Origin of the sequence: Tenacibaculum sp. 190130A14a (assembly GCF_964048965.1) — a bacterium.
Taxonomy (GTDB): domain Bacteria; phylum Bacteroidota; class Bacteroidia; order Flavobacteriales; family Flavobacteriaceae; genus Polaribacter; species Polaribacter polynesiense.
Window position 1 is genome coordinate 2,249,186 of the sequence record NZ_OZ040189.1, and the last position, 57,671, is coordinate 2,306,856.

Here is a 57,671-nt window from a genome sequence, read left to right on the forward strand (position 1 = left end):
TCCGAATGCAAAAAAGAGATAACAACAACTTGATAAATACATCAAGATTAAAACATTAAAATATGGAATTTAGTAAGATTATTGCCGTTACAGGTAAACCAGGTTTATACGAGATTTTATCACAAACTAAAACAGGAGTAATTGTAAAGTCAATTGTTGACGGAAAACGTTTTCCTATTACAGCAACTCATAACGTTAGCTTATTAGACAACATTGCTATTTATACTTACGAAGAGGAAGTACCATTAGGTCAGGTATTTAAAAATATTGCTGCTAAAGAAGATGGTAAAGAAGCTATTTCTCATAAAGAAAGTGGTAATAAGTTACAGGCTTATTTTGGAGAAGTTTTACCTAACTACGATGACGAAAGAGTATATACTTCAAACATTAAAAAAGTAGTTCAGTGGTATAACATTTTAGTAAATGCTGGTTTCGACTTTTCTACAATTGAAATAGCTACTGAAGCTGAAACTGAAGAATAAATATGAATACTCGTAAGCAACAATTAGAAGCTTTCAATCGTTTATTGGATATCATGGATGAGCTTAGAGAAAAGTGTCCATGGGATAAAAAGCAAACTTTACAAAGCTTAAGACACTTAACAATTGAAGAAACTTACGAGTTAGCTGATGCCATCTTAGAAGATGACTTAAGTGAAATAAAAAAAGAACTAGGCGATGTGCTTTTGCACATCGTTTTTTATGCGAAAATTGGAAGCGAGAAAAAGGCTTTCGATATTGCAGATGTAGCCAATAGTATTTCTGATAAATTGGTAGATCGTCATCCTCATATTTATGGTGATGTTGAAGTTGCCAATGAAGAAGAAGTAAAACAAAATTGGGAAAAGCTAAAACTTAAGGAAGGAAAAAAATCAGTTTTAGAAGGAGTTCCAAAAAGTTTACCTGCTATGGTAAAAGCCAATAGAATTCAAGATAAAGTTGCTGGTGTTGGTTTTGATTGGGAAGAACCACACCAAGTATGGGAGAAAGTACAAGAAGAATTGGAAGAACTAAATTCTGAAATTAAAAATAACGATCAAGAAAAGATTGAAAAAGAGTTTGGAGACGTTCTTTTCTCAATGATTAACTACGCTCGATTTATAGGAGTAAATCCAGAAAATGCATTAGAAAAAACGAACAAAAAATTCATCAATCGTTTCCAATATTTAGAAGACGCGGCCAAAAAAGAAGGCAAAGAGCTCTCTGAAATGACCTTAGCTGAAATGGATGTTCATTGGGAAAACTCAAAGAAGTTTTTCAAATAATTCCATATTGGGAAAACTCAAAGAAGTTTTTCAAATAATGTCTAATTCCCAATTTAAAGAGTTTAATAGATATATCATTGTGTACAACCTGATGTAATATCTCTATTAAAAACCAACTTGCAAACTACATATTTCTTATTTTTACCTTTATGAATATAGCTATTATTACCGGAGGAAGTAAAGGGATTGGTTTAGGACTTGTAAAAAAATATATATCCGAAAATTATAAGGTTTACTCTTTATCTAGAAGTATTGTAGAAATTGAAGAAGCAACTCAAATTTCTATAGATTTATCAGATGTAAAAGCATCCCACCATGCTTTTAAAATGCTGTTTGACCAATTAAAAGACATTGACATTAATAGCATTACATTAATCAATAATGCAGGTAGATTAGGAACTATATCAAATTTGGAAAATATTGATACAATAGATATTGCAAAAACTATTCAGTTAAACACTACTACTCCACTAGTTTTAAACAGTTTATTTATTCAACTTACACAAGACTTAACTTGTAAAAAACAGATTATCAATATTTCATCTGGGGCTGCTACCAAACCTTATGAAGGTTGGAGTATCTATTGTACATCAAAAGCTGCTATTGATATGATGACTAGGGCTATTGCCACAGAACAAAGCGAATTAGAAAATGGTGTAAAATGTATTTCCTTATACCCTGGAGTAGTTGATACTAATATGCAAACACAAATTCGCAGTACAGATAAGGCAGACTTTAAAAACTTGCAACGTTTTATCGACTTAAAAGAAAACAATGAACTATATACTCCAGAATATGTTGCAAATACTATTTATACAATAGACACTACAAATTATTTAACCTCTGGAGCTATTTTTGATATTAGAAATTACCAAAATTAAATCTTATTCTACGTGTTTTGTTTTCTTTAAGGTACTTAAGATAATAAATGATGCTAAAAAGAATACTGCCAAACACAATACACTCCATTGCATTGAGTCTGTAATAGCATATAATAAACCGTATACTGCCGTTCCTAATACAATGGCTATTTTCTCAGTTACATCATAGAAACTAAAATAAGTTGCATGATCTTCTGTTTCTGGTAATAATTTAGAATATGTAGATCTTGATAAAGATTGAATAGCACCTTGTACAAGTCCTAGAAGTCCTCCTAAACCATAAAAATAAGTAGCTACATTTTCTTGATTTTTATCTAATAAAAATGCAGTAAAACATACCAACATCCATATAGCAATCGTAATTTTTAGAGCTGTGAAATTACCATATTTATCAGATAATCTTGAGAATATATAAGCTCCAGCAATGGCTACAATTTGAACTAGTAAAATGGTTACAATTAAACTAGTTGAAGACAACCCTAATTCTGATGAGCCAAATATTGCTGCCATTAAAATAATGGTCTGCACTCCAATACTCAATAAGAAAAAAGCTAGTAAATAACGTTTAAGTGTAGGATAATTCATCACTTCTTTAAATACTATTTGTAACTCTTTATACCCTTTCCAAATATAATCTGCTTCAGGTTTTTTGTTATAAATATTTCCTGGTAAACGTCTAAAAGTAATTTGTGCGAAACCAATCCACCAAACTCCTACCATTACAAACGAAATACGAGATGCCATACCTTTAGTTATTCCCAATGCTTCTGGAAACATTATCATTCCTAAATTAATTAGTAATAATATTACTGATCCAACATATCCATAAATAAACCCTTTAGCACTAGCTCTATCTTGTTGCTCTGGTAAAGCTATTTCAGGTAAATAGGCATTGTAAAATACCCAACTAGCCCAAAAACCAATACTGGCTAATATGGTAAACCATATTCCTATCCACACTGTATCAATACCATCAAAGAAATACAAACTCATAACGGAAAGTCCTCCTAACCAACAGAAAAACTTTAAAAACTTCTTTTTACTTCCGGTATAATCGGCAATACCTGATAAAATTGGTGATATAAACGCTACTACTAAAAATGAAAATGATAAAGCATAACTATATAAACTATCAGGATGCTCCCATTCCATTCCTAAAAAATGAACAGACTTTCCTTCAGTAACTGCACTATAATACAAAGGAAAAACCGCTGTACTAATTACTAATGAATATACTGAATTTGCCCAGTCGTAAAATGCCCAAGCATTGATTAACTTTTTATCTCCTATTTTATACATACTATTGGTTTCAAAAAAAACCGCTCGATGATTCGAACGGTTTGCAATATACTATATTTTAATTACTACTCTATTTTGAAAACTAATAAGTAGGTGAACAGATTTTATAAATCTCTTCATATACCGGTAAGATGTTTTCTAGCGTAAACAATTTTATATGTTCTTTTGCCCTTCTCTTAAAAGCTTCAAGAACTTCATCATTCTTTAATATTTTAATGGCATTTTGTGCCATTTCTTCTACGTTTCCAACAGCGCTCAAATATCCAGTTTTCCCTCCAACATTTACCTCTGATAAACCTCCAGCATTTGTAGATATAACAGGGGTACTAGCTGCCATTGCTTCTAAAGCTGCTAAACCAAAACTCTCCGTTTCAGATGGTAATAAGAAAACATCAGAATAACATAAGATTTTAGCTACTTCTGTACTATTTCCTAAAAACAACACTTTATCTTCAATACCTAACTCTTTTACTAAATTTTCTGTTTTTAAACGATCGGGTCCATCTCCTACCATTAAAAGTTTAGAAGGTATTTCCTTTTGAACCGTATTAAATATCCTTATAACATCTTCCGTTCTTTTAACTGGACGGAAGTTACTAATATGAGTTAAAATTCTTTCCTCAGGCTCTGCTAAACCAACTCTTTTACATTCTGCCTGATGCGCCTTCTCATATTTTTCGCCATCAATAAAGTTGTAAACTACTTTTATGTCTTTTTTAATATTAAAAAGGCGTAACGTATCTTCTTTTAAACTATTAGAGACTGTAGTTACTTCATCTGAATTATTAATGCTGAATTCTACCGCTGTTTTGTAGGTTGGATGACTTCCAACCAATGTAATATCGGTTCCGTGTAGTGTTGTAATCACCTTAATATTAATTCCTTTTTCTTTTAACATTTGCTTTGCCATGTATGCGGCATAGGCATGAGGAATTGCATAATGAACATGTAATATTTCTAGTCCATGCTTTTCAGCAACTTCAACCATTTTACTAGACAAAGCTAATTCATAAGGTTGGTACTGAAATAGTGGATACTCTTCCAAAACTACTTCATGAAAATGCAATCGGTGAGAAAAAAAATCTAATCTAACAGGTTGGTTATATGTTATAAAATGTACTTCATGCCCTTTATCCGCTAAGGCCATACCTAACTCGGTAGCTACTACTCCACTACCTCCAAAAGTAGGATAACATACAATACCTATTTTCATATTTCTTTCTAATTTTATTAAGGTTACTGACGTAAATTTACAGCATTACTTACGCATTAATGTGAATAAAATCATAAAAAAATCCCACTTTCGTGGGATTTATATTTATCTATTTGATTCTTAGTAATCTCCTAATGTTTCAGGATTTTGAGCTAAGGCATTTTCTAATTGCTCATCATTTGGTGCCTTACCATGCCAAGCATGTGTATGCATCATAAAATCAACTCCATTCCCCATTTCTGTATGTAACAGTACACACACAGGTTTTCCTTTACCTGTTTTAGCTTTAGCCTCTGCCATTCCCTTTAAAATAGCCTCAATATCATTTCCTTCTTTGATATCTAACACATCCCAACCAAAAGCTTCAAATTTAGCTCTTAAGCTTCCCATTGCTAATACTTCATCTGTAGTACCATCAATCTGCTTTTCGTTTAAATCTACTGTAGCTATTAAGTTATCTACTTTTTTTGCTGAAGCATACATTGCTGCTTCCCAAATTTGACCTTCTTGTAACTCTCCATCTCCATGTAAAGAATATACTATCTTGTCATCTCCATTTAACTTTTTAGCTTCGGCAGTTCCAATAGCTACACTCATTCCTTGACCTAAAGATCCTGAAGCAATTCTTACTCCTGGTAAGTCCTCATGTGTAGTTGGATGCCCTTGTAAACGAGAATCTAATTTTCTAAACGTAGCTAATTCTGCTACTGGAAAATATCCACTACGAGATAAAACACTGTAAAATACAGGTGAAATATGACCATTTGATAAGAAGAATACATCTTCATTGGTAGCGTCCATATCAAAATCAGTAGAATAACTCATGATATCCTGATATAAACATGTTAAAAATTCAGCACATCCTAAAGAACCTCCTGGATGCCCAGAACTAACGGCATGTACCATACGTACGATATCTCTACGAACCTGTTGTGTAAAATCTTGCAGTTGTTGTGTTGTTGGCATTTTTATTTCATTTTATACCGACAAAAGTAACAGTTTATAAAACAATTGCCAATTACTTTTTTAATAAAAAAGAAAAGGGTTCAAATATTAAAAATTTTCTTTTTCGTTCAAATTTTCCCTTCGTTTGTTTTCTTTACTCTAAGTTATATCGAACCCTCTTTTTCTCAGTGTTAAAAAGGTTTAACTTGTTACCCTTAAAAAACAAAAAATCACGTTTTCTGCTTTTTCTTTTTAGCAGCGGGGAATAATACATTGTTTAAAATTAAACGATAGCCTGGAGAAGTTGGATGTAAATCAAGTTCTGTCTTAGGATCTCCTACCCTGTGCTGATAATCTTCAGGATCATGCCCCCCATAAAAAGTAAACATACCTTTTCCTTTGGTTCCATGAATATAGCGTCCTTCTCCATTATTCTTATTTTCTCCTAAAACAATAATTGTAGATTTGATAGTATTTCGGTCGAATGAAGTTGTTTGCCCCATAAACCCTTTAACTAACAAAGTATGGTTTTGAGTTAACATCGTAGGTACTTGATCCCATTTTGCAGAAAACTCTTTCAAAGAAAAATAATCTGTTTCTTTTTTTATTCTACGTTTACGTGTCATATCTATTGATGAAAACTCATAAGTTGTAGGATTCCTTATCAATTCGAAATTTTTAAATGCAAGTGTCTTATTAAAATTTATTTTCGATTGGTAGTTGGGTTCTGAAGGATCTCCATCAAACATGGTTTCACAAATATCTACACCATCAGATGCCAATGCTATATCAAAACTATCGGTTGCAGAACACATAGCAAACATAAAACCTCCTCCTATTACATAATCTCTGATTTTTTTTGCTACATCTCCTTTTGCTTTAGAAACTTTACTATATCCTAATTTCTTGGCTAAAGCTTCTGCATCTTTCTTTTGTTGTATATACCAAGGTGCAGTTCTAAACGCTCCATAAAAACGCCCATATTGCCCTGTAAAATCTTCGTGATGCAAGTGTAACCATTCATACAACAATAACTTATCATTAAGTACCTCTTCATCGTAAACTACATCAAACGGGATTTCTGCATACGTTAATACCATAGTAACTGCATCATCCCAAGGCATTTTATCTTTAGGAGAATATACCGCTATTTTGGGTGCTTTTTCTAAGGTTACCGCTTCTTGATTTTTAGAAGGCGAAGAAATCTCCTCTAAAATCAATTTGGATTTTGTATCGGAGATAATTTGATATGAAACACCTCTAATTTTACACTCATTCTCAATAGCTTGATTATTCTCCATTAAAAATGCTCCTCCATCATAATTCAATAACCATTTTGCTTTTAACCCATTTTGTAAAGCATAATAAACAATACCATATGCCTTTAAATGATTTTTCTGATTATCATTACTCATAGGTATGTAAATAAATGACGCCCAAATAGTATTAGAGCACAGCAAAAATAATAGTGTATATAGTATTTTTCTCATATCTAAAAACTAAAATACACAATTACATTCAAGTAATTGTGTATTCTATTATATTTTAAGTTTTATTTAAAATTTAAAAAGGAACATCATCTCCACCCATAGGACCAAATGCGTCTTCTGGAGAGGTGAAGTTACTCGAAGAAACTTCGTCATTAAAACCTGTATTCATACTCGATTGGAATTCACTACTAAATCCTTCTTCTAGATCTGAGAATTTTGCCAAGTGTCCAGTAAACTTTAAACGAATATTATCTAAACCACCATTACGATGCTTTGCAACAATAAATTCCCCTTGTCCCTCACATGGTGAATGATCATCATCATCCCATTCGGTCATACCATAATATTCTGGACGGAAAATAAACGATACAATATCGGCATCCTGCTCAATCGCTCCAGATTCACGAAGGTCAGAAAGTAAAGGACGCTTACTTCCTCCACGAGTTTCTACCGAACGTGATAACTGTGATAAAGCAATTACTGGAATATTTAATTCTTTACCTAAGGCTTTTAAGTTTCGAGAAATCGTAGAAATTTCCTGTTCACGGTTACCTCCTGCTCCACCAGCTGTCATTAACTGTAAGTAATCAATAATTAATATTTTAACTCCATGCTGAGACACTAAACGACGTGCTTTTGCACGTAAGTCGAAAATTGAAAGTGCTGGTGTATCATCAATAAAAATAGGAGCATCTGAAAGTTTTTTAACCTTTACATTTAGTTGTTCCCATTCATGAGGTTCTAAATTTCCTTTTCTTAATTTTTCTGAAGTCAATCCTGTTTCAGAAGAAATCATACGGGTAATTAACTGTACTGATGACATCTCTAGAGAGAAAATAGCAACTGCATGGTTAAAATCAATAGCCATGTTTTTTGCCATGGAGATTACGAATGCAGTTTTACCCATACCAGGACGTGCTGCAATAATAATCAAATCGGAAGGCTGCCAACCAGAAGTAAGTGCATCTAATTTTGTAAAACCAGTAGCTAAACCACTCATTCCTTCCTTCGTAGAAATTTCTTGAATTTTATTTATCGATTGTTGAACTAACGAATCTGCTCTTTCAGCACCTTTCTTCAAGTTCCCTTGTGTTACTTCAAATAACTTCCCTTCTGCATCATCTAATAAATCAAATACATCTACTGTTTCATCATACGCATTTTCAATAATTTCTGATGAAATTGTAATTAACTTTCTTTGAATATATTTTTGAAGAATTACACGAGAATGAAACTCAATATGCGCAGACGATGCTACCTTTTGCGTTAATCCAATCAAATAAAAATCTCCACCAGCAATATCTAATTTACCATTCTTTTTTAACTGATTAGAAACTGATAATAAATCAATTGGTTCCGAATTCTGAAATAAGGCATATATAGCTTCATAAATCTCTTGGTGTCGCTTGTCATAAAAGGCGTCTGGATGTAAGATATCAATCACTTCATCAATCCCCTTCTTATCAATCATCATCGCTCCCAAAACCGCCTCTTCTAAATCTAATGCTTGTGGTGGTAGTTTTCCTTTTTCTAAGCTAATTATTCTTGATTTGTCAATTTTTGTTCCCCTAATAGATTGTGTTCTCTCCATAACAGCAAATGTAATTTTTTAAGATGATATTTATAGAAGCTCGCACTTATTTTATTTTGCACATTTTATGTAAATAAAAATGTTATTAACTTGTTGATAACGTTTATACTTTCTTATTTTTGGCTTTATGCGATACTCTAAAAAACATCTTTTTTTAAGTTTATTACTTCCTATTCAAGTGTTAATTGTGCAATTTTTAAGCCAACAACCTCACTTCATTGAAAAATATTATAGTAATGGGATGTATCCCTACATTTCTAGTTTTTTTCGTATTCTTTTAGGTTGGATTCCTTTTTCTTTTGGAGACGTATTGGGTCTCGTACTCCTCTTTCTTTTATTGAAGGCAATCTTTAAACTGATTACTACTAAAGGTAAGAATTTTATACCACAAATACTAAAATTTACAAGTATATTATCAATTGTTTATTTCTGTTTCTATACCTCTTGGGGCTTCAATTATTTTAGAGAACCTTTAGCTAAAAATTTAGGGTTAAAGCAAAGTGAATATACCAATGAACAATTAATTAAAACCACCCAAATCATAATTGATCAACTAAACAGAATTCAATTACAAATTACTAAGAATGATAGTTTAGAAGTCATAGTACCATACACCCAAAAAGAAATATACCAATTGGCTCCTCAAGGTTTTCAGCAATTATCAAAAAAACTACCACAATTAACCTATAAATTTTCTTCTGTTAAAAGCTCTTTAGTAAGTTTGTTTCAATCATATAATGGTACCTCAGGGTACATCAATCCAATTACTGGTGAAGCCCAGATTAATGATATGATTCCTAAAACAGGGTATCCTGCTACTACATGTCATGAAATGGGACATCAAATAGGATGGTCAGCAGAAAATGATGCGAATTTTGTTAGTTTTTTGGCCTGTATAAATAATGAGGATATTTATTTTCAATATTCGGGGTATCGAATGGCATACAGGTATTGTATCATAGAACTTTCTAAAAGAGATAAAACCCAAGCTGATACAATAAAAAAAATGGTTCATAAAGGAATTTACAAAGATTTTAAAAGTAGTTATATCCATTGGAAACAGTTTGAAAATCCTATAGAACCCTATTTGAAAAAAGGATACAATTCTTATTTAAAAGCTAACAACCAAGCACAAGGGATAAAATCGTATAGTTATGTGGTAGATTTGTTGATTGCTTATTTTGAAAAACAAGCACTTTAAATACATAAAATTAGCTATTTTTGAGCTTCAAAATTTATTATAAATGAATCAACAACATATTATTGATAGATTTATCAAGTACGTTACTATAGATACTGAGAGTGATCCAAACAACCCTGCTTTTCCAAGTACTGAAAAACAATGGGATTTAGCACGTGTTCTTGAACAAGAACTAAAAGAGATTGGAATGGAAGATGTGGAGCTCAATGAAAACTGCTATTTAATGGCTACTTTACCTAGTAATTTAGACTACGAAGTACCTACCATTGGTTTTGTTGCTCATATTGATACTAGTCCTGATTTTACGGGAGCTAATGTGAAACCACAAATCCACGAAAATTATGACGGTAAAGATATTTTGTTAAACAAAGAACAAAATATTGTTTTATCACCAGATTATTTTGAAGACTTACTACAATACAAAGGACAAACTATTATCACTACAGATGGTACTACGTTATTAGGTGCTGATGACAAGGCTGGAGTTACTGAGATTGTTTCAGCAATGGAGTATTTAATTCAAAATCCACAAATAAAACATGGTAAAATAAGAATTTGTTTTACTCCAGATGAAGAAGTTGGTAAAGGAGCACATTTGTTTGACGTAGAAAAATTTGGTGCAGAATGGGCCTATACAATGGACGGAAGTCAAATTGGTGAATTAGAATATGAAAACTTTAATGCAGCGGGTGCTACTGTTACCATTGAAGGAAAAATTGTTCATCCTGGGTATGCAAAAGGTAAAATGATTAACTCTATGTTAATTGCAAGTGAGTTTATCAATGCTCTACCAGAAGATGAAGTACCTGAAAGAACTTCTGGTTATGAAGGTTTCTTCCACTTACACCACATGGAAGGTGAAGTTGAACAAACAAAACTACATTATATCATCCGTGACCATGATATGGATCAGTTTAACAACCGTAAGAAAGCAATGTTAGACTTGGCGGAGGTATTGAATGCTAAACAAGGTAAAAAGTTGATTTCTGTAGAAATTAAAGATCAATACTTTAATATGAAGGAAAAAGTAACTCCTGTAATGCATATTGTAGATGTTGCTGAAGAAGTAATGAAAGATATGGGAATTACTCCATTAATTAAGCCAATTAGAGGAGGTACAGATGGTTCTCAACTATCTTACAAAGGTTTACCTTGTCCAAATATTTTTGCAGGTGGACATAATTTCCACGGACGTTATGAGTATGTGCCAGCAGAAAGTATTGTAAAAGCCAGTGAAGTAATTGTTGGAATTGCAGAAAAAGTGGCTATAAAGTTTAAGTAAACAATAATTATTCTGTTATAAATTAAAAGCACTGGTGTACACCCAGTGCTTTGTTTTTTTATGACATTTTCCACCCCTTAATGAAAATATCATAATACTTGAAATAAATCCCCTTATTTTTATTTCGTTACAAATATCTCTACTTTCCAAAACTATTCAATAGGTTATTTCCCCTTTATAAGGGGTATAAACATCTTTATTTCACAAAAAAAAACGATTTGTTTATTTCTTTAATTTAATTGGCTCGATGAAGCTCTCATTCTACTTTTACCTTCCAAATAGTAAAAAAATGGATAGAAACAAATTATTGAAATTGACAGAGACTTATGGAAGTCCGTTGTATGTGTATGATACCGATGTGATTAAAAATCAATATAAGAAAATCACTACTGCTTTTTCAAAGGTCAAACATGTTAAAATAAACTATGCGGTAAAAGCCTTATCCAATGTAAACATTCTTAAAGTATTTAATACTTTAAAAAGTGGTTTAGATACAGTTTCTATTCAAGAAGTAAAACTTGGTTTACTAGCTGGATTTGAGCCAAAGAATATTATATATACGCCAAACGGAGTTTCTCTGAAAGAAATTGAAGATGTTGCCAAATTAGGTGTTCAAATAAACATTGACAATCTTTCTATTTTGGAGTTATTTGGTCAAAAACATCCTAAAATACCTGTTTGTATTCGTATTAACCCACATATTATGGCTGGAGGAAATAGTAAGATTTCTGTAGGACATATAGATTCTAAATTTGGTATTTCAATTCATCAGGTACCACATATTAAAAGAGTTGTTGAAAACACGGGGATGCGTATAAACGGAATCCATATGCACACGGGGTCTGATATATTAGATATTGATACCTTTTTACGCGCAACTGAGATATTATTTGAAGTTGCTAAACAATTCGACAACATAGACTTTATTGACTTTGGTAGTGGATTTAAAGTTCCCTATAAAACTGGTGATATATCCACTAACATTGAAGAGCTTGGAACTAAATTATCAAAGCGATTTAATGAATTTTGTAAAGAGTATGGTAAAGAATTGACTTTAATGTTTGAACCAGGTAAATTTTTGGTAAGTCAATCTGGATATTTTCTTGCAAAAGTAAACGTCATAAAACAAACCACATCTACAGTTTTTGCTGGTATCGATTCTGGTTTAAATCATTTGATTAGACCTATGTTTTATAATTCTTATCATCAAATTGAAAACCTTTCTAACCCTAAAGGTCGTGAGCGTTACTATAGTATAGTTGGTTATATCTGTGAAACAGATACTTTTGGGTCTAATAGAAGAATAAATGAAATTGCTGAAGACGATATCCTATGTTTTCACAATGCAGGTGCTTATTGTTATTCAATGGCTTCAAACTATAACTCGAGATATAGACCTGCTGAAGTAATGTTATACAATGGAAAAGATTATCTAATAAGGAAAAGAGAGACTTTCGATGACATTATTAAAAATCAAATCGAAGTTTCTCTTTAAAACAACAAAAACTCTGACTTGGGTAAGTCAGAGTTTTTTTTAAAATATAACCAACCCCTCAAAGATTATATTTTAAACGTTCGTAATAAAGTCCCCTATCTTTATTTACCTAACAAATATCTCTATTATTTTTATGTTTTTATAAGGAAAATCCCCCTTATTTTCGTTTTAAAACTAAAAACTGCCCTAAAAAGGACAGTTTTTTATTAACAATTGTAAGTTATTTCTTAGAATATATAACGTAATCCTAACTGCATTTGCCAACGCGATTGTAAACTTGTATCTGGTACAAAAGTCGTTGTTAAATTTGGATCAAACGTATAGGTCGGTGTTAATGTATTTTGATCTACCGACACACCTAAAGGTTGTACATTTCCAACTTGTTGCACAACACCCCATTCTGAGTTTATTAAATTTCCAAAGTTTAATATGTCCAAACTAATTTGTATTGTATTTTGCTTTCCTTCGGCAACATTGATATTGAAATCTTGTAAAATTTTCACATCCCAACGACTTCTCCACGGTGCCAAAGCTCCATATCTTTCAACATATTGACCTCTTCTTCCACTTAAATATTCATCTTGAGCGATATATTGCTTCAATCCTTCACGTTGAACTGTTACCGGATTATTTGAAGTATCAAAATTCATTTGATCTATTTCCGCATCTGTTGGAACATATAAAAGATCGTTTAATACAGATCCATCATTATTTATATCTCCTCCATAAGTATAATTAAACCTTCCTCCTTTTGCATATTCAAAGAATGTAGATATTGTGGTAGCAAATTTATCTCCTCCGTATGTAAACTTCTTAGAAGCTACTCCAATAACTCTATGAGTGTCTCCATATTTAGAAAATGCTAAAACATCATTATTAGCATTCCCTACAACCGGGTTAAAAGCAAAAGCATCTCCTGTAATTTCCGCTTCAATAGAGTTCACATCTTTCGAATTTAAATAACTGTATGCAACATTAGCGTACAGTCCATTTTCAAATGACTTTTCTACCTTTATAGAGGCATTTATAACTCTTCCTTTATCTGAGTTGGTAAATACATACGCATTATTCCCTACATCTCCAGGTAAATAGACCGCTCTGTTATCTCCTCCTCCATTTAACATTCCTGATGGATTTCTTAGTCCCCAGTTTTGTACATGCGCTCCATTAATATCTTTAGTATACGCCACATCTCCAGTTACTACAAATCCATTGTCAAATTTGTAGTCTGCACCAATGTTGGTTCTCCACACCTGTGGAAATTGGAATTCAGGATCTACCATTTGGTAGAAAAATGCATTAGGATTTGCTATTTGATTTCCTAACCACACAAAAGGTAAACGTCCTGTAAATAATCCAGTACCTCCTCTAATTTGTAATTTCTTTTCTCCATTTACGTCCCAATTAAAACCAAATCTTGGTGAAATTAGCCATTCGTTCGTTGGCATATCTCTATTATCTAAAAATACAGTTTCGTTAGTATTTGGGTTTTGATATGGAATATTTGGAGCAAAACAACAGGCATTATCAATAACTTCCTGTGCTTTTTCAGCAGAATCAAAGAATAATGGTTTATCAAAACGAACTCCAAAAGTCAATTTTAAATTATCATTTACTTCCCATTCATCTTGTACATAAAATGCTAGTTGACCTACATTCGTTTCGGCCAATGCCCATCCTCCTGCATTTCCTATTCCATTACCCGATAATGAGTTATTCGCAGCTATAGCGGTGTCAAACTGCGCCTGATAGTTAGCTACTAAAGCTGCTTCCGCAACTGGATCGCCTATAGTAGCTCTAAAATCATTAATGGTACCTGATGGAAAGAACACTCCTTGTGCTCCATATACACCTAAATTAAATGAATTATCGAACATGAACTTTTCAAAAGAAAAACCTATAGTAATCGTATGATCTCCTTGAAAAAAGTTCATATTATTTGTTAATTGAAATACTTTCTGATCTAACCTATTATTAATTGAAAATGGTTCATGACCCGCTATAATATAGTTTGAACTAGCATTCTCATCTAAAATAGTAATAGTTGGTGCTGGTGATGATAAAGCGTTTCTAAAATCATCGAAATGTGTATATCCAACCTGTAATTTATTCGTTGTAGTTTCATTAAATGTAGAGTTCAATTCTACTAAGAAAGAATCTATATTATTGTTGATTTCGTATCCAGTATTTTCAAATTGTAACGTTGTAGCGCTTGGGCCTCTAAACCCTAATGCCGTTGGATGTGCAGGTTTTTCTTTAGAAGCACGTAAGAAATTATATATAAATGCTAAACGGTGCTTCTTATTAATATTCCAGTCTAATTTAAAAATTCCTTTGGTTGATTCTGAATCAAAGGTAAACCCTTGAAAAGCTCCAGGGTTATACTTTTGTCCATTCCCTATATCAACTTGTGACAAGATATTACTTACTAACTGTAGATCTGATGCTAAAACTCTCGATTCGTTGATAGCTCCTGAGCCAGTATTTGGTTGAAAAGCTGATCCTAAATCTTCTCGTAAGTCTTTTTCAAAGTTTGCAAAGAAAAATAATTTGTCTTTGATTATTGGTCCTCCTAAACTTGCCCCATACTGTGTTTGTAATAACTTTGGTTTGAAAACTTCAAAACCATCTATTTTCCCTCCTGTAAAATCTTCATTTCGGTAAAAGCCATATACGGTTCCTTTGTATTCATTTGTTCCACTCTTGGTAACAGCATCTACAGATGCTCCTGTAAAACCAGAAAGCGTAACATCATACGGAGCAGTAGATACAGATATTTGCTCAATCGCATCTAATGATACTGGTTGCGAATCTGTTTGCCCACCTGGTGTAGCTGCATCTAATCCAAACGGATTATTAAAAATAGACCCATCTAAAGAGAAGTTGTTAAACTGATCATTTCTACCTCCAAATGAACCATTACTAGCTGTTGGTTCTAAACGAGTAAAATCTGAAGCAGAACGCGAAATAGTAGGTAAAGTCTTTAATTGAACTGCACTTACACTTGTTTGTGCTCCTGTTCTATCATTATTAAAAACTTTACTTTTAGAAGCTGATATTACAACTTCTTCCAGTTGTTCACCATCTTCAGCAAGCTTACCATTAATATTGGTCGTCTTTCCTAAGGTTAAAAATACATTGTTAACTTCTTGAGGTTTAAAACCTACATAACTGAATGTTATTTTATAAGGTCCCCCTACTCTTAAGTTCGGAATTGTATACTTTCCGTTATCCTGAGCTACTGCTCCAGACACTGTTCCTGTTGGTACATGCAGTACCACGATGTTTGCTCCAAATAATGGCTCCCCAGCATTATCTGTAACAACTCCTTTTATCTTAGATGTTGTAATCTGAGCACTAATACTGGCTACAAACATCAAGAAAAAGGAAAAGGTTAGTAATTTTTTCATAATTGAGTAATAATAATTTCTATTTCCGTTCTTAAAATTACACAATAAAAAAACCCGCTTTAAAAAGCGGGTTAATCTTTTATTAACAAGTATTTAACAATAAATTACTTTTCAGCAACTACTTCAAATACGATGTCAGCTACAACTGTTCTGTGTAAACGCACAGCAGCGTTGTATTTTCCTAATCTCTTTACGTTACCTCCAGTAACTTTGATAAATTTCTTATCAATTTCAGTTCCAGCTTTAGCTAAAGCCTCAGCAACGTTAATATTGTTAACTGAACCGAATAATTTATCTCCAGATCCTACTTTAGAAGCAATCTTTAACTCATAACCTTTAACAGTTTCAGCTAATTTAGTAGCATCTTCTATTAATTTAGCTTCTTTATAAGCACGTTGTTTTAAGTTTTCAGCTAAAACTTTCTTTGCAGAAGAAGTAGCTAAAATTGCATATCCTTGTGGGATTAAGTAGTTACGACCATAACCATTCTTAACAGTTACGATATCGTCTTTAAAACCTAAGTTTTCTACGTCTTGCTTTAATATCAATTCCATAATCGTACTGTTTTATTATTTTAACATATCACCTACGTATGGCATTAAAGCTAAGTGACGTGCTCTTTTAATAGCTTGAGCCACTTTACGTTGGTATTTTAAAGATGTTCCTGTTAAACGACGAGGTAAAATTTTACCTTGCTCATTTACTAAATACATTAAGAAGTCAGCATCTTTATAATCGATGTACTTAATACCGTTTTTCTTAAAACGACAGTATTTTGCTTCTTTTTTAGTTTCAATGTCTAAAGGAGTTAAGTATCTTACATCTCCTTGTTTTCCTGCTCCTGCTTGTTGATCAATTGATGCCATTTCTTACTTTTTTTCAGATTTAACACGGTTTCTTCTCTTCTCTGCCCAAGCAGCTGCGTGCTTGTCTAACTTTACAGTTAAGTAACGCATAACGCTATCGTCACGTCTGAACTCTAATTCAAACGGAGCTATAGCCTCACCTGATACTTTGTACTCAAATAAGTGATAAAAACCACTTTTTTTCTTTTCAATTGGATATGCTAATTTCTTTAAGCCCCAATTTTCTTTGTGGATCATTTCGGCACCCTTGCTAGTCAATAAGTCCTGAAACTTTTGTACTGTTTCCTTTATCTGAGTTTCAGATAAAACGGGATTCAAAATGAAAACAGTTTCGTAATGATTCATAATTATTTATTTAAAAAATTAATTTTAAGCGTGCAAATATACAAAGTTTACATTAATACTTCATTATTAATTTAAAGTATTTTTCATTAAGTTTGTTACATCATCCCTTTAATTTTTTAACATGAACGTTCCTGAACTACCCAATCTTATTCATTATGCAATTCCATTTTTTGTATTAACTGTTATTATTGAAGTTATTTTAACAGTAAAAGTAAAAATGGAAGATTATGAATATAAAGATGCAATTACTTCCATAACTATGGGACTCGGGAATGTATTTATTGGATTGTTTACAAAAGGAATCATTTTAACATTCTTTATTTTTTTATATCAATTTCGATTTTTTACACTTCCGTTTGCTTGGTGGACTTGGGTTATACTGCTATTTGCAGAAGATATTTGTTACTATTGGAATCATAGAATAGCTCATGAGAGTAGATTGTTTTGGGCCAGCCATGTAGTACACCACTCTTCTCAAAAATACAATTTAAGTACCGCTTTACGTCAAACATGGTCTGGGAGCTTTTATACTTTTATTTTTTGGGCTCCTCTACCACTTCTAGGCTTTCATCCTATTATGATTTTAATGCAAATGAGTATTTCTTTACTGTATCAATATTGGATTCATACCGAATTAATTGATAAACTTCCTAGATGGTTTGAAGCCATCTTTAATACACCTAGTCATCATAGAGTGCACCACGCTACCAATCCACAATATTTAGATAGAAATCATGCTGGAATATTTATTATTTGGGATAAACTCTTTGGAACTTTTGAACCAGAAGTAGAAAAACCTATTTATGGTTTAGTTACCAATATTAATACTTATAATCCATTGAAAGTAGCATTTATAGAATGGTTTAATATGTTTAGTGATATCTTCACCAGCAATACATCTTTATGGAAAAGATTTCTGTACCTAATTAAACCTCCTGGATGGAAACATGATGGAACAGGAAAACTTTCTACTGACTTAAGAAAGGAATGGGAAAAAACAAAAAAAAGAGAAGCTCTTTAAGCTTCTCTTTTTTTAATTTATATCAAAACGAACTCCTAATGATATATTTCTAGTATCAGTATCTTTAAAGAGAGGATTTAAGTCGTACTTAGCATATAAACTATAACCTCGATAACCAAAATATGCACTTAAACCGTAATTCACTGTATTCATATTAAAGTTCGATTTCTGAACTTCTTCTACCTTAACTCCTTCTGTATTTACATATTCTAAATATTGTCTTGTTCCTAATTTAAAACCTACAAAACCTCCAATTCCAAATCTAACCGATTTATGCGTTCTATCGCCTATTTGACCGTTAGAATATTTTCTGTTTTTCGAAAAGTCAAATTCTAAATGCATTGGAAAAGTCATCTGTACATGGCGTAATCTACTTTCTGACAAAGAATTTGGATTTACATTTAAAACTGTTTGATCTCCATTTATTTCATGAAATTTATTTCCTTCTGCTCTTAAATTATTCCATAGAAATGAAAAACCATACTTAAAATATGTTTTTGACGCTTCTTTGCTTAATCGCGTTTTCCAAGTAAAACCTAATTCATAAAAATGTGATTGCCAAAACTTATATTCTGAATCATTTAATGAACCAAATTTGTGGTTTTCTAAAACATTGTTAACACCTAGTGCAAAAACAATTTGAGTAGTTGTTCTTTTATTTCTTCTAAGACTATCTCTTTTACGTTCGTCTCTTTCAGAAAAATCTAATTTAAATTTTGCACCTCCTATACTAAAAGTATTTTCATCTTCGTTACTAGTTGCTATTTTTCCATCTACTTTATCTTGTACTAAGCCTTGTAATTTAATTTCTTGTACACCTACCAACTGCTCAATTCTTTGTGCATGGTACTCAGCTGCCTTCTTTTTCAATTCAACTGCATTTTCCTGCGTTATTTCATTGTTACTCGCTTTTAAGTTAATTTCTTTCACTTTTGTTTTTAGCGAGTCTTTCTGTTCTTTAGTTATTCTTTCAATTTTTATCGAAATTTTTCTAACTTCTTCTTCAAAATTTTTCTCTTGAGATTGGGCAATAGTTGTTACAAACAACACTAAAAATAGTATTCTTTTCATTTTAATAATTTTTAAGTTTAACTAAGTTTTTTTAGATAATTTATTATCTATCTATTAATGGTAAGCGCTTATTTATTTCTCTCTGTAAAGGCTACAGCTATATCTGAAATTTTAACCTTTAATTTTTGCATAAAGTTTCCTTTAAATTCTTCATCATCAATATTTCTCTCTATTTCGGCTAAAATTGTCTCTGGGCTAACGGTTAAATTAGATTTTCTTAATTCCAATTTAATAGCTTTAAAAACATCCTCTCTATTTACTTTATGTCTTGCGTAATATTCTTTAACTTCCTCTTCCGTATGGGTTACCGCAAACAATAAATCCTCACTATTTACTTTTATTCTTAAGTTAGATGCTTTATTGGCTGGAACTAGTTTATTCTTAATCTCTCTAATTTCAATTTGACTCTTTGTTGTTTGAGGTATAACATTTTTTACTTCCTCAGCTATCATCTCAGTGTTTTCTATTTCAACATTCTCTACAATTAGCTTGTCAAACTTTACTTCTTCATTAACCTTGTCAATTGTTTTTTCCACTTTTCCCGTTACATTTTCAGTCAGTTCAACACTAGCAATTACCTCTTCATTTGTAACTGTTGCCTCTATTCCATTCATCTCTTTAATAGATGGTAACTCTTCACTTTTCATATTTTCGTTTGCCTCTGTATGAACAATGATCTCTTCTGGTATTTCAACACTATCTTCTTTTAAAAAGTAAAAAGTAGTTAAACCTATTAAGAGTACTATACTCGCGGCAGACATCAAATGAAACCTTTTCCTTTTCTTCTTTGCTTTATGTTCGTCTAATTGCGTATTCAAACGTTCCCAAGCCGAAGAAGAGGGTGTAAATTCTCTATTCTTTAATCTCTTTACTATTTCTTTATCTATATTATTTATTGACATGCTTTACTTGATTCATTTTTTGATAATGCGCTTGTAACCATTTACGAGCTTTAAACAACTGAGATTTCGATGTGCTTTCCGAAATATTTAATTTCTTAGCTATCTCAGAATGTTTGTATCCTTCAATTGCATATAAATTAAACACCAACTTATACCCTTCTGGTAATTGATCTATCAGCTTCTGTATATCCTCTACGGCTGTATTCTCAATACTTTCCGTTTGAAATTCGTTGAGTACATAATCTTCATCTGGAAAAACAACAAATTTCTTTTTACGCAAATAACTAATACAGGTATTGACCATTATTTTACGTATCCATCCTTCCAAGCTTCCTTCTTCTTTAAAGCTTTTAATATTTGTAAACACTTTAAAAAAACCTTGTAACATTAAATCTTCTGCGTGATGCATATCTTTCACATATTGTCTGCATACTCCCAACATCTTTGGAGCATATTGTTCAAACAACTGTTGTTGAGCTTCTCTATTCTCTTTCTTAGCTTTTTTAACAAGCGTTGTTTCTTTTTTATGTAATGAAATAATTTTCAACTTAATTTTTCTAAGTTTTTTGTCCTTACAAATATATAGACTACATGTTTTTAAAAAAGGTTGCCTTCACACAAAAAAAAAACTCCAACTTTTTCTAAAGCTGGAGCATCCATATCATTTCTGCAATGATATTTCGGGGGGACTTCAATATATTTTACAATTATTTTTTCCTTTATATCAAATGTTATTGCTAATTTACTATTAAATCTAACTTCTAAATAGGGAAAAACACTGTATGTGTCGAATTTTTCGACGAATAAAAAAAATTAAGATTCCCTTAACATTTTATTTCTAAAACTTGCTCAGTAATTTTCTTTGTTTTACTTTTAATCTATGACATATACAGCAACGATAGAAGAAGAGAATAAAGAGATAGCAAATCGTTATAAAGATTTATTAAAAGGGACGTATCAAACCTTATCTGAGGAAGATAAAAAATTGATTCGTAAAGCTTTTGATATAGCTGTTGAAGCGCATTCTGAACAACGAAGAAAAACAGGTGAACCTTACATTTACCATCCTATTGCAGTAGCAAAAATAGTCGCTTACGAGATTGGTTTAGGAGCCACCTCAATTGCTGCAGCATTGTTACATGATGTTGTTGAAGATACGCATTATACCATTGATGACATGGAGCGTCTTTTTGGTGAAACCATTGCTAGAATTGTAAGTGGTTTAACCAAAATTTCTAATCTAAAAAAAGAACAAGACTACTCTATCCAGGCAGAAAACTTTAGAAAAATGCTATTAACCCTACATGATGATGTTCGTGTAATACTTATAAAAATAGCAGATAGATTGCACAATATGCAAACTATGGACGCAATGCCAGCGCACAAGCAGGTTAAAATTGCATCTGAAACCTTATATATTTATGCTCCTTTAGCACACCGCTTAGGGTTGTACAACATAAAAACTGAACTAGAAGACTTAGGTTTAAAATATACTGAGCCTGATGTTTATAATGATATTTTATTAAAAATTAAGGAGAGTAAAGAAGATCAACAAAAATATATTGATAGATTTACTGGTGTCTTAAAAGAAGCTTTAGATAAAGAGAATTTTAAATACGAAATTAAAGGAAGGTTTAAATCCATTTTTTCGATACGCAGAAAAATGCGTAAACAAAATGTTTCTTTTGATGAAGTTTACGACAAATTTGCTATTCGAATTATTTACGAGCCTTTATCGAGAGATGAAAAATTTGATGCTTGGAAAATATATTCGATTGTTACAGATTTCTTTAAACCTAACCCTGCTCGACTTAGAGATTGGATTTCTCAACCTAAATCTACTGGTTATGAGGCTTTACATATCACCGTTATTGGGCCAGAGTCTAAATGGGTTGAAGTACAAATTCGTTCTGATAGAATGGATGAGATTGCAGAAAAAGGTTATGCCGCTCACTTTAAGTATAAACAAGGTAGTATAACTGAAAATGGTCTTGAGGGTTGGTTGAATAAATTAAAAGAAACATTAGAAAATCAAAGTTTAAATGCTGTTGATTTTGTGGAAGACTTTAAACTGAACTTATATGCCAAAGAAATATATGTATTTACTCCCAAAGGAGATTTAAAATCTTTACCAAAAGGAGCCTCTGCATTAGACTTTGCTTTTTCAATTCATACAGATGTTGGTCTAAAATGTAGAGGGGCTAAAGTTAATGGTAAATTAGTACCTTTAAGTTATGAGTTAAATAGTGGTGATCAAGTAGAAGTGCTTACTGCTAGTAATAATAAACCGAATGTTCGTTGGCTAGATTTTGTATTAACTGCGAGAGCTAGAACAAAAATTAAATCTGCCTTAAAAGCCGAAGAGAAAAAGATTGCGGAAGAAGGGAAGGCTATTTTAATGCGTAAACTTCGTCATTTGAAAATAACTCCAAATGAAAAAACTATACATGAGCTAGCTTCATATTTCAACCTGAAAACTAGTTTTGATTTATTTTTTAGAATAGGAAATGGTGCTATTGACAATACACAATTAAAAGAGTTTGTTGCACAACGTAACAGTACCATTATGAACTTCTTTAAAAATCCTTTTAGAAGAACTAGTGGAAAAGCCATTACTGATAAAGAAGAAGTAACTAGTAAATATGATGCTTTAGTTTTTGGAAAAGATGAACAAACACTAGATTATACCTTAGCTAAGTGTTGCGCACCAATTCCAGGAGATAAAGTTTTTGGTTTTGTAACAATTAATGAAGGAATAAAAGTTCATAAAAACGATTGTCCTAATTCTATATCTCTTCAATCGAATTATGCTTATCGAATCATGCCTGCTAAATGGATTGACTCTACACAACAAGAGTTTACTGCCATTTTACATATTTCTGGACTAGATAATAAAGGAATCGTTAATAACTTAACAAGAATTATATCTAACTCTATGGATGTATTTATTCACAGTATAAATATCTCAGGAAATGATGGAGTTTTTGATGGGAAATTATCTTTAAGTGTTAAGAATAAAGTACAATTAAACAAGTTGATTGATCGGATGAAAAAGGTTGAAGGAGTTCAAAAAGTAGAACGTGTTAATACTTTGTAAATATCATTCTAAAAATATCTGTTGTTTTTTCAGAAATAAGATTAAATTTGTCCTTTGGTAAAATATAAATAATGAGTAGTACTGTCGAAAATCAAGAAATTGTAAAAAAAGTGTTCACTTCTTTCTTAGAAGAAAACAAGCATAGGAAAACTCCTGAGCGTTTTGCTATTTTACAAGAGATATATGATGCAGATGAACATTTTGATATCGAATCTTTGTATATCAAAATGAAAAATAAAAATTATCGTGTCAGTAGAGCTACGCTGTACAACACTATCGACTTACTATTAGATTGTGGTTTGGTTCGTAAACATCAATTCGATGGCCAATCAATGGCTCGATATGAAAAGAGTTATTTTGACAAACAACATGATCACGTAATTTTAACAGATACAGGAGAAGTAAAAGAATTCTGTGACCCTAGAATTCAAATCATTAAAAAAACAATAGAAGAAGTTTTTGATATCGAAATACACAATCACTCCTTATATTTTTACGGTACTAAAAAGAAAAAAGACTAAAATACAACACCCAAAAATCAGCTTTCATTAAGTTGATTTTTTATTTTCAATAAACATAAAACAACACAAATAACACAACTAAATGGCTGTAGATTTATTACTCGGTTTACAATGGGGAGACGAGGGAAAAGGTAAAATTGTAGATGTACTTACAAAAAACTATGATATTATTGCCCGTTTTCAAGGAGGTCCAAATGCTGGACATACTTTAATTTTTGATGGAAACAAACATGTATTGCACACCATTCCTTCAGGAATTTTTCATAAAACAGCTTTAAACGTTGTAGGTAACGGAGTTGTTATTGACCCTGTTATTTTTAAACGCGAATTAGAAAATTTAGATGTTCATAATATCGACTACACATCTAAACTATTAATTTCTAGAAAAGCACATTTAATTCTTCCAACACACCGATTATTAGACGCTGCTTCTGAAACTTCAAAAGGAAAAGCTAAAATAGGTTCTACTTTAAAAGGTATTGGTCCAACTTATATGGATAAAACCGGTAGAAACGGAATGCGCGTTGGAGATTTAGAATTAGATAACTGGAAAGAAAAATATCGTGCATTAACAGAAAAACATATCAATATGTTGAATTTCTTTGATGTAGATATTCAATATGATTTAGAAGAGTTAGAAGCAGAATTTTCTGCTGGAATCGACAAGTTAAAAACTTTGCAATTCATCGATTCTGAAGAATTTCTTAATTCAGCAATTAAAGAAGGAAAATCAATTTTAGCAGAAGGAGCTCAAGGTTCTTTATTAGATATTGACTTTGGAACATATCCTTTTGTTACTTCATCTAATACAACTGCTGCAGGGGCTTGTACTGGTTTGGGAATTGCTCCTAATAAAATTGGAGATGTATTTGGAATTTTTAAAGCATACACTACTCGTGTAGGTTCTGGACCATTTCCTACAGAATTATTCGATGATAACGGAGCTACTATGGCTAAAGTAGGTCATGAGTTTGGAGCTACCACTGGTAGACCACGTAGATGTGGTTGGTTAGATTTAGTTGCTTTAAAATATGCTGTTCAAGTAAATGGCGTTACTCAATTAATGATGATGAAAGGTGATGTATTATCTGGTTTTGACACCTTAAAAGTATGTACTGGATATACATATAATGGTGAAGCAATCTCTCACTTACCATACAATATAGAACCAGAAAATGTAACACCTATTTATACTGAGTTCAAAGGTTGGCAAGCAGATTTAACAAAAATGTCAACTAAAGAAGAGTTACCACAAAACTTGTTAGACTATATTTCGTTTATCGAGAAAGAGACTGAAGTACCTATTAAAATTGTTTCAGTAGGTCCCGATAGAAAACAAACAATAATGAGATAATAAAAAAGGAGTTCAATTTTGAGCTCCTTTTCTAATTAACGACTATGGTTGAAGAATATTTATACAATATCAAAAAACAATTTCTATCCTATAAAGAAGTAGCTGATAAAGCCCTGAAACAACTTAATGAAGAAGACCTACATTGGACCTATAACAATGAGAGTAACAGTATAGCAATGTTGATGATTCATTTATCTGAAAACATGCTTTCAAGATGGACCGATTTTTTTACTTCTGATGGCGAAAAAGAAAATAGAAATAGAGATGCTGAGTTTGAGCCACAAAATTTAAACAAGGAACAATTAACAGCACATTGGGAAAAAGGTTGGAACTGTTTGTTCGATGCCTTAGACTCACTGAATGAATCTAATTTTAACACCCCTATTTACATAAGAAATAAAGAACATAAACTTATAGAAAGTATTTCAAGACAAATAGCGCACTATCCCTACCACATAGGTCAAATAGCTTATATAGGTAAGATGATTTTAAATGATCGATGGCAAACTGCTTCTATAGCCAAAGGAAAGTCTAAAGAATTTATACAAGCTCAATTTGAACAGAATAAAAAAGGAACTCATTAAATAGAGTTCCTTTTTTTATTATTTTGATTTTGCTGCTAAAATTTCTTCAGCAAATTTATTACACAATAAGAAGGTATCTCTAATATGATCAATCGTTGTTTTAGGATTAATCAAACACATTCTTAATACTACTTGTTTATTCAATATTGTAGTAACTAATAATGCTTCTTTAGATTCCATTACTCTTCTTGATATTTCTTGATTCAAACTATCTATTTCTTCTTCACTTAAGTTTAAACCAATTGGATTGTATCTGAAATTAATTACCGCTAAAGTAGCTGGTGAAATAATTTCCCAATTTCTACTTTTGCGAAGCATATCTTCTACATCATCTGCTAACTGAATATTGTAGGTTACGGCTTCCTTAAAAGCCTCTAATCCATATGTTTTAATAGACATATAAAACTTTAAAGCTCTAAATCTACGTGTTAACTGTACCCCATAATCATAAAAGTTAATCTCCGATTCATTCCCTTCAATATCTCTTAAGTATTCTGGCTTCTCACTAAACGTATTACTTAACCAAGAAGAATCTTTTACCAATAAGCATCCAATTTCATAAGGTTGATAAAACCATTTATGCGGATCTACTGTTAACGAATCAGCTCGTTCAATACCACGTAATGCCCTTGCTCCTTTATCAGATAAAATAGCGGCTCCTCCATATGCTCCATCTATATGAAACCACATATTTTCTGCTTCACAGATATCAGCGATATCATCTAATGGATCTACAGTTCCTGTATTAGTTGTTCCTGCTGAAGCAATAAAACAAAATGGTTGCAAACCTTCTAATCGGTCTTTTGCAATGGCATTCTTCAATTTGTTAATGCTAATTCTAAATTCAATATCGGTTGGTAATATTCGAATCTGTTCCTTTTTAAATCCAAGAACTCTTATGGCTTTAATATTAGAAGAATGGGCTTGATCAGAAAGATAAATTACTGCTTTTGAAAAGTCATCACCACATTTAATTCTTCTTGCCGTAACCAAGGCTGTTAAATTTGCCATAGAACCACCACTGGTAAATATACCTCCTCCTGCTTTTACAGGAAAGTTAAACATTTTTAATAACCAGTTCATAGTAACGATTTCTAACTCCGCTGCCGCAGGAGAAACAATCCATCCTCCAGAAAAAATATTAAATCCTGTTGCTAAACTATCTGCCATAGTACTTATATAATTACTAGGTCCAGGTACAAAAGAATAAAATTTAGGATGTGAAGTAACATTACTATATGGAATAACATTTTCCATTACAAACTCCAATACCTCATTAGGAGGCATTCCCTTATCAGGGGCTTCTTGTAAGAAAATCGAATCCATTTCCTTTCTTGTTGCTGATGTAACAGGTTTCTTATCTTCCAAGTTTGCCCAATGCTCAGCTATTAAGTCGACTATTTTATAACCATAGGCTTTCATTTCATCTATAGATAAATCAAAATGAGCGCTCATAATTTTGTTTATTTTTATAATTATACTGCAAAATTACGGAATACTATTTGCTTGTTATTTGATAAAGTATTTTAATTCTTTATTAAGAATAATAAAACATACTTTTCCTTATTTTTGTGTGATTAAATTTGAAACATTTTGAAACATTTCTTTCTGCTTATCTCGTTGTTTTTTTCAATGACGATTTTTTCTCAAACCAAACAGATTAAAATACTTTCTACCGAATTAAGTACTGCGGATGAAAAAAAATATCCTGGAGCAACCATTTTAATTGGAAGTGTAAAAATGTCTCATGAAGGCGCTACACTAGAATGTAAAAGAGCCTTATTATACAAAAAGGATAATCTATTTAAAGCACTTGGAGAAGTTGTTATTGAACAAGGAGATAGTATTATTCAATACAGTGATTTTGCTACTTATAGTGGAAATACAAAAATTGCTAAATCGTGGGGAAATGTAGAAATCAATGATAAAGAAATGAAGTTAAGTACGGATACACTTTATTTTGACAGGAAAGAACAAATTTTATTCTACCCAAATAACGGAACAATCAGAGATAAAAAAAATACGCTCAAAAGTAAACGAGGAACCTACTATTTAAAAGATAAAAAGTTTTCTGCACGTACTAATGTTACTGTTGTTAACCCAGAAAACAATTTAGAATCTAATCATTTAGATTATTATACCAATTCTAACTTAGCATATTTGTATGGACCAAGTACCGTTACAAACTTAAAAGATAGCACAAAAGTTTATGCCGAAAAAGGATTTTATGATACAAATACAGATGTTTCTTACTTTGTTAAAAATGCTAAACTCTTCTTAAAAGAAAGAACTGTCTTAGCCGACAGTTTATATTATGATAAAAGGAATGGTTTTGCTTCTGCTACCAATAGAATTAAAGTAATTGATACAGTTCAAAACATGGTAGCTAAAGGGAATTATGCCGAATTATACGAGTTAAAAGATTCTTTATTTATAATAGATAAAGCCGTTGCTATTTCAGTTTTAGATAAAGATTCTATGTATGTTGCTGGAGACAAAATTTTACTTACCGGTAAACCTGAAAAACGTATTGCTCGAATTTATAATAATGTAAAAATATTTAAGTCGGATTTACAAGGTAAATGTGATTCTATTCACACCAATCAAGCAACTGGTTTAACAAGAATGTTTAAAAACCCAATTCTATGGTCTCAAAACAGCCAAATTACAGGTGACAGCATTCAATTTTTAACCAATAAAGAAACAAACAAATTAGATTCTTTAAAAGTTATTCAAAATGCTTTCATGATTCAAAAAGATTCACTTGCCAATGATGTTTTTAATCAAATAAAAGGAAGAAACATTTTTGGTAAGTTTAAAGATAATGATTTGAGAACAATGCTTGTAAAAGGGAATGCTGAATCACTTTATTACAATCGAAATGAAGATAGTAAAAAGCTAGAAACCATTACAAAACAAACTTCAAGTGATATAGAGTTTACATTAGAAAAGAATGAAATCACTCAAACAAAATACTTCAAAAAACCCGAAGGAAAAACCTTTCCTCCTTCAGAATTCCCTGAAGAAGAGAAGAAATTTAAAGGGTTTATTTGGAGAGGTCCAGAACAACCTTTAACAGTAGAAGATATTTTTGTAAAAGATAACGTTACAATACCTTTAAAAAACACAAAAACACAATCTAGAATAGCTGTAGACAAAGCCAAAGATCAATTGAACAAAGAGTCTTTAAAGAAAGGAAGCGAAAAGCCTAACTTGAAAAAGTTCAATATCAAAAAACGTTAATACTTTGAAAAAGGAGTTTTTAAAATACCAAGGACAAACAACACCTCATCCTTTAGCTATAGAGATATCTAAAGCCAAAGGAAGTTATATTTACGATAGTAATGGTAAAGCTTTATTAGACTTTGTAGCAGGAGTTTCTGCGAATAGTTTAGGACATAATCATCCAAAGGTTAATCAAGCTATAAAAGCCCAACTAGAAGCCTATACACATGTAATGGTTTATGGAGAGTTTATTCAAAAACCTCAACTAGAACTTTGTAAAGCTATTGTGGCAACATTACCTCCTAGCTTATCTTCGGTTTATTTAGTCAATTCTGGTACCGAAGCTACTGAAGGAGCTCTTAAATTGGCCAAAAGATTTACTGAAAGAAGCGAAATTATAGCTGGAAAAAATGCGTATCATGGAAATACCCAGGGAGCCATGAGCGTTTGTGGAGCTGAACAACAAAACAGAGCTTTTCGACCTCTAGTTCCTGGTACTAAGTTTATTGATTTTAATAATGAATTAGATTTAGATAAAATTACTACTAAAACAGCAGCTGTTATTTTAGAAACCATTCAAGGTGGTGCAGGGTTTATTGAACCTCAAAATGATTATTTAGTAAAGGTTAAACAACGCTGTCTAGAAGTAGGCGCTTTGTTAATCTTAGATGAAATACAAACAGGAATTGGACGCACTGGAAAATTTTGGGGCTTTGAAAACTATCATGTAGTTCCAGATATATTTATTACTGGAAAAGGATTAGGTGGAGGAATGCCTGTCGGTGCTTTTGTTTCTAGTTATGAAATCATGAATACCTTAAAGGAAAATCCAAAACTAGGACATATTACCACTTTTGGAGGACATCCTGTAATTGCTGCTGCCAGTTTAGCTACAGTAAATGAAGTAACCTCTTCCAATCTAATGCAAGAAGCTTTAGAAAAGGAACAAATTATAAGAAACTATTTTAAAGACCATCCTAAAGTAAAAGAGATTCGTGGTAAAGGATTGATGTTAGCTCTATTAGTTGATACCCCAGAAATAGCATCTAGAATCATCTTAAACTGTATGGAAAAAGGACTTATTTTGTTTTGGTTATTGTTTGAAGGGAGAGCTATTCGCATAACTCCCCCACTAACTTTATCTAACAAAGAACTTAAAATAGGTTGTCAAATGATTCTTGACGAATTGGATGCTCTTTAAACCAAAAACTCAAATAAATTAGGCTTATCGTTTAAGTATTCTCCAAAGAAGTTTCGGTCTTTCATCCTGGCAATTAATGGATGAAGATCTTCTCTTTTTTCCAATTCAATTCCTACGACAGCAGGACCATTTTCTCTATTTGTTTTCTTTGAGTATTCGAAAAAAGTAATATCATCGTTTTTCCCTAATACATCCATCACAAACTCTTTTAAAGCCCCTGCTCTTTGTGGAAATCGGATGATAAAATAATGCTTTAAACCATTGTATAATAAAGCCCTTTCTTTTATCTCAGCAGTACGTGTAATATCATTATTACTGCCACTTACCACACAAACCACATTCTTTCCTTTAATTCCTTCAGAGAAAGTATCTAGTGCTGCTAAGGTTAAAGCTCCTGCTGGCTCCACTACAATGGCATCTTTATTATACATATCTAAAATTGTCTGACATACTTTTCCTTCTGGAACAGTAATCATATCAAACAAATTCTCTTTACAAATTTTATACGTTAAACCTCCCACTTGTTGAACGGCTGCTCCATCAACAAACTTATTTATCTTGTTTAACTTAACGTTTGTATTTTCTTTAAATGCCGATTGCATTGAAGGAGCTCCTGCTGGCTCTACTCCAATTACCTTAGTATTAGGTGATAATATTTTAAATACACTCGACAATCCTGACGCCAAACCTCCGCCTCCCACAGGAACAAAAACATAGTCTATAGGTGCATTATTACTCTGCTCAATAATTTCTAGAGCTACTGTTCCTTGTCCTTCTATAATCTTTTCATCATCAAACGGATGTACAAATGTTTTGCCAAGACTATCAGAAACATACTTCGCTGCATTGTAAGCATCATCAAAAGTATCACCAGTTAACTGAATATCTACATAGCTACCTCCAAACATACGTACTTGTTCTACCTTTTGTTTGGGGGTAGGTGAAGGCATAAAAATTGTACCCTGTATTTGCATTTTACTACATGCCAAAGCTACTCCTTGCGCATGATTTCCTGCACTAGCACACACAATTCCATTTACCAACTCATCGGGCTCTAACGAGCTTATTTTATTATAAGCCCCACGTATTTTATAAGAGCGTACTTGCTGTAAGTCTTCTCGTTTTAAAAACACATTTGCTTGAAACCTGTTAGAAAACGTAAAGTTTTTTAGCAATGGAGTTACAGCAACCACTTCTTTCAAAGTAGTTGCTGCCTCTTGTATAGCTGTTAGTTTAGGAAAATATGTTGTTGCTTCTAATTCCATATTAAGCCAAAACTGGTTCTTTTTCTTCTGTTTTGATTGATTTCATTGCGGTCATTGCAGAACGTAATACACTTCCTGTTTCTTCAATAGGATGATTTCTAATAGCATCGTTAACCTCAATTAATCGTTGGTTATCTACCTTTCCATTGGTACTAAATGATTGACCAATTACATCTGTTGAAACCGTTTTCATAAAGTCTTCTAATAAAGGTCTACATGCATGATCAAATAAATAACATCCATATTCTGCAGTATCAGAAATAATACGGTTCATTTCAAATAACTTCTTACGAGCAATCGTATTTGCAATTAATGGTGTTTCATGTAATGATTCATAATAAGCAGAGGCTTCTATAATACCTGCTTCTGTCATTGTTTCAAAAGCTAGCTCTACTCCTGCTCTTACAAAAGCTACTAACAATACGCCATGATCAAAATACTCTTGTTCGTCAATTTCTGAAGTCGTAGCCGCAGTTCTTTCAAATAAGGTTTCTCCAGTAGCTGCTCTCCATTGTAATAAATTAGCATCGTCGTTTGCCCAATCTTCCATCATAGTCTTAGAGAAATGTCCAGACATAATATCATCCATATGCTTATGGAACAATGGTCTCATAATATCCTTTAACTCTTCCGATAACTCAAATGCTTTGATCTTTGCCGGATTCGATAAACGATCCATCATATTGGTAATACCACCATGCTTTAACGCTTCTGTAATGGTTTCCCAACCGTACTGAATTAATTTAGCTGCATAACTAGCTTCAATTCCTTCAGCTACCATTTTATTAAACGATAAAATAGATCCTGTTTGTAGCACACCACATAAAATAGTTTGCTCTCCCATTAAATCAGATTTTACCTCAGCTACAAAAGAAGACTCTAATACACCTGCTTTATGACCTCCAGTAGCAAATGCATATGCTTTTGCTTGTGCTAAACCTTCTCCTTGCGGATCATTTTCTGGATGTACTGCAATCAAAGTAGGCACTCCAAATCCACGTTTGTATTCTTCACGTACTTCAGACCCCGGACATTTAGGTGCTACCATAATTACCGTTAAGTCTTTACGTACTTCCATTCCCTCTTCAACAATATTAAATCCATGAGAATATGATAAAGTTGCTCCTTCTTTCATTAAAGGCATCACTGTATTTACCACTCTTGTATGTTGCTTATCTGGTGTTAAGTTACATACTACATCTGCCTGTGGAATTAACGCTTCAAAGGTTCCCACTTCAAAACCATTAGAAGTAGCATTTTTATAAGACTGGCGTTGCTCTTGAATAGCTGCATCTCTTAATGCATACGAGATATCTAATCCAGAATCACGCATATTCAATCCTTGGTTCAATCCTTGTGCTCCACAACCAACAATCACTATTTTCTTTCCATCTAATGCTTTAATTCCATCTTCAAATTCAGAAGACTCCATAAATCTACATTTTGCTAACTGTGCTAACTGTTCTCTTAAAGAAAGTTGGTTAAAATAATTTTTCATTTTTATATGTTTAATGCTGTTTGTTTAATTATTTATTGATTTTAACATTTCAGAAACTGGCATTTCTTCCTTTGTAATGGCAATACGTCCTGAACGAACAAATTGCTTGATTCCATGTTTATTTAATTCGTGATATAACTCTTCTAATTCCTCTTTAGAACCCGATCTTTCTAAGACAAAAAAGTCTTTATTTACATTGATAATTCTCGACTTACTATTATTAATTACTTTTTGAATTTCATCATTGTCCACTAGTAAATCGGTACTTAACTTAAACAAGCAAGACTCTTGATAAACTGTTTGTTCATCATTATGGTAAAACGCTTTGATTACCTCTACCTGCTTTTCTATTTGACCAATAATTTTCTTAACCTTTGCTTCTGTCAATCTCACTAAAAGCGTAAATCTCGATACACTTTTAATTTCCGATTTAGATACATTGACACTTTCTATATTGATATGTCTTCTTTGGAATATTGCTGATATTCTATTCAATAACCCTACTGTATTTTCGGTATATATTGAGATCGTATATGTTTGTTTATTTTCCATAATAACTATTCTAATCTTACATCTGATACTGAACTACCTGTTGGAATCATAGGGAAAACATTGTCTTCCTTTTCCACACAAACTTCTAGGAAGTATGCCTCCTCGCTATTCATCATTTCTTGAACGGCATTTTCTAATTGTTCCCTTTGAGTTACTTTATTTGTTTTTAACTGATATCCTTTTGCAATGGCAATAAAATCTGGATTTACCATTTCTGTAGAGGCATAACGCTTGTCAAAGAATAACTGCTGCCATTGGCGTACCATTCCTAAGAATTCATTATTCAGTACTACAATTTTTACCGCAGCTCCTGTTTGTAAAATGGTTCCTAATTCTTGAATCGTCATTTGGTAACCTCCATCTCCAGCAATAGCTACTACTTGTCTTTCTGGTGCCCCCATTTTAGCTCCAATAGCTGCTGGTAATGCAAACCCCATGGTTCCTAACCCTCCAGAAGTAATATTACTTTTAGATTCTGTAAACTCAGCATATCTACTGGCAATCATTTGATGTTGTCCTACATCGGTTACAATGACTGCTTTACCTTCAGAAGCTTTATTGATTTCCTTAATTACTTCTCCCATGGTTAGCCCTTCCTTCGTTGGGTATAAATCATTCTTTATAACCTTTTCAAACTCTACTTGATCTAAGGCTCTAAATTCTTCCAACCACTCTTTATGATTCTTTTGAGCTATAAGCGGTAAAATTCCCGATAAGGTATCTTTTGAATTTCCTAATACAGCAACATCAGCATATACATTCTTATTTACTTCAGCTGGGTCTATTTCAAAATGAATTACTTTTGCCTGTGTCGCATAAGTATCTAAACTACCCGTAACACGATCGTCAAATCGCATTCCTACAGCAATTAATACATCACACTCATTGGTTAATTTATTAGGACTATAATTTCCATGCATTCCTACCATTCCTACATGTAATGGATGTTTGGTTGGTAAAGCTGAAAGCCCTAAAAGTGTCGATGCTGAAGGAATTCCTGCTTTTTCTATAAAAGCCTTAAACTCTTTCTCTGCTTCTCCCAGAATAACTCCTTGTCCCCATACAACAAAAGGTTTCTTTGCATTGTTGATTAATTCCGCTGCTGCTTTTAAGCTTTGGTTTTCAACATTAGGTTGTGCTTTATAACTACGAACAGAAGTACATGGATTATAGGCAAAATCTAATTCATCAAACTGTGCATTCTTTGTGATGTCTATCAATACAGGTCCAGGTCTACCTGAACGTGCTATGTAAAATGCCTTGGCAAATACTTCTGGTATTTCAGATGCCTTGGTTATTTGATAGTTCCATTTCGTAACCGGTGTAGAGATTCCAATGATATCTGTTTCTTGAAATGCATCTGTTCCTAATAAATGGCTCCCTACTTGACCTGTAATACAAACCATTGGTGTAGAATCTATTTGTGCATCTGCAATTCCTGTGATTAAATTGGTTGCTCCAGGACCAGAGGTAGCAATGGCTACTCCTACTTTACCTGTTGCTCTTGCATATCCTTGTGCCATATGCGTAGCTCCTTGTTCATGGCGAGTTAAGACATGATGTAATTTATCTTGATACTTGTATAATTCATCATATACCGGCATAATTGCCCCACCAGGGTATCCGTATAATAAATCAACTCCTTCTTCTAACAAACATTTTACTACGGCCTCAGCCCCAGAAACCTTTACAGTTTCCTTAGTTACTTTTTCTGTTAATGTTGCTGTTTTTGTTTTCATAAACTTAGCTTTATGCTATGTAGCCATTGGCTAGTGCTTCGTTTTCTATTAAATTTTAATACGACTCAAAATAAATTTGAATCTTAATTTTTCCCTCTTTGTATAAGATTAAAACTCGTCAGTTACACATCCGTTTGATGCAGATGAAACCGTTCTAGCATACTTGTATAAAACGCCACGTTTTGCCTTTAATGCTGGTGCTTTCCATTGGATTCTTCTTTCCAACAACTCTTCTTCAGAAACTTCTACATTAATCGTATTCGTTTCTGCGTTGATCGTAATAGTATCTCCGTTTTGAACAAGGGCAATTACCCCTCCTTCTTGTGCTTCTGGTGTAATATGTCCTACAACAAATCCGTGTGTTCCTCCAGAAAAACGACCATCAGTTATCAATGCTACATCATTTCCTAATCCTGCTCCCATAATAGCAGCAGTAGGTTTTAGCATCTCTGGCATTCCTGGTCCACCTTTAGGTCCTTCATAACGAATCACAACTACATCACCTTTTTCTACCTCTCCGTTTTTAATACCATCATTGGCTTCATACTCCCCTTCAAATACTTTGGCTTTTCCGGAGAAGTACAATCCTTCTTTCCCTGTAATTTTAGCTACAGAACCTTCTTTTGCTAAGTTTCCATATAACATGCGTAAATGCCCAGTTTCTTTAATAGGCGTTTCTACATCTTTGATTACTTCCTGCCCTTCCGTTAAACTTGGAACTTCCGCAAGATTCTCTGCAAGTGTTTTCCCTGTTACAGTCAAACAATCACCATGAATCAATCCTTTTTCATGTAAATATTTTAATACGGCTGGTGTTCCTCCAACCCTATGCACATCTTCCATCAAGTATTTACCACTCGGTTTTAGATCGGCTAAAAATGGAGTTTCATCTGAAATACGTTGAAAATCTTCTAAGGTAAACGCTACATTTGCTGCTTTAGCAATGGCTAAAAAGTGTAATACTGCATTGGTAGAACCTCCCATTACGGTAACTAAGCGAATGGCATTCTCTAAGGCTTTTTTAGTAACAATATCTGATGGTTTGATATCCTTTTCTAACAGCACTCTTAATGCTTCACCTGCCTTTACAGACTCTTCTTCTTTATTATTACTAATTGCTGGATTGGAAGAGTTATATGGTAAGCTCATTCCTAATGCCTCTATAGCAGAAGCCATGGTATTAGCGGTATACATTCCTCCACAAGCACCTGCACCCGGACAAGCTTTTTCAATAACGCTTTGGTATTCTTGGTTATCTATCTTTCCTGCTACTTTCTCTCCCCAAGCTTCAAAGGCAGAAACCACATCTAATTTTTTCCCATCATGACATCCCGATTCGATCGTACCTCCATATACCAATACAGACGGACGGTTTAAACGTAACATTGCCATCAATGCTCCTGGCATGTTCTTATCGCATCCTACCACCGTTACCAATCCATCATACGACATGGCTTGTACCACAGTTTCCATAGAATCTGCAATTACGTCTCTAGAAGGAAGTGAGTAACGCATTCCTGGAGTTCCCATAGAAATACCATCAGAAACACCAATGGTATTAAAGATCAATCCAACTAAATCTACATTTTCTGTTCCTTGCTTAACCAACTTAGCCAAATCGTTTAAGTGCATATTACACGGGTTTCCTTCATATCCCGTACTGGCTATACCTACCAAAGGTTTTTGTAAATCTTCATAAGTTAATCCGATTGCATGCAACATAGCTTGTGCTGCAGGTTGTGTATCGTCTTGAGTTACTTGTTTACTAAACTTATTTAATTCCATTTTTAAACAGCTTTTGCTTGTTTTCTTAATTCTAATACTTCCTCTTTGTACAATTTCATTAATTGATATCCATGTGATTTCTCCCATGCCAATGGAAATTGGTAATCATCTAACGATTGTAACCCTACTACTTCTGCTGCGGTTCCTGTAAAGAAACATGCATCTGCATCTTTTAACTCCTCTAGAGTAAAATGCTTTTCTTCAATAGGAATTCCTGCTTCTTTGCATAAATCAATTACCGTGGCTCTGGTAATACCTGCCATGATATGTCCGCGTGGTGGTGTATATAACTTTCCATCTTTTTGCATAAATACATTAGCTCCTGAGCATTCTGCTACATTCCCATTCATATCCAGCAATAAGGCTTCATCATACCCAGCTTGTTTTGCTTCATTGGTAGATAAGATAGAATTGATGTAGTGCCCTGTTACCTTAGCTTCTACAAAGCATGATTTAGGATTTGGTCTTTGAAATTTTGAAGTTTTCACTTTCAATAATTTATCTCCCATATACTTTCCCCATTCCCAACATTGAATAATTAAGTTGGTTTCTGTTGAAGTGGTTAAGCTCATATTAGCTCCAGTTGTGATGATTGGGCGGATATAAGCATCCTTAAACCCATTTTTCTCTAGCAATTCATAGGTTATTCTAGTTAACTCTTCTTCCGTATAATCAAACTCAATATTCATTACTTCTGCCCCGTACTTCAATCTTTTATAATGATCATAGGCTTTGAATATTCTGGTTCCTTTAGAAGTTTCGTATGCTCGTATTCCCTCAAAAACACCGTTTCCATAATGCAAGCTTTGGCTATACATATTGGTAGTAGCTTTTGCATCGGTTGCTTTTAAAAACTCCCCATTGTAATAAATTATGGTGTTATCGTTATAGTACATTGTTTTAGTTGTTTTTGTTATTCGAAATTATTTTAAACGGTTTTATTACTTTCTTGTGTTTTTTGATCTTGGATGATTCCTATTGGACGACTTTTTTATTCATTTTATTGATTTACAGTTAGTTAAATTTAATTTTTCTTTTACATTCACGATATAAAAAAAGCCTGTATCAAAAATTGATACAGGCTTTCTTATACACAATAGCTATCTGCATCAACTCGGTGGTGAGTTAATAATGACAATAATGATAATGACTACTATGTTTGTAAATATGTTCATATGTTCTATTTGAATTGCATAAAAAAAAGGCTTCCTAAATTTTAGGAAGCCTTTCATGATATATTATAATTTAAATACTACTTCCCCTATCCTTGTGAAATAATCACAACGACAATAATGACAGAAATAATATTTAATACTTGTTTGCTCATTCTGTTGCAAATATTTCAAAATATTTTTTTAACCACCAAACATTTTTCAACAAAAAAAATAAAAACCTGCAAACAACAGGGCTACAACCCCTTATTTTACAAGGGATTAAAAATAAAATTAATTTTATTCTTTTATTTATCAAAAATTAATTTATAGCTTTGTAGCGTTATGCAACAAAATAAAACATACAATAATACACCCAGTTTGTTTGTGCGGTAAATCACCGACACAGCGTCTTCTTTTATAGCAAACTAGGTATTGTATTTTTATTTTTTCGTTTTGAAACCAACAGCAATTTTAAATTTTATTAGTAATTCATATACTATCTTTTCAGATAGCCATATTACTATACGCCCTACTTTTATCCGACCACGCCCGTAAGGGTGTTTCTCTATTTCATGGAACTTAGGTGTGTCCGGTTCCTTCTTCCAACAAAACGATTACAACTTAAAATTTCAATCATAACTAAATATCAATGAAAATTGTTATTGCCAATGCATCGCATACCACATATGCGCAAGTTATTTGTGATACCATTGAAAAAGCCGCTCAAAAAAGAGGTACTGGTATAGCGAAACGTACACCTAACTACATCATTTCTAAGTTAACACAAGGAAATGCGGTGATCGCTTTAGATGGAGATCAATTTGCTGGTTTTTGTTACATCGAATCATGGGAACATGGAAAGTTTGTAGCAAACTCCGGACTTATTGTACATCCGAACTATAGAGGAATTGGGCTCGCTAAAAAGATTAAAAAACATGTTTTTGAGCTATCTAGAACCAAATATCCTACTGCCAAAATTTTCAGTATTACTACCGGATTAGCGGTTATTAAAATGAATACAAACCTAGGTTACAAGCCTGTTACGTTTTCAGAATTAACCGAAGATCAGTCTTTTTGGAAAGGATGTCAAACCTGTATAAACTACGATGTTCTACAAAGAACTAAGCAAAAAATGTGCTTATGTACGGGCATGCTATATGATCCAAATACCTCCAACTCAAAAAAAGTAAAAGTCAAAGAAAAGGTCTTCCAAAGACTAAAAAAAATTAAGGAAGCCTTGTTCTTAAAAAAACAAACAACTAAATAATTTAATATCAAATGAAAAAATTAGTCATTGCGTATAGTGGAGGTCTAGACACATCATATTGTGCAGTTAGCCTAGTAAAACAAGGATATGAAGTACACGCGGTAAGTGTGAATACTGGAGGTTTCTCGTCTGAAGAAGTTAAACATATTGAAGAAAAAGCCTATCTCATGGGAGTAAGCACCTACAAAAACATTGATGCAGTAAACGACTTCTACCATAAGGTGGTAAAGTATTTAATCTTCGGAAATGTCTTAAAAAACAATACCTACCCTCTTTCTGTAAGTGCAGAAAGAATTATTCAGGCTATTGAAATTATCAATTATGCTAAAAGTATAGGAGTTTCTTACATAGCACACGGAAGTACGGGAGCAGGAAATGATCAAGTTAGGTTTGACATGATCTTTCAAACCTTGGCTCCAGAAATTGAAATCATTACGCCTATTAGAGACTTACAACTATCAAGACAGGAAGAAATTGATTATTTAAAGGCAAATGGTATTGTGCTTTCTTGGGAAAAAGCCAAATATTCTATCAACAAAGGCTTATGGGGAACTAGTGTTGGTGGTGAAGAAACCTTAACTTCAAACAAGCCATTACCAGAGCAAGCCTATCCATCACAACTCGACAAAGTAACTCCTAAAACGGTAAAACTAACCTTTAGCAAAGGGGAATTGATTGCTATTAATGATATTCATAAAGACATGGTCACCAATATCAAAGTTTTAGACATGATTGCATCTTCTTTTGCTATTGGTAGAGACATTCATGTAGGTGACACTATCGTGGGAATTAAAGGAAGAGTCGGTTTTGAAGCTGCAGCCGCTTTAATTATTATCAAAGCCCATCACCTACTAGAAAAACATACCCTTACCAAATGGCAATTACAACATAAAGAATACCTAGCTAATTTTTATGGAATGCACTTGCATGAAGGTATGTATCTAGATCCAGTAATGAGAAACATAGAAGATTTCTTAGAAAATAGTCAAGACAAAGTTACAGGGCATGTATTTGTTACGCTAAAACCTTATCACTTTAGTTTAGACGGAATCTCATCTCCTCATGATTTAATGAATACTCAATTTGGCTGTTATGGAGAAATGAATACCGGATGGACCGCCGAGGAAGCCAAAGGTTTTATAAAGCTTTTAGGAAATCAAAACAAAATCTATCAACAAGTAAATCAATAATTACGCATTCGTAATTCATAATTAAAGAATAACATGATACAAGTAGGAATCATAGGAGGAGCAGGATATACAGCAGGAGAATTAATCAGACTCTTGTTACAACATCCAAATGCAGCTATCAACTTTGTATATAGCACCTCCAATGCTGATAATAAGCTTTCTCAAGTACATCAAGACTTAGAGGGGAATACAGCATTAAAATTTACACAAGAAATCAATTATAATATCGATGTGCTTTTCTTGTGTCTCGGACATGGAAACTCAAAGAAGTTCTTAGAGAAATACACTTTTGCCAATCATACTAAAATTATTGATTTAGGCAATGACTTTAGACTTTATAAAGATGCCATTTTCAATGAGAAAGATTTTGTATATGGCTTACCTGAATTTCAAAAGGAAGTCATCCAAAATGCCAACTATATTGCTAATCCAGGGTGTTTTGCCACGACAATTCAATTGGCTTTACTCCCTTTGGCTAATTCAAAACTATTGGTAAACGATGTTCATATCAATGCGGTTACGGGAGCAACGGGTGCGGGTACTTCCCTATCTGCCACTACTCACTTTACCTGGAGAGATAATAACTACTCGTACTATAAGCCTTTTACACACCAGCATTTAGGAGAAATACAACAAACGGTAACCACCTTGCAGTCATCTTTTAATTCAGAAGTGTTTTTTCTTCCGAATAGAGGGAATTTTTCAAGAGGAATCTTTGCAACCCTTTATACCGAATTTGAGGGAAGCATTGAGGAAGCCAAAGAATTGTATGCAGCATATTACAAAGAACATCCATTTACCCATATTTCAGAAAATCCAATTCATTTAAAACAAGTGGTAAACACCAACAAATGCTTGATTCACTTACATAAATACAACCATCAATTATTAATTACAAGTAGTATAGACAATCTTTTAAAAGGAGCTTCAGGGCAAGCAGTACAAAACATGAATCTATTATTTGACTTACCAGAAGCTACCGGATTACACTTAAAAGCAACCTACTTCTAATCATTAAAAAATAAACAAAAAAGAACATGAAAATAGCCATCATCGGAACCGGAAACTTAGGAAAATCAATTGCCAAAGGATTGATTAAAAACAACACCTTTAGTCAACTCATTTTAACCAAAAGAAACCTCAAAGAATTAGAAGAGTTTGCTACTACCGAAAAAGTACAGCTAACCACTTGTAATATGGAAGCGGTTCAACAAGCTGATATTTTAATTTTTGCAGTACAACCAAGGCATTTTGAGCAAATACTACAAGAAATTCAACCAGTATTAACCCCAAATCATGTCATTATTTCTACCATTACGGGCTATTCTATTGATAAAATAGAAGCTAGTATTGGAGCTCAACACAATATTATCAGAGCGATGCCAAACACTGCTATTGCTGTAGGAAAATCTATGACTTGTATTTGTAGCAATACTAGTGCTAACGGACATGTACAATTGGCCTCTTCTATTTTTAAGGTCCTCGGAAATACTTTGGTAATTCCAGAAAGTCAAATGCAGGCCGCTACCGTGGTATGTGCAAGTGGAATTGCTTTTTGGATGCGTCTAATACGAGCAACGACACAAGCTGCCATTCAACTAGGTTTTGATGCTAAAGAAGCACAAGAACTTGCCATGTATACCAGTGAGGGAGCCGCTAATTTATTAATCAATACAGGTAGTCATCCAGAACAAGAAATAGACAAAGTAACCACTCCAAAAGGCTGTACTATTGAAGGTTTGAACGAGATGGAACACAAAGGACTAAGCGCTGCATTGATTCAAGGAATGGTATCCTCTTTCAATAAAATTAATACCATTAAAAAAGAGCAAATATGAGTCTGTTTAATGTATATCCGTTATTTAATATTACCCCTGTAAAAGGAAGGGATGTATTTGTATACGATACCAACAATCAAAAGTATCTAGATTTATATGGCGGCCATGCAGTGATCTCTATCGGACATGCGCACCCTGTCTATACTCAAGCCATACAAACACAAGTAAATGCATTGGGGTTCTATAGCAATTCTGTCCAAAACCCTTTGCAAACAGCACTGGCAACACAATTAACTCATATGGCGAATTGTGAAGACTACCAATTGTTTTTATGCAACTCAGGGGCAGAAGCCAATGAGAATGCCTTAAAGCTTGCCTCTTTTCATACAGATAAAAAGAAAGTGATTGCTTTTAAAAATTCTTTTCATGGTAGAACCTCGGCAGCAGTTGCCGCAACCGATAATCCGAAGATTATTGCTCCTATCAATGCACAACAAGAGGTAATTTTTATTGATTTTGAAGATTTAAAAGCAGTTGAAAAGGTATTACAAACCCATGAAGTATGTGCCGTGATACTAGAAACCATACAGGGAGTTGGTGGTTTAGACGAAGCTTCTACCTCTTTTTATGAAGGTGTAAGAGCACTTTGTACAAAGTACCATACCCTATTGATTGCCGATGAAATACAATCGGGATTTGGTAGAACAGGTGATTTCTTTGCATTTCAAAAACACGGTATTCAGCCAGATATTATCTCTATGGCTAAAGGAATGGGGAATGGTTTTCCTATTGGTGGTATTCTTATTCATCCAGCTATCAAAGCTTCTTTCGGATTATTAGGAACTACCTTTGGAGGAAATCATTTGGCTTGCGTTGCTTCTTTGGCTGTTTTAAAAACACTTGAAAAAGAACAGCTATTAGAGCATACCCTCAATGTTTCTAAATACTTGATAGCACAACTCAGCAAGATTCCACAAATAAGCGCTATTAAAGGAAGAGGACTTATGTTAGGAATCGAGTTTCCGTTTGCCATAGCCTCTTTAAGAAAGTCGCTGTTGTTTAATCAGCACATTTTTACAGGGAGTGCTAAGAATCCGAATTTATTAAGAATTCTACCTCCGTTGAGCTTACAAAAAGAACATGTAGATCTATTTATTCACGCCCTCCAACAAGAATTAAAAACCATTACATCATGAAACAGTATACCAGTTTAAATGATATAAAGAACCTAAATACGCTTGTTAAAAAGGCAATTCAATTGAAAAATGATCCTTTTCAGTATAGCCATTTAGGGAAAAACAAAACCTTAATCATGCTATTTTTCAATGCGAGCTTACGTACTAGATTAAGTACCGAAAAGGCCGCTAAGAATCTAGGAATGGAGGTGAGTATTTTAAACATCAATGCTACTTGGAATATAGAGTTTGAAGAAGGAACCATTATGGATTTAAATACTTCTGAACATATCAAAGAAGCCGCTCAGGTAATTTCTCATTATGGAGATATTCTTGCTATTAGAGCATTTCCAAGCTTAACCGATAAAGAAAAAGATACTACTGAGTGGGTATTACAGAGCCTTCAAAAGTATGCTAGTATTCCTATTGTAAATATGGAAAGTGCTACAGACCATCCGTTACAAGCACTCGCCGATGCGATTACTTTAGAAGAACATAACACCGTTCAAAAACCGAAAGTTGTATTGTCATGGGCACCACATCCGAAGGCATTACCACATTCGGTACCCAATGCTTTTGTACATCTTATGCATCGTATGAGTAACAATATTGATTTTGTAATTACTCATCCAAAGGGGTATGAATTAGATACCACCGTTACAAAAAATGCGAGTATTGTATATAATCAAGAAGAAGCGTTAAAAAATGCCGACTTTGTATATACCAAAAACTGGAGTTCTTTTTCTGACTATGGAAAAATACTTCCTATTGATACTAATTGGACGATTACCCAAGAAAAATTAGGTAACGCTAGGTTCATGCATTGTTTACCTATTCGAAGGAATGTCGTTGCAGAAGATGCCGTTTTAGACGGAAACAATTCTCTAGTCATAGCACAAGCAAATAATAGAACCTATGCGGCGCAAGCGGTGTTACAAGAAATATTGTTGGGATTGGTTAAGACCTAAGAAGAAAGAGGAAAGACAAGAAACAAGAAAATTAAAACTAACGTCATTACGAGTGAAACCAAGAGAAACGAAGTAATCTGTCTAAACATAACCTGCACAATAAACAGATTTCCGCGATGCCCTCGTAATGACAATAGAAAACAAAAAACAAATGAAAATCATAAAAATCGGAGGAAATATTATCAATAACCAAAGAGCTTTAGAAAATTTCTTGACCAATTTCCATCAAATAGAAGGTCCAAAGATACTAGTTCATGGAGGTGGTGAAATAGCTTCTAAATTAGCGAAAGAGTTAAATATTCCTGTACAAATGATTGATGGTAGAAGAGTTACCAATCAAGCAAACCTTGATATTATTACCATGGTATATGCAGGAAAAATTAATAAAAATATTGTTGCTAAACTACAAGCCAATCAAATAAACGCCCTAGGACTAACTGGCGCGGATGCCCAAACTATTGTTGCTCAAAAAAGATCTTCAAATCCAATTAATTTCGGGTATGTAGGTGATGCATTAAAAATTAATACGAATACGATTGAACTGCTGTTAAATCATAATATAACCCCAGTATTCTGTGCTATTACCCATGATAAAAATGGTGATTTACTCAATACAAATGCAGATACTATTGCTTCTGAAATAGCAATTGCCTTTGGTAAATATTATAGAACAGAACTCTATTACTGCTTTGATAAACAAGGGGTATTAAAAGATATCAATGATCCTACTTCTGTTATAGAAAAAATTCATTTTAAACAATACCAACAATTAAAAAAGAGACAAATCATTTTTAAAGGTATGATTCCTAAGCTTGATAATTGCTTCCATGCCTTACAAAACAATGTATCTCAAGTGCATATCGGCACTACAGAAATGCTATTTAATACAACAACACATACCACATTACAATTACAATGATTTCTAAACTCACTACAAAAGCCATATCTTTATTAAAAGACTTAATTGCTACACCGTCCTTTTCTTCGGAAGAAGCACATACAGCTCAACTGTTAGAAAACTGGTTTCAAAACTTTGATATTCCATACATACGAACGCAGAACAATGTATGGTCAGTAAATAAAGCATATGACCCTAAGAAACCTACTATATTATTAAACTCACATCACGATACGGTAAAGCCTAACAACGGATACACTAAAGACCCGTTTTATCCTATAGTAGAAGACGGTAAGTTATATGGATTAGGAAGTAATGATGCAGGAGGATGCTTAGTATCTCTATTGGCTACCTATACCTATTTTTATGAGCAACAAAACTTAACTTATAATTTAGTATTTGCAGGAACTGCTGAAGAAGAAAGTAGCGGACCTAATGGGTTAAATGGTTTGTTAAAAGAACTTCCGACCATAGATGTTGCTATTGTGGGAGAGCCTACTTTAATGCAACTAGCTATTGCAGAAAAAGGATTAGTTGTATTTGATGCTGAAGTTATAGGGACACCAAGTCATGCAGCACATCAAAATAATGATAATGCTATTTACAATACTGTTAAGGTATTGGAATGGTTTCAAAAATTACGATTTGAGAAAAGTTCAGAAACCTTGGGAGATGTAAAGGTTACAGTAACCCAAATTAATGCAGGAAAACAACACAATGCAGTACCTGCAAGTGTCTCTATGGTAGTAGATATTCGTGTAAATGATCAATATACCAATGAAGAAATCAATGATTATTTACAAAAGCATGCGCCTTGTACTAACATAACACCAAGAAGTTTGTACTTAAATTCTTCTTCTATATCAAAAGAACATCCATTGGTGCAAGCGGGAATTGAATTAGGAAGAAAAACCTACGGTTCCCCTACCCTTTCTGATCAATCTATACTAAACTGCCCATCACTAAAATTAGGTCCTGGAGATAGTAAACGGTCTCATACCGCTGATGAGTTTATTTACCTTCAGGAGATTGAAGAAGGTATTGATTTGTATATACAATTGTTGGAGAAAGTTGTTAGGTCTTAGATGTTAAGTAGAGTAAACAATTAACTAAAACCTAAGATTAAAGATCAGGACAAAAGACAACAAAATAGAATTTTGTTAGTAATATCTTTTAAAAACTAAGAACTGAGAACTGAGAACTGAGAACTGAAAACTAAAAAACAACGTCTTTAAGAGAAGAACGAAGCAACCTGTTAAAAACAAACGTAAACAATAAACAGATTCGCAAGGTGCTCTCGCAATAACAAGAAACAATAGTGTAAAAATTAAAATATAGAACCATGAAACTTTGGGACAAAGGAATAGATATAGATAAAAAAATAGAAAACTTCACTATAGGCAATGATAGAATCATCGATATACACATAGCGGCATACGATGTAAAAGCCTCTATAGCGCATGCACAAATGCTAGAAAGTATAAAAATTATTAATAAAGAAGAATACACACAGCTACTTGAAGGACTCGAAAAAATAGCCCAACAAATAGATAATGGAACCTTTGTTATTGATGATTACTTTGAAGACGTACATTCTAAAATAGAATATGAACTTACTCAACAATATGGTGAAGTTGGTAAAAAAATTCATACAGCACGTTCTAGAAATGATCAAGTATTAGTGGCCTTGCAATTATACTATAAAGATAATTTGACAACGCTTACACAACAAACAAAAACACTGTTTACTACATTATTAAAGTTAGCTGACCAATATAAAGATCTAGTATTACCAGGGTATACCCATTTACAAGTAGCTATGCCATCCTCCTTCGGACTTTGGTTTTCTGCCTATGCTGAGATATTGATTGACGATCTAAATATGATACAAGCAGCTTATAAAATCGTAGATCAAAATCCATTAGGATCAGCAGCAGGATATGGTAGCTCCTTCCCTATTGATAGAGATTTTACTACAAGAGCATTGAATTTTAGCACTTTAAAATACAACGTAGTAGCCGCACAGTTAAGCAGAGGAAAAAGTGAGCGTACCGTTGCTATGGCGTTGGGTAGTCTTGCAAATACTCTCGCGCGTTTTACTATGGACATTTGTTTGTATATGAGTCAGAATTTCGGATTTGTTTCCTTTCCTGATGAATTAACTACAGGAAGTAGTATTATGCCACATAAAAAGAATCCAGATGTATTTGAATTAATCCGCGGAAAGTGCAATAAAATTCAGGCTTTACATACCGAGACACTATTATTAACCAATAATCTACCTAGCGGATATCATAGAGATTATCAGTTGTTAAAAGAAAATATTATCAACGCTTTTGAAGAATTAAAAAACTCTTTAGATATTTTAAATTATGCTATACAACAAATTGAAGTAAAGGAAATTGACCTTACGGAAGAAAAATACAAATATCTCTACACTGTAGACAGTATAAACACGCTTATTCAAAAAGGAGTTAGTTTTCGTGAAGCTTATAAACAATTGGGAAAACAAATCAATGAGGGCACTTATATCCCCAATTCTTCCATAGTCCATTCACACATTGGAAGCATCAATAATTTGGCACTTGATAAGATACAGGAAAAATTAAACACATTCTTTTTATAATTTTTTACCCTATCTACGGATACCCGTAAGGATATAAGAAAAGAAAGGGTTATGTTTACATTGAATGGGAAGGATATAATTCACAACCATATCGTATTAAGGGAAAACAGGCAAAAACTACTTTAAGGATAAAGTAGTTTTTGTACTTTCTAACTAAAATCTTCTATTAATACGCAAACCCGTAAACAAAAGATATCTACAATCGTTAAGTTTGTATTAAATCCAAAAAACATCATCAAAACCAATCCGAAAAGTTATTATTGTATACGTTGAGTTGTGTACGTTTTCCAAACTAAAATTTTAAAAGGGTTGAAATTTAATTCGGATTGGTTTAACTCTTTATACTTTTTTTGAGATTTCTATCAATAGCAAATACTTTTAAAGCAATTATCTTTACAACCAATTAAAAAAAACTAAATCACTAATTGACAAAACATTAGATTTAATATTACTCATAAAAATACGGATAACCATAAGGTTTTTTCAAAAAAATAATGTAAGTTTGTTCATATCCATAAACAGTATAACTAGATAGTTCGGATTAATATAATATATCCGTACTTATACCATAAAGGGTAAGAAAACAAACTTAAACTGCTTTGCATCTATTGTAAAGTAGTTTTTGTTTTTATATAAATATCATCTTCCTTTTCCCAAATGATCAATAACTAAGAACAAGTAATGCTATCTCCCTACTCCACTTTAAATAATAAGAACTAGGCGTTAACCTAGTTCTTAAAAAACAATTATAAAATGTATTCAAAATAGTTTGAAGTATTTAGAACTTATACATTTTCTCATAAAACGCCAATCCGAAGGTTTATAGTTGTGCATTTAATTAACCTTGAGTTTTTCTGTGGTTTTAGATTATTCCGGATTGGCTTATAAACTTTTAAATGATAGTACTTTGCCCCATATGTACATTTTGGAAATTAATGTTACTATCTTCTTGATTGTAAATATAATCTGCAATAAAGTCTCCTACCTTACTAGTACCAAAATTTTTATCAGAATTAATATCCTCAGTAGTTATTCCTAATTCAAGTGATTTCTCCACTGCTTTCTCCACTGCTTGCGCTTCTTCATGTAATCCTAAATGTTGTAACAACATTGCTGCTGATAAAATCGATGCTAAAGGATTTGCGATATCCTTTCCTTTCGCTTGTGGATATGAACCATGAATTGGTTCAAATAATGCATTCTTATTCCCTACTGAAGCTGATGCTAACAAACCAATAGAACCTCCTATAACACTTGCTTCATCAGATAAAATATCTCCAAATAAGTTTTCTGTTAAGACCACATCAAAATGTTTAGGATTAAGTATTAATTGCATTGCCGCATTATCTACAAACATCGTTTCAAATGCTACATCAGGATATTGTGCTGCTAAAGTCGAGACTGTTTTCCTCCATAATCTTGAAGTTTCTAATACATTTGCCTTATCAACCAACGTTAACTTTTTACGCCTATTTTGAGCTTCTTTAAAAGCTAAATGCGCTATTCTTTCAATTTCTCCAACAGAATAAGAACAACCGTCAAACGCAATTTGACCATCATCACTCAATTCTTTAATTCCAAAATAAATTCCACCAGTTAATTCTCTATAAATAGAAATGTCTGTTCCTTGTATAATTTCTTTCTTTAGTGGAGAGTTTTTAATAAGTTGATTATATGCTTTTACTGGGCGTACATTACAAAACAAACCTAACTCTTTTCGAAGTTTTAACAAGCCTTGTTCTGGACGTACTTTTGCAGTTGGATCGTTATCATACTTAGGATCACCAATAGCCCCAAAAAGTATGGCATCGCTTTGTTTACATAAACGAATAGTTTCATCTGGTAACGGATTTCCAGTCTCATCGATTGCACAAGCCCCCATTAAAGCCTGTGTAAATAAAAAAGTATGATCATATATATTTGCCACAGCATTAAGTACCTTTTGCGCTTGAGCTGTTACTTCAGGTCCAATTCCATCACCTGCGATTACTGTTATATTAAATTTCATTTGTTGTTTCTTTAAATCGGACACTGAACCTATTCTTTCACCCTTCAAAGAAAAAATAGGTGTAGTTTTAAATACTAGCTTATTATTGGTTTTTAGTGTCCTTTTCTATTAATAATTTTCTATTTCAAACTCCTTAATCTTGTCTTTTTTACTAACTAAAAAGTCAATATCGTCATAACCATTTAACAAACAGATTTTCTTATATGAATCTATTTCAAAATCGATATTACCGACCGGAGTTTTCAACTTTTGATTCTCTAAATCAACAATGATAACCGTTTCAGGTTCTTCAGTTACTTTTTTCAATAACTTCTTTAAATAATCTCCAGATGTTTGGACTGGTAATATACCATTATTTAACGCATTTCCCTTAAAAATATCAGCAAAAAAACTAGAAATTATAACTTTAAAGCCATACCCTTCTAATGCCCAAGCTGCATGTTCTCTACTTGAACCACATCCAAAGTTATCTCCTGCAATTAAAATCTTTCCTGTATATTTAGAATCATTCAATACAAATGATTCATCAATACTTCCATCTTTTCGAAAACGCCAATCTCTAAAAACATTGTCACCAAATCCCTTTTTATCGGTAGCTTTTAAAAAGCGTGCTGGTATAATTTGATCTGTGTCAATATTCTCTGTTGGTAATGGAACTGCCGTATCTATTAGTTTTGTAAACTTTTCCATACTAATTTAAATGTTGCGTTATATCAATAATTTTTCCTTCTACAGCAGTTGCAGCTGCCATTAAAGGACTTGCTAAAATAGTACGTGCTCCTTGCCCTTGACGTCCTTCAAAATTTCTATTCGAAGTAGAAACACAATACTCCCCTTCTGGAATCTTATCATCATTCATTGCCAAACATGCTGAACAACCTGGTTGACGCAATTCAAACCCAGCTTCTTCGAAAATAGTTTGTAATCCTTCTTCTTTAATTTGTTTCGCTACTTGTTGGGAACCTGGAACTAGCCAAGCATTAACATTTATTGCTTTTTGTTTTCCTTTGACATAATGCGCTGCCACCCTAAAATCTTCAATACGTGAATTTGTACAACTCCCGATGAACACATAGTTAATTCGTTTGTTAATTAAACTTTCTCCACCTTGAAAATTCATATATTTTAATGACTTCTTAAAAGATGCATCCGATTCATCTGGAATATTTTCTGTAATTTTTATACCCATCCCAGGATTCGTTCCATAGGTTAACATCGGTTCAATATCTTCAGCATTAAAAGAGTATTCTTGGTCAAAATTAGCGCCTTCATCGCTCTTTAATGTTTTCCAATAAGCAACTTTCTTTTCAAAATCTTCTCCTTTTGGAGCAAATTCTCTACCTTTAATATATTCAAAAGTAGTTTCATCAGGAGCTATCATTCCTCCTCTCGCTCCCATTTCAATACTCATGTTACATACCGTCATACGTCCTTCCATACTCATCTCTTCAAAAACATTTCCTGCATACTCACAAAAAAATCCTGTCCCTGAATTTGTTCCAAGTTGTGCTATGATGTATAAAATTACATCTTTAGGTAATACTCCTTTTTTCAAAGTTCCATTTACATTAACTCGTAACTTTTTAGGTTTCTGAATTAACAAACATTGGCTTGCAAATACTTGAGCTACCTGACTTGTTCCAATACCAAATGCTATTGTACCAAATGCTCCGTGTGTAGATGTATGACTATCTCCACATACCATAGTCATCCCGGGTTGTGTTATTCCTAATTCAGGTGCCATTACATGAACAATTCCGTTATACTTATGTCCTAGTCCGTATAAAGTAATACCATTCTCTTCACAGTTTTTTGTCAATTGTTCTAATTGATTTCTTGACAAATCATCTTTGATAGGTAAATGCTGATCAACAGTTGGTGTATTATGATCTGCTGTTGCTACAATTCTATCAGGTCTTGCTATCGGAATATTTCGTTCTTTTAATTCATTAAAAGCTTGAGGACTTGTTACTTCATGAATTAAATGCTTGTCTATATATAAAATTTGTGGTCCCTTTTCTACAGTATCAACTACGTGGGCATCCCAAACTTTATCAAATAAGGTCTTCTTCATTAGGCTATCGCTATTTTAGAAATTTTACTAACTTGTTTCATAATTAAATGAATATCTTCATCAATTACCTCCTTTTGTTTGTCTGCAAATTGTAAGAATGTTTTATATGCAGTATCTAACTGTAACTTAGTTAACTCATACCCTATTTTCTTTGCTCTATAGGCTAATGCAGCCCTACCACTTCTAGCAGTTAAAACAATTGCGCTTTCTGTTACTCCTACATCTGCTGGGTTAATAATTTCATAAGTTTCTCTATTTTTTATTACACCATCTTGATGGATTCCTGAACTATGTGCAAATGCATTGGCTCCTACAATAGCTTTATTAGGTTGTACAGGCATTCCCATTTTCTCTCGTACCATTAAGCTCGTGTCATATAACAATTTGGTATTAATGTCTGTTTGAAGATTTAGATAAGGATGTTGTTTTAAAATCATAACTACTTCTTCAAGTGCAGTGTTTCCAGCTCTTTCCCCAATACCGTTCACAGTACATTCTATTTGACGAGCACCATTAATAGCTCCTGCTATTGAATTTGCTGTTGCCAAACCCAAATCATTATGACAATGACATGAAATGATTACATCATCTATACCATTTACATTCTCCTTTAGATATTTAATCTTATCTCCATACTCTTCTGGTAAACAATACCCTGTAGTATCTGGAATATTTAAAACAGTTGCTCCTGCCTTAATCATCTCTTCGCAAACTTTTGCTAAAAAAGCATTATCAGTTCTTCCTGCATCTTCAGCATAAAATTCTACATCATCTACAAAGTTCTTTGCATAAGCTACTGCCTCTCTTCCTCTTCTTATTACTTCTTCTTGAGAAGCATTGAACTTGTATTTTATATGAGATTCACTTGTTCCAATACCAGTATGTATTCTAGGCCTTATTGCAACTTTTAATGCTTCAGCCGCCACTTCAATATCTTTTTTAACCGCTCTAGTTAACCCACAAACAGTGGCATTTTTAACCAGTTTAGCGATTTCATTTACTGAAGTAAAATCTCCTGGGCTAGAAATAGGGAAACCTGCTTCTATAATATCAACCCCTAAAAAGTCAAGTCGTTCTGCAATTATTAGCTTTTGTTTAGTATCTAGTTTACAACCTGGAACTTGCTCTCCATCACGTAAAGTTGTATCGAATATTTGGACTTTATTATCTTTCATTACCTTAAATAATTGTCTTTTTATAATCCAAATGTATATATTGGCATTTCATAAGAGCACTTTTTTTAAAAAGTACTTACGATACCAAACAAGACAAAAAACGCAAACTAAACTCTGATAATCAACAACTTAACATGAATCATTTTACAAAATCTAATCAACAAAACGATTCTTTATTTATACTGATTCAATCACTTACGAAATCAGAGAAACGTCAATTCAGTTTATACATTGGTAGATTGGAAGGAAACACTGAGGCAAAATTTTTTACACTTTTTAAATTCCTTGAAAAACAAAAGAAGTATGATGAAAAAGCCATATTAAAAAGTGGAATTGTAAGCAAACAACAATTGTCCAATTTAAAAGCTCATTTATATAGGCAAATTTTAGCGAGTTTACGAATGAATCCTGCGCATAAAAACATTCGTGTACAAATACGTGAACAACTAGACTTTGCAACTGTCTTATATCAAAAAGGACTATATAAACAAAGCCTAAAATTACTCGACAAAGCTAAAAATATGGCAATTGAAAATGAAGAAAAAAATATTGCCTATGAAATTGTCGAATTAGAAAAAGTAATTGAAAGTCAATATATAACTCGCAGTATTAGTACTAGGGCAGATGAACTTACGATACAAGCAAAGGAACTAAGTTTACAAAATGTTATCACAAGTAAGTTATCTAACCTATCCCTTCAATTATATGGTATTCTACTAAAAACCGGATATGTCAAAAATGACTTTGAAGTTCAAAGGATAACAAATTATTTTGAAGCACGATTACCAAATTATGATTTTGTTGATTTAGGATTTAGAGAGCAACTATGGTTATACAAAGCCTATCTCTGGCGTTCTCTTTTAACTCAAGACTTTTTACATGCCTATAAATATGCCTCTAAATGGGTGAATTTATTTGATAAGTATCCTAAAATGATCAAAGTGAATCCGGTTTTCTACCTTAAAGGAAAAAACTATTTACTTGAATCTTTATTTTTTATCAAACATCGAAATGAATTTATTAAAGAATTAACTCAGTTTGAAAATGAAATATATAATAAAGAAATTCCTTCAAACAGTAATACCGAAATTTTAATATCTCAATATTTATATTCTCACAAACTTCATAAACATTTTATTGAAGGTACTTTTAACGAAGGCGAATACTTGGTTTCCGAAATTTTGAGTCAATTGCAATTATATCATGATCGAATTGACAAACATCACGTTGTTCGATTTTACTATAAAATAGCCTGTTTGTATTTTGGTATGGGAAAAAACAAAGAATGTATAACTTACTTAGCTAAAATAATTAATGCTAAGAAACTCTATGTTGGTGAAGATTTACAATGCTTTGCTCGAATATTAAATCTAATAGCTCATTATGAATCTGGTTTAGATTATCATTTAGAGCGACAATTTAAAGACACCTATAAGTTTTTACTTAAAATGGAAAATTTACAGGAAGTTCAAAAAGTATTTATTGAATCGATACGTTCATTAGGAGATTTATATCCGCATGAATTTAAAAAAGAGTTTAGGAAGATATATGAACGCCTAAAAACTTTTGAAAATCATCCTTATGAAAAGCGTGCTTTTTTATACTTAGATATACTTTCATGGCTAGAAAGTAAAATCGAAAATAAATCTGTTGCACAAATAATTAAAGAGAAATCTGCTACTTTACTTCGTTAATTCATTCTTGAATTTAGAGCAAAAAAAAACCTCAATCTTTTTAATAAAAGACTGAGGTTTAAAAGAAAGGCGACGACCTACTCTCCCACCAGTGGCAGTACCATCGGCGCTAATGGGCTTAACTTCTCTGTTCGGAATGGTAAGAGGTGAGCCCCATTGCTATAATCACCTTAAACTGTTTCAGTTGTTTCAACTGTATATGTTTGACATATGGTAAAATAATATGATAATCTAAATCAAGTTTGTTTTTACGTAAAATACTCTTTCTAAAGAGTGTCCTTCCTCCCGAAGGAGGAAGACTACGTACATAAGCCTATGGGTTATTAGTACTACTCAGCTACATACATTACTGCACTTACACTTATAGCCTATCAACGTGGTGATCTTCCACGACCCTTTAAAGAAATCTCATCTTGTGGTGGGTTTCGCGCTTATATGCTTTCAGCGCTTATCCCTTCCCAACGTAGCTACCCAGCAGTGCCCCTGGCGAGACAACTGGTACACTAGAGGTTAGTCCAACTCGGTCCTCTCGTACTAAAGTCAGATCCACTCAAATTTCTAACGCCCACAGCAGATAGAGACCGAACTGTCTCACGACGTTCTGAACCCAGCTCGCGTGCCACTTTAATGGGCGAACAGCCCAACCCTTGGGACCTTCTCCAGCCCCAGGATGTGACGAGCCGACATCGAGGTGCCAAACCCCCCCGTCGATGTGAGCTCTTGGGGGAGATCAGCCTGTTATCCCCGGAGTACCTTTTATCCTTTGAGCGATGGCCCTTCCACACGGAACCACCGGATCACTATGCTCTACTTTCGTACCTGATCGACCTGTATGTCTCTCAGTCAAGCTCCCTTATGCCATTGCACTCTACGCACGGTTACCAAGCGTGCTGAGGGAACCTTTAGAAGCCTCCGTTACTCTTTTGGAGGCGACCACCCCAGTCAAACTACCCACCACGCACTGTTCTCATCACTGAGTTAGGCTCTAGATAAGCAAAGGGTGGTATTTCAAGGTTGACTCCACAACGCCTAGCGACGCTGCTTCAAAGCCTCCCACCTATCCTACACATTACTTATCCAAAGTCAATACGAAGCTATAGTAAAGGTTCACGGGGTCTTTTCGTCCCGCTGCGGGTAATCGGCATCTTCACCGATACTACAATTTCACCGAGCTCATGGCTGAGACAGTATCCAGATCGTTGCACCATTCGTGCAGGTCGGAACTTACCCGACAAGGAATTTCGCTACCTTAGGACCGTTATAGTTACGGCCGCCGTTTACTGGGGCTTCATTTGATTGCTTCGCCGAAGCTAACAACTCCACTTAACCTTCCAGCACCGGGCAGGTGTCAGGCCTTATACATCATCTTTCAATTTAGCAAAGCCCTGTGTTTTTGATAAACAGTCGCCTGGATCTTTTCACTGCGGCCCACCAGAGGTGGGCGACCTTTCTCCCGAAGTTACAGGTCTATTTTGCCTAGTTCCTTAGCCATGAATCTCTCGAGCACCTTAGAATTCTCATCCCAACTACCTGTGTCGGTTTACGGTACGGGTTCTTATAAACTGAAGCTTAGAGGTTTTTCTTGGAAGTTCTTAGCCGCACTATCCACGCGTCCGAAGAGTTGTGGTACTATCACATTTCAGCTAGGTCTGCGGATTTGCCTACAGTCCCAATACCTACGTGTTTCAACGAGCTATTCCGTCAGCTCGCGGCGGGTTCATTACTCCGTCACCCCATCGCATTTATAAGAAGTACAGGAATATTAACCTGTTGTCCATCGACTACTCCCTTCGGATTCGCCTTAGGTCCCGACTAACCCTCAGCTGATTAGCATCGCTGAGGAAACCTTAGTCTTTCGGTGAGGGGGTTTCTCGCCCCCTTTATCGTTACTTATGCCTACATTTTCTTTTCTATACGTTCCAGCATGCCTCACAGCACACCTTCAGCACATATAGAATGCTCCCCTACCACTTTATTAAGTCCATAGCTTCGGTAATATACTTATGCCCGATTATTATCCATGCAGAACCGCTCGACTAGTGAGCTGTTACGCACTCTTTAAATGAATGGCTGCTTCCAAGCCAACATCCTAGCTGTCTAAGCAGTTCCACCTCGTTTATTCAACTTAGTATATATTTGGGGACCTTAGCTGATGGTCTGGGTTCTTTCCCTCTCGGACATGGACCTTAGCACCCATGCCCTCACTGCTGAGAAACATTTTATAGCATTCGGAGTTTGTCAGGAATTGGTAGGCGGTGAAGCCCCCGCATCCAATCAGTAGCTCTACCTCTATAAAACTTTTACTCAACGCTGCACCTAAATGCATTTCGGGGAGTACGAGCTATTTCCGAGTTTGATTGGCCTTTCACCCCTATCCACAGGTCATCCAAAGACTTTTCAACGTCAACTGGTTCGGTCCTCCACTGTGTGTTACCACAGCTTCAACCTGCCCATGGATAGATCACTCGGTTTCGCGTCTACTACTACTAACTAATTGCGCCCTATTCAGACTCGCTTTCGCTTCGGCTCCGGACCTTAAATCCTTAACCTTGCTAGTAACAGTAACT

The 57,671-nt window shown here is 33.5% G+C and carries 47 protein-coding genes and 2 rRNA genes (2 of these 49 running past the window's edge); 24 read left to right on the forward strand and 25 right to left on the reverse strand.

All coding sequences use genetic code 11. The annotated features are described in order from the left end of the window. The 4 genes from def to ABNT22_RS10745 all read left to right on the forward strand — a co-directional run. Nucleotides 1-22: the final stretch of a peptide deformylase gene (gene def, locus ABNT22_RS10730; RefSeq protein WP_348716792.1), read on the forward strand. The gene continues 566 nt to the left of window position 1, outside the view; 22 of the gene's 588 nt are visible here — the last part of the coding sequence; the start codon falls outside the window, past its left edge; it ends in the stop codon at nt 20-22. A gap of 40 nt (nt 23-62) precedes the next feature. After that, on the forward strand, nt 63-482 hold the full coding sequence (locus tag ABNT22_RS10735) for a DUF5606 domain-containing protein (protein ID WP_348716790.1): 420 nt from the start codon (nt 63-65) through the stop codon (nt 480-482). 2 nt (nt 483-484) lie between these two features. Beyond that, complete coding sequence (gene mazG, locus ABNT22_RS10740; RefSeq protein ID WP_348716786.1) at nt 485-1,264, forward strand: nucleoside triphosphate pyrophosphohydrolase; 780 nt, start codon at nt 485-487, stop codon at nt 1,262-1,264. Nucleotides 1,265-1,413: 149 nt separating this feature from the next. Continuing rightward, the gene (locus tag ABNT22_RS10745; protein ID WP_348716784.1) at nt 1,414-2,145 is read left to right on the forward strand and encodes an SDR family NAD(P)-dependent oxidoreductase; all 732 of its coding nucleotides are present in this window, start codon (nt 1,414-1,416) and stop codon (nt 2,143-2,145) included. A gap of 3 nt (nt 2,146-2,148) precedes the next feature. Here the strand turns inward: ABNT22_RS10745 and ABNT22_RS10750 are convergent, their stop codons facing one another. The 5 genes from ABNT22_RS10750 to dnaB all read right to left on the reverse strand — a co-directional run bounded on the left by ABNT22_RS10750 (nt 2,149) and on the right by dnaB (nt 8,683). Further along, on the reverse strand, nt 2,149-3,444 hold the full coding sequence (locus ABNT22_RS10750) for an MFS transporter (protein WP_348716782.1): 1,296 nt from the start codon (nt 3,442-3,444) through the stop codon (nt 2,149-2,151). 82 nt (nt 3,445-3,526) lie between these two features. Next, on the reverse strand, nt 3,527-4,657 hold the full coding sequence (gene bshA, locus ABNT22_RS10755; RefSeq protein ID WP_348716780.1) for an N-acetyl-alpha-D-glucosaminyl L-malate synthase BshA: 1,131 nt from the start codon (nt 4,655-4,657) through the stop codon (nt 3,527-3,529). 120 nt (nt 4,658-4,777) lie between these two features. Next, a complete protein-coding gene (locus tag ABNT22_RS10760; protein ID WP_348716778.1) occupies nt 4,778-5,623 on the reverse strand; it encodes a transketolase in 846 nt (281 codons plus the stop codon). Between the two features lie 209 nt (nt 5,624-5,832). Continuing rightward, a complete protein-coding gene (locus ABNT22_RS10765) occupies nt 5,833-7,092 on the reverse strand; it encodes an asparagine synthetase B (RefSeq protein WP_348716776.1) in 1,260 nt (419 codons plus the stop codon). A 73-nt stretch (nt 7,093-7,165) separates the two neighbouring features. Then, nucleotides 7,166-8,683 (reverse strand): replicative DNA helicase, encoded by a 1,518-nt coding sequence (gene dnaB, locus ABNT22_RS10770; protein ID WP_348716774.1) that lies wholly within the window; start codon nt 8,681-8,683, stop codon nt 7,166-7,168. Nucleotides 8,684-8,810: 127 nt separating this feature from the next. On the opposite strand from dnaB, the gene ABNT22_RS10775 reads away from it, so the two are divergent. From ABNT22_RS10775 to lysA, 3 genes are all read left to right on the forward strand, one after another. Continuing rightward, entirely contained in the window at nt 8,811-9,884 is a 1,074-nt protein-coding gene (locus tag ABNT22_RS10775) for a DUF3810 domain-containing protein (protein WP_348727094.1), read from the forward strand. A 43-nt stretch (nt 9,885-9,927) separates the two neighbouring features. Further along, on the forward strand, nt 9,928-11,166 hold the full coding sequence (pepT, locus tag ABNT22_RS10780; RefSeq protein WP_348716770.1) for a peptidase T: 1,239 nt from the start codon (nt 9,928-9,930) through the stop codon (nt 11,164-11,166). Between the two features lie 289 nt (nt 11,167-11,455). Next, nucleotides 11,456-12,661: a diaminopimelate decarboxylase gene (lysA, locus tag ABNT22_RS10785; protein WP_348716768.1), complete on the forward strand. Its 1,206-nt coding sequence runs from the start codon at nt 11,456-11,458 to the stop codon at nt 12,659-12,661. 227 nt (nt 12,662-12,888) lie between these two features. Here lysA and ABNT22_RS10790 read toward each other — a convergent pair whose 3' ends face one another. From ABNT22_RS10790 to rpsF, 4 genes are all read right to left on the reverse strand, one after another. Continuing rightward, nucleotides 12,889-16,071, reverse strand: a complete 3,183-nt coding sequence (locus ABNT22_RS10790) for a TonB-dependent receptor domain-containing protein (RefSeq protein WP_348716766.1) — start codon at nt 16,069-16,071, stop codon at nt 12,889-12,891. 104 nt (nt 16,072-16,175) lie between these two features. Then, nucleotides 16,176-16,625, reverse strand: coding sequence for a 50S ribosomal protein L9 (gene rplI / locus ABNT22_RS10795; protein WP_348716764.1), 450 nt, complete (start codon nt 16,623-16,625; stop codon nt 16,176-16,178). 15 nt (nt 16,626-16,640) lie between these two features. Then, nucleotides 16,641-16,937, reverse strand: a complete 297-nt coding sequence (gene rpsR / locus ABNT22_RS10800; RefSeq protein WP_299104390.1) for a 30S ribosomal protein S18 — start codon at nt 16,935-16,937, stop codon at nt 16,641-16,643. A gap of 3 nt (nt 16,938-16,940) precedes the next feature. Then, entirely contained in the window at nt 16,941-17,282 is a 342-nt protein-coding gene (rpsF, locus tag ABNT22_RS10805; RefSeq protein ID WP_348716761.1) for a 30S ribosomal protein S6, read from the reverse strand. Between the two features lie 121 nt (nt 17,283-17,403). Here rpsF and ABNT22_RS10810 point away from each other — a divergent pair, with 121 nt between their 5' ends. Then, the gene (locus ABNT22_RS10810) at nt 17,404-18,303 is read left to right on the forward strand and encodes a sterol desaturase family protein (protein WP_348716759.1); all 900 of its coding nucleotides are present in this window, start codon (nt 17,404-17,406) and stop codon (nt 18,301-18,303) included. A 12-nt stretch (nt 18,304-18,315) separates the two neighbouring features. Here the strand turns inward: ABNT22_RS10810 and ABNT22_RS10815 are convergent, their stop codons facing one another. The 3 genes from ABNT22_RS10815 to ABNT22_RS10825 form a co-directional block, all read right to left on the reverse strand. After that, on the reverse strand, nt 18,316-19,374 hold the full coding sequence (locus tag ABNT22_RS10815) for a hypothetical protein (protein ID WP_348716757.1): 1,059 nt from the start codon (nt 19,372-19,374) through the stop codon (nt 18,316-18,318). 68 nt (nt 19,375-19,442) lie between these two features. Further along, nucleotides 19,443-20,276: a hypothetical protein gene (locus ABNT22_RS10820; RefSeq protein WP_348716755.1), complete on the reverse strand. Its 834-nt coding sequence runs from the start codon at nt 20,274-20,276 to the stop codon at nt 19,443-19,445. Then, complete coding sequence (locus ABNT22_RS10825) at nt 20,263-20,823, reverse strand: RNA polymerase sigma factor (protein ID WP_348716753.1); 561 nt, start codon at nt 20,821-20,823, stop codon at nt 20,263-20,265. The genes ABNT22_RS10820 and ABNT22_RS10825 overlap by 14 nt, the downstream gene beginning before the upstream one ends. A 333-nt stretch (nt 20,824-21,156) precedes the next feature. Here ABNT22_RS10825 and ABNT22_RS10830 point away from each other — a divergent pair, with 333 nt between their 5' ends. The 4 genes from ABNT22_RS10830 to ABNT22_RS10845 all read left to right on the forward strand — a co-directional run bounded on the left by ABNT22_RS10830 (nt 21,157) and on the right by ABNT22_RS10845 (nt 25,832). Further along, nucleotides 21,157-23,373 carry a bifunctional (p)ppGpp synthetase/guanosine-3',5'-bis(diphosphate) 3'-pyrophosphohydrolase gene (locus ABNT22_RS10830; RefSeq protein WP_348716751.1) on the forward strand — a complete coding sequence of 739 codons (2,217 nt, stop codon included), beginning with the start codon at nt 21,157-21,159 and terminating at the stop codon, nt 23,371-23,373. Between the two features lie 71 nt (nt 23,374-23,444). Next, complete coding sequence (locus tag ABNT22_RS10835; RefSeq protein WP_348716749.1) at nt 23,445-23,894, forward strand: transcriptional repressor; 450 nt, start codon at nt 23,445-23,447, stop codon at nt 23,892-23,894. Between the two features lie 82 nt (nt 23,895-23,976). Continuing rightward, nucleotides 23,977-25,248 carry an adenylosuccinate synthase gene (locus ABNT22_RS10840; RefSeq protein WP_348716748.1) on the forward strand — a complete coding sequence of 424 codons (1,272 nt, stop codon included), beginning with the start codon at nt 23,977-23,979 and terminating at the stop codon, nt 25,246-25,248. Between the two features lie 44 nt (nt 25,249-25,292). Continuing rightward, on the forward strand, nt 25,293-25,832 hold the full coding sequence (locus ABNT22_RS10845; RefSeq protein ID WP_348716746.1) for a DUF1572 family protein: 540 nt from the start codon (nt 25,293-25,295) through the stop codon (nt 25,830-25,832). Between the two features lie 18 nt (nt 25,833-25,850). On the opposite strand, the gene ABNT22_RS10850 is transcribed toward ABNT22_RS10845, so the two are convergent. After that, on the reverse strand, nt 25,851-27,287 hold the full coding sequence (locus ABNT22_RS10850) for an aspartate aminotransferase family protein (protein WP_348716745.1): 1,437 nt from the start codon (nt 27,285-27,287) through the stop codon (nt 25,851-25,853). 177 nt (nt 27,288-27,464) lie between these two features. Between ABNT22_RS10850 and ABNT22_RS10855 the strand changes: the two genes are divergently transcribed. Beyond that, nucleotides 27,465-29,075, forward strand: coding sequence for an OstA-like protein (locus tag ABNT22_RS10855; protein ID WP_348716743.1), 1,611 nt, complete (start codon nt 27,465-27,467; stop codon nt 29,073-29,075). A gap of 4 nt (nt 29,076-29,079) precedes the next feature. Then, on the forward strand, nt 29,080-30,258 hold the full coding sequence (locus ABNT22_RS10860) for an aspartate aminotransferase family protein (protein ID WP_348716741.1): 1,179 nt from the start codon (nt 29,080-29,082) through the stop codon (nt 30,256-30,258). Here the strand turns inward: ABNT22_RS10860 and ilvA are convergent. From ilvA to ABNT22_RS10890, 6 genes are all read right to left on the reverse strand, one after another. Further along, complete coding sequence (ilvA, locus tag ABNT22_RS10865) at nt 30,255-31,523, reverse strand: threonine ammonia-lyase (protein WP_348716739.1); 1,269 nt, start codon at nt 31,521-31,523, stop codon at nt 30,255-30,257. The genes ABNT22_RS10860 and ilvA overlap by 4 nt on opposite strands. A 1-nt stretch (nt 31,524) precedes the next feature. After that, nucleotides 31,525-33,021 carry a ketol-acid reductoisomerase gene (gene ilvC, locus ABNT22_RS10870; RefSeq protein WP_348716737.1) on the reverse strand — a complete coding sequence of 499 codons (1,497 nt, stop codon included), beginning with the start codon at nt 33,019-33,021 and terminating at the stop codon, nt 31,525-31,527. Between the two features lie 24 nt (nt 33,022-33,045). Then, entirely contained in the window at nt 33,046-33,573 is a 528-nt protein-coding gene (gene ilvN / locus ABNT22_RS10875; RefSeq protein WP_348716735.1) for an acetolactate synthase small subunit, read from the reverse strand. A 5-nt stretch (nt 33,574-33,578) separates the two neighbouring features. Next, on the reverse strand, nt 33,579-35,312 hold the full coding sequence (gene ilvB, locus ABNT22_RS10880) for a biosynthetic-type acetolactate synthase large subunit (RefSeq protein ID WP_348716733.1): 1,734 nt from the start codon (nt 35,310-35,312) through the stop codon (nt 33,579-33,581). Nucleotides 35,313-35,420: 108 nt separating this feature from the next. Beyond that, on the reverse strand, nt 35,421-37,097 hold the full coding sequence (gene ilvD / locus ABNT22_RS10885) for a dihydroxy-acid dehydratase (protein WP_348717612.1): 1,677 nt from the start codon (nt 37,095-37,097) through the stop codon (nt 35,421-35,423). Between the two features lie 2 nt (nt 37,098-37,099). Next, on the reverse strand, nt 37,100-37,993 hold the full coding sequence (locus ABNT22_RS10890) for a branched-chain amino acid transaminase (protein WP_348716731.1): 894 nt from the start codon (nt 37,991-37,993) through the stop codon (nt 37,100-37,102). A 907-nt stretch (nt 37,994-38,900) separates the two neighbouring features. Here ABNT22_RS10890 and ABNT22_RS10895 point away from each other — a divergent pair. The 9 genes from ABNT22_RS10895 to argH all read left to right on the forward strand — a co-directional run bounded on the left by ABNT22_RS10895 (nt 38,901) and on the right by argH (nt 48,153). Next, nucleotides 38,901-39,518 carry a GNAT family N-acetyltransferase gene (locus ABNT22_RS10895; RefSeq protein WP_348716729.1) on the forward strand — a complete coding sequence of 206 codons (618 nt, stop codon included), beginning with the start codon at nt 38,901-38,903 and terminating at the stop codon, nt 39,516-39,518. Nucleotides 39,519-39,529: 11 nt separating this feature from the next. Continuing rightward, nucleotides 39,530-40,708: an argininosuccinate synthase domain-containing protein gene (locus ABNT22_RS10900; protein ID WP_348716727.1), complete on the forward strand. Its 1,179-nt coding sequence runs from the start codon at nt 39,530-39,532 to the stop codon at nt 40,706-40,708. A 33-nt stretch (nt 40,709-40,741) separates the two neighbouring features. Then, nucleotides 40,742-41,719: an N-acetyl-gamma-glutamyl-phosphate reductase gene (argC, locus tag ABNT22_RS10905; protein WP_348716725.1), complete on the forward strand. Its 978-nt coding sequence runs from the start codon at nt 40,742-40,744 to the stop codon at nt 41,717-41,719. A 26-nt stretch (nt 41,720-41,745) separates the two neighbouring features. After that, nucleotides 41,746-42,546, forward strand: a complete 801-nt coding sequence (gene proC / locus ABNT22_RS10910) for a pyrroline-5-carboxylate reductase (RefSeq protein ID WP_348716723.1) — start codon at nt 41,746-41,748, stop codon at nt 42,544-42,546. Then, on the forward strand, nt 42,543-43,682 hold the full coding sequence (locus ABNT22_RS10915) for an aspartate aminotransferase family protein (protein ID WP_348716721.1): 1,140 nt from the start codon (nt 42,543-42,545) through the stop codon (nt 43,680-43,682). The genes proC and ABNT22_RS10915 overlap by 4 nt, the downstream gene beginning before the upstream one ends. After that, the gene (locus ABNT22_RS10920) at nt 43,679-44,629 is read left to right on the forward strand and encodes an acetylornithine carbamoyltransferase (protein ID WP_348716720.1); all 951 of its coding nucleotides are present in this window, start codon (nt 43,679-43,681) and stop codon (nt 44,627-44,629) included. The genes ABNT22_RS10915 and ABNT22_RS10920 overlap by 4 nt, the downstream gene beginning before the upstream one ends. A gap of 151 nt (nt 44,630-44,780) precedes the next feature. Further along, a complete protein-coding gene (gene argB, locus ABNT22_RS10925; RefSeq protein ID WP_348716718.1) occupies nt 44,781-45,548 on the forward strand; it encodes an acetylglutamate kinase in 768 nt (255 codons plus the stop codon). Then, the gene (locus ABNT22_RS10930) at nt 45,545-46,612 is read left to right on the forward strand and encodes a M20 family metallo-hydrolase (RefSeq protein ID WP_348716716.1); all 1,068 of its coding nucleotides are present in this window, start codon (nt 45,545-45,547) and stop codon (nt 46,610-46,612) included. Before argB ends, ABNT22_RS10930 begins: the two co-directional genes overlap by 4 nt. Before the next feature lie 257 nt (nt 46,613-46,869). After that, nucleotides 46,870-48,153: an argininosuccinate lyase gene (gene argH, locus ABNT22_RS10935; RefSeq protein WP_348716715.1), complete on the forward strand. Its 1,284-nt coding sequence runs from the start codon at nt 46,870-46,872 to the stop codon at nt 48,151-48,153. An 892-nt stretch (nt 48,154-49,045) separates the two neighbouring features. On the opposite strand, the gene leuB is transcribed toward argH, so the two are convergent. From leuB to ABNT22_RS10955, 4 genes are all read right to left on the reverse strand, one after another. Beyond that, nucleotides 49,046-50,161 (reverse strand): 3-isopropylmalate dehydrogenase, encoded by a 1,116-nt coding sequence (gene leuB / locus ABNT22_RS10940; protein ID WP_348716713.1) that lies wholly within the window; start codon nt 50,159-50,161, stop codon nt 49,046-49,048. A gap of 108 nt (nt 50,162-50,269) precedes the next feature. After that, entirely contained in the window at nt 50,270-50,851 is a 582-nt protein-coding gene (gene leuD, locus ABNT22_RS10945; protein WP_348716712.1) for a 3-isopropylmalate dehydratase small subunit, read from the reverse strand. A 1-nt stretch (nt 50,852) separates the two neighbouring features. Further along, a complete protein-coding gene (gene leuC / locus ABNT22_RS10950) occupies nt 50,853-52,235 on the reverse strand; it encodes a 3-isopropylmalate dehydratase large subunit (protein WP_348716710.1) in 1,383 nt (460 codons plus the stop codon). Beyond that, on the reverse strand, nt 52,235-53,410 hold the full coding sequence (locus tag ABNT22_RS10955; RefSeq protein WP_348716708.1) for a 2-isopropylmalate synthase: 1,176 nt from the start codon (nt 53,408-53,410) through the stop codon (nt 52,235-52,237). Before ABNT22_RS10955 ends, leuC begins: the two co-directional genes overlap by 1 nt. Before the next feature lie 134 nt (nt 53,411-53,544). Between ABNT22_RS10955 and ABNT22_RS10960 the strand changes: the two genes are divergently transcribed. After that, nucleotides 53,545-55,104: a hypothetical protein gene (locus ABNT22_RS10960; RefSeq protein ID WP_348716706.1), complete on the forward strand. Its 1,560-nt coding sequence runs from the start codon at nt 53,545-53,547 to the stop codon at nt 55,102-55,104. A 64-nt stretch (nt 55,105-55,168) separates the two neighbouring features. On the opposite strand, the gene rrf is transcribed toward ABNT22_RS10960, so the two are convergent. Together rrf and ABNT22_RS10970 are read right to left on the reverse strand one after the other, a co-directional pair. Continuing rightward, nucleotides 55,169-55,277: ribosomal RNA gene (gene rrf, locus ABNT22_RS10965) — 5S ribosomal RNA — on the reverse strand. 130 nt (nt 55,278-55,407) lie between these two features. Continuing rightward, nucleotides 55,408-57,671: ribosomal RNA gene (locus tag ABNT22_RS10970) — 23S ribosomal RNA — on the reverse strand; it runs 604 nt beyond the window's last position.

Coding starts and splice junctions, on each gene's coding strand:
- ABNT22_RS10735 (WP_348716790.1), top strand. CDS start 63: ATGGAATTTAGTAAGATTATTGCCGTTACAGGTAAACCAGGTTTATAC.
- mazG (WP_348716786.1), top strand. CDS start 485: ATGAATACTCGTAAGCAACAATTAGAAGCTTTCAATCGTTTATTGGAT.
- ABNT22_RS10745 (WP_348716784.1), top strand. CDS start 1,414: ATGAATATAGCTATTATTACCGGAGGAAGTAAAGGGATTGGTTTAGGA.
- ABNT22_RS10750 (WP_348716782.1), bottom strand. CDS start 3,444: ATGTATAAAATAGGAGATAAAAAGTTAATCAATGCTTGGGCATTTTAC.
- bshA (WP_348716780.1), bottom strand. CDS start 4,657: ATGAAAATAGGTATTGTATGTTATCCTACTTTTGGAGGTAGTGGAGTA.
- ABNT22_RS10760 (WP_348716778.1), bottom strand. CDS start 5,623: ATGCCAACAACACAACAACTGCAAGATTTTACACAACAGGTTCGTAGA.
- ABNT22_RS10765 (WP_348716776.1), bottom strand. CDS start 7,092: ATGAGAAAAATACTATATACACTATTATTTTTGCTGTGCTCTAATACT.
- dnaB (WP_348716774.1), bottom strand. CDS start 8,683: ATGGAGAGAACACAATCTATTAGGGGAACAAAAATTGACAAATCAAGA.
- ABNT22_RS10775 (WP_348727094.1), top strand. CDS start 8,811: ATGCGATACTCTAAAAAACATCTTTTTTTAAGTTTATTACTTCCTATT.
- pepT (WP_348716770.1), top strand. CDS start 9,928: ATGAATCAACAACATATTATTGATAGATTTATCAAGTACGTTACTATA.
- lysA (WP_348716768.1), top strand. CDS start 11,456: ATGGATAGAAACAAATTATTGAAATTGACAGAGACTTATGGAAGTCCG.
- ABNT22_RS10790 (WP_348716766.1), bottom strand. CDS start 16,071: ATGAAAAAATTACTAACCTTTTCCTTTTTCTTGATGTTTGTAGCCAGT.
- rplI (WP_348716764.1), bottom strand. CDS start 16,625: ATGGAATTGATATTAAAGCAAGACGTAGAAAACTTAGGTTTTAAAGAC.
- rpsR (WP_299104390.1), bottom strand. CDS start 16,937: ATGGCATCAATTGATCAACAAGCAGGAGCAGGAAAACAAGGAGATGTA.
- rpsF (WP_348716761.1), bottom strand. CDS start 17,282: ATGAATCATTACGAAACTGTTTTCATTTTGAATCCCGTTTTATCTGAA.
- ABNT22_RS10810 (WP_348716759.1), top strand. CDS start 17,404: ATGAACGTTCCTGAACTACCCAATCTTATTCATTATGCAATTCCATTT.
- ABNT22_RS10815 (WP_348716757.1), bottom strand. CDS start 19,374: ATGAAAAGAATACTATTTTTAGTGTTGTTTGTAACAACTATTGCCCAA.
- ABNT22_RS10820 (WP_348716755.1), bottom strand. CDS start 20,276: ATGTCAATAAATAATATAGATAAAGAAATAGTAAAGAGATTAAAGAAT.
- ABNT22_RS10830 (WP_348716751.1), top strand. CDS start 21,157: ATGACATATACAGCAACGATAGAAGAAGAGAATAAAGAGATAGCAAAT.
- ABNT22_RS10835 (WP_348716749.1), top strand. CDS start 23,445: ATGAGTAGTACTGTCGAAAATCAAGAAATTGTAAAAAAAGTGTTCACT.
- ABNT22_RS10840 (WP_348716748.1), top strand. CDS start 23,977: ATGGCTGTAGATTTATTACTCGGTTTACAATGGGGAGACGAGGGAAAA.
- ABNT22_RS10845 (WP_348716746.1), top strand. CDS start 25,293: ATGGTTGAAGAATATTTATACAATATCAAAAAACAATTTCTATCCTAT.
- ABNT22_RS10850 (WP_348716745.1), bottom strand. CDS start 27,287: ATGAGCGCTCATTTTGATTTATCTATAGATGAAATGAAAGCCTATGGT.
- ABNT22_RS10855 (WP_348716743.1), top strand. CDS start 27,465: ATGACGATTTTTTCTCAAACCAAACAGATTAAAATACTTTCTACCGAA.
- ilvA (WP_348716739.1), bottom strand. CDS start 31,523: ATGGAATTAGAAGCAACAACATATTTTCCTAAACTAACAGCTATACAA.
- ilvC (WP_348716737.1), bottom strand. CDS start 33,021: ATGAAAAATTATTTTAACCAACTTTCTTTAAGAGAACAGTTAGCACAG.
- ilvN (WP_348716735.1), bottom strand. CDS start 33,573: ATGGAAAATAAACAAACATATACGATCTCAATATATACCGAAAATACA.
- ilvB (WP_348716733.1), bottom strand. CDS start 35,312: ATGAAAACAAAAACAGCAACATTAACAGAAAAAGTAACTAAGGAAACT.
- ilvD (WP_348717612.1), bottom strand. CDS start 37,097: ATGGAATTAAATAAGTTTAGTAAACAAGTAACTCAAGACGATACACAA.
- ABNT22_RS10890 (WP_348716731.1), bottom strand. CDS start 37,993: ATGTACTATAACGATAACACCATAATTTATTACAATGGGGAGTTTTTA.
- ABNT22_RS10895 (WP_348716729.1), top strand. CDS start 38,901: ATGAAAATTGTTATTGCCAATGCATCGCATACCACATATGCGCAAGTT.
- ABNT22_RS10900 (WP_348716727.1), top strand. CDS start 39,530: ATGAAAAAATTAGTCATTGCGTATAGTGGAGGTCTAGACACATCATAT.
- argC (WP_348716725.1), top strand. CDS start 40,742: ATGATACAAGTAGGAATCATAGGAGGAGCAGGATATACAGCAGGAGAA.
- proC (WP_348716723.1), top strand. CDS start 41,746: ATGAAAATAGCCATCATCGGAACCGGAAACTTAGGAAAATCAATTGCC.
- ABNT22_RS10915 (WP_348716721.1), top strand. CDS start 42,543: ATGAGTCTGTTTAATGTATATCCGTTATTTAATATTACCCCTGTAAAA.
- ABNT22_RS10920 (WP_348716720.1), top strand. CDS start 43,679: ATGAAACAGTATACCAGTTTAAATGATATAAAGAACCTAAATACGCTT.
- argB (WP_348716718.1), top strand. CDS start 44,781: ATGAAAATCATAAAAATCGGAGGAAATATTATCAATAACCAAAGAGCT.
- ABNT22_RS10930 (WP_348716716.1), top strand. CDS start 45,545: ATGATTTCTAAACTCACTACAAAAGCCATATCTTTATTAAAAGACTTA.
- argH (WP_348716715.1), top strand. CDS start 46,870: ATGAAACTTTGGGACAAAGGAATAGATATAGATAAAAAAATAGAAAAC.
- leuB (WP_348716713.1), bottom strand. CDS start 50,161: ATGAAATTTAATATAACAGTAATCGCAGGTGATGGAATTGGACCTGAA.
- leuD (WP_348716712.1), bottom strand. CDS start 50,851: ATGGAAAAGTTTACAAAACTAATAGATACGGCAGTTCCATTACCAACA.
- leuC (WP_348716710.1), bottom strand. CDS start 52,235: ATGAAGAAGACCTTATTTGATAAAGTTTGGGATGCCCACGTAGTTGAT.
- ABNT22_RS10955 (WP_348716708.1), bottom strand. CDS start 53,410: ATGAAAGATAATAAAGTCCAAATATTCGATACAACTTTACGTGATGGA.
- ABNT22_RS10960 (WP_348716706.1), top strand. CDS start 53,545: ATGAATCATTTTACAAAATCTAATCAACAAAACGATTCTTTATTTATA.